This is a genomic window from Methylobacterium jeotgali (assembly GCF_022179345.1).
In the GTDB taxonomy this organism is placed as follows: Bacteria; Pseudomonadota; Alphaproteobacteria; order Rhizobiales; family Beijerinckiaceae; genus Methylobacterium; species Methylobacterium jeotgali.
The window spans coordinates 1-45535 of the sequence record NZ_BPQR01000037.1 but is presented as its reverse complement, the minus strand read 5'-3'; the positions used below and the strand labels follow the sequence as shown (position 1 = coordinate 45535).

45 protein-coding genes and 2 pseudogenes are annotated in these 45535 nt (G+C 70.4%); 30 read left to right on the top strand and 17 right to left on the bottom strand.

Going from position 1 to position 45535, the window contains the following annotated elements; translation table 11 throughout:
- The 3 genes and pseudogenes from MFF04_RS11260 to MFF04_RS11250 form a co-directional block, all read left to right on the top strand.
- On the top strand, positions 1-1282 hold a 1282-nt coding region (locus tag MFF04_RS11260; RefSeq protein ID WP_238275822.1), incomplete at its 5' end, for an ATP-binding protein.
- Positions 1283-1425: 143 nt separating this feature from the next.
- A pseudogene (locus MFF04_RS11255) lies at positions 1426-4221 on the top strand (hybrid sensor histidine kinase/response regulator).
- 202 nt (positions 4222-4423) lie between these two features.
- Positions 4424-7735 carry an ATP-binding protein gene (locus MFF04_RS11250; RefSeq protein WP_238275821.1) on the top strand — a complete coding sequence of 1104 codons (3312 nt, stop codon included), beginning with the start codon at positions 4424-4426 and terminating at the stop codon, positions 7733-7735.
- Positions 7736-7788: 53 nt separating this feature from the next.
- On the opposite strand, the gene MFF04_RS11245 is transcribed toward MFF04_RS11250, so the two are convergent.
- Entirely contained in the window at positions 7789-11934 is a 4146-nt protein-coding gene (locus MFF04_RS11245; protein ID WP_238231369.1) for a PAS domain S-box protein, read from the bottom strand.
- A 67-nt stretch (positions 11935-12001) separates the two neighbouring features.
- Positions 12002-13105, bottom strand: coding sequence for a YihY/virulence factor BrkB family protein (locus MFF04_RS11240; RefSeq protein WP_373320014.1), 1104 nt, complete (start codon positions 13103-13105; stop codon positions 12002-12004).
- Positions 13106-13668: 563 nt separating this feature from the next.
- On the opposite strand from MFF04_RS11240, the gene MFF04_RS11235 reads away from it, so the two are divergent.
- Complete coding sequence (locus MFF04_RS11235; RefSeq protein ID WP_306308046.1) at positions 13669-15963, top strand: PAS domain-containing protein; 2295 nt, start codon at positions 13669-13671, stop codon at positions 15961-15963.
- Positions 15964-16001: 38 nt separating this feature from the next.
- Here the strand turns inward: MFF04_RS11235 and MFF04_RS11230 are convergent, their stop codons facing one another.
- The 5 genes from MFF04_RS11230 to MFF04_RS11210 form a co-directional block, all read right to left on the bottom strand.
- Positions 16002-17744 carry a methyl-accepting chemotaxis protein gene (locus MFF04_RS11230; RefSeq protein WP_238231366.1) on the bottom strand — a complete coding sequence of 581 codons (1743 nt, stop codon included), beginning with the start codon at positions 17742-17744 and terminating at the stop codon, positions 16002-16004.
- A complete protein-coding gene (locus MFF04_RS11225) occupies positions 17741-18115 on the bottom strand; it encodes a hypothetical protein (protein WP_012452099.1) in 375 nt (124 codons plus the stop codon). Before MFF04_RS11225 ends, MFF04_RS11230 begins: the two co-directional genes overlap by 4 nt.
- Before the next feature lie 73 nt (positions 18116-18188).
- On the bottom strand, positions 18189-20576 hold the full coding sequence (locus tag MFF04_RS11220) for a bifunctional diguanylate cyclase/phosphodiesterase (protein ID WP_238231362.1): 2388 nt from the start codon (positions 20574-20576) through the stop codon (positions 18189-18191).
- 141 nt (positions 20577-20717) lie between these two features.
- On the bottom strand, positions 20718-20909 hold the full coding sequence (locus MFF04_RS11215) for a type 2 periplasmic-binding domain-containing protein (RefSeq protein WP_012452097.1): 192 nt from the start codon (positions 20907-20909) through the stop codon (positions 20718-20720).
- Positions 20910-20921: 12 nt separating this feature from the next.
- On the bottom strand, positions 20922-21434 hold the full coding sequence (locus MFF04_RS11210) for a DUF892 family protein (RefSeq protein WP_012452096.1): 513 nt from the start codon (positions 21432-21434) through the stop codon (positions 20922-20924).
- Positions 21435-21693: 259 nt separating this feature from the next.
- Here MFF04_RS11210 and MFF04_RS11205 point away from each other — a divergent pair, with 259 nt between their 5' ends.
- Positions 21694-22842 (top strand): acyl-CoA dehydrogenase family protein, encoded by a 1149-nt coding sequence (locus tag MFF04_RS11205; RefSeq protein WP_012452095.1) that lies wholly within the window; start codon positions 21694-21696, stop codon positions 22840-22842.
- Positions 22839-23408, top strand: a complete 570-nt coding sequence (locus tag MFF04_RS11200; protein WP_012452094.1) for a cytochrome b — start codon at positions 22839-22841, stop codon at positions 23406-23408. Before MFF04_RS11205 ends, MFF04_RS11200 begins: the two co-directional genes overlap by 4 nt.
- 31 nt (positions 23409-23439) lie before the next feature.
- Here MFF04_RS11200 and MFF04_RS11195 read toward each other — a convergent pair whose 3' ends face one another.
- Positions 23440-23652 (bottom strand): hypervirulence associated TUDOR domain-containing protein, encoded by a 213-nt coding sequence (locus MFF04_RS11195; protein WP_012452093.1) that lies wholly within the window; start codon positions 23650-23652, stop codon positions 23440-23442.
- 216 nt (positions 23653-23868) lie between these two features.
- On the opposite strand from MFF04_RS11195, the gene MFF04_RS11190 reads away from it, so the two are divergent.
- Positions 23869-25389 (top strand): ATPase domain-containing protein, encoded by a 1521-nt coding sequence (locus tag MFF04_RS11190; protein WP_238231360.1) that lies wholly within the window; start codon positions 23869-23871, stop codon positions 25387-25389.
- Positions 25386-27437, top strand: a complete 2052-nt coding sequence (locus MFF04_RS11185) for an ATP-binding protein (RefSeq protein ID WP_238231358.1) — start codon at positions 25386-25388, stop codon at positions 27435-27437. The genes MFF04_RS11190 and MFF04_RS11185 overlap by 4 nt, the downstream gene beginning before the upstream one ends.
- 10 nt (positions 27438-27447) lie before the next feature.
- Here MFF04_RS11185 and MFF04_RS11180 read toward each other — a convergent pair whose 3' ends face one another.
- The 4 genes and pseudogenes from MFF04_RS11180 to MFF04_RS11165 all read right to left on the bottom strand — a co-directional run bounded on the left by MFF04_RS11180 (position 27448) and on the right by MFF04_RS11165 (position 30213).
- Positions 27448-28254: a Crp/Fnr family transcriptional regulator gene (locus MFF04_RS11180; protein WP_012452090.1), complete on the bottom strand. Its 807-nt coding sequence runs from the start codon at positions 28252-28254 to the stop codon at positions 27448-27450.
- A gap of 525 nt (positions 28255-28779) precedes the next feature.
- Positions 28780-29055: pseudogene (locus MFF04_RS11175) on the bottom strand (IS21 family transposase); the annotation flags it as partial.
- A 192-nt stretch (positions 29056-29247) separates the two neighbouring features.
- The gene (locus tag MFF04_RS11170) at positions 29248-29751 is read right to left on the bottom strand and encodes a hypothetical protein (protein ID WP_238231356.1); all 504 of its coding nucleotides are present in this window, start codon (positions 29749-29751) and stop codon (positions 29248-29250) included.
- Between the two features lie 123 nt (positions 29752-29874).
- Positions 29875-30213 (bottom strand): hypothetical protein, encoded by a 339-nt coding sequence (locus MFF04_RS11165; protein WP_238231354.1) that lies wholly within the window; start codon positions 30211-30213, stop codon positions 29875-29877.
- Between the two features lie 44 nt (positions 30214-30257).
- On the opposite strand from MFF04_RS11165, the gene MFF04_RS11160 reads away from it, so the two are divergent.
- From MFF04_RS11160 to MFF04_RS11140, 5 genes are all read left to right on the top strand, one after another.
- Complete coding sequence (locus MFF04_RS11160) at positions 30258-30686, top strand: hypothetical protein (RefSeq protein ID WP_238275820.1); 429 nt, start codon at positions 30258-30260, stop codon at positions 30684-30686.
- Positions 30687-31009: 323 nt separating this feature from the next.
- Positions 31010-31348: a type II toxin-antitoxin system RelE/ParE family toxin gene (locus MFF04_RS11155; RefSeq protein WP_238275819.1), complete on the top strand. Its 339-nt coding sequence runs from the start codon at positions 31010-31012 to the stop codon at positions 31346-31348.
- A 17-nt stretch (positions 31349-31365) separates the two neighbouring features.
- Positions 31366-32460, top strand: a complete 1095-nt coding sequence (locus MFF04_RS11150; RefSeq protein WP_353744510.1) for a HigA family addiction module antitoxin — start codon at positions 31366-31368, stop codon at positions 32458-32460.
- 107 nt (positions 32461-32567) lie between these two features.
- Positions 32568-32759: a hypothetical protein gene (locus tag MFF04_RS11145; protein ID WP_204278573.1), complete on the top strand. Its 192-nt coding sequence runs from the start codon at positions 32568-32570 to the stop codon at positions 32757-32759.
- A gap of 288 nt (positions 32760-33047) precedes the next feature.
- Entirely contained in the window at positions 33048-33329 is a 282-nt protein-coding gene (locus MFF04_RS11140; protein ID WP_238231346.1) for a hypothetical protein, read from the top strand.
- A 161-nt stretch (positions 33330-33490) separates the two neighbouring features.
- Here the strand turns inward: MFF04_RS11140 and MFF04_RS11135 are convergent, their stop codons facing one another.
- On the bottom strand, positions 33491-34054 hold the full coding sequence (locus tag MFF04_RS11135) for a hypothetical protein (RefSeq protein WP_238231344.1): 564 nt from the start codon (positions 34052-34054) through the stop codon (positions 33491-33493).
- Positions 34055-34125: 71 nt separating this feature from the next.
- Positions 34126-34542, bottom strand: coding sequence for a hypothetical protein (locus MFF04_RS11130; RefSeq protein ID WP_238231343.1), 417 nt, complete (start codon positions 34540-34542; stop codon positions 34126-34128).
- Positions 34543-34829: 287 nt separating this feature from the next.
- On the opposite strand from MFF04_RS11130, the gene MFF04_RS11125 reads away from it, so the two are divergent.
- From MFF04_RS11125 to MFF04_RS11055, 15 genes are all read left to right on the top strand, one after another.
- The gene (locus tag MFF04_RS11125) at positions 34830-35036 is read left to right on the top strand and encodes a helix-turn-helix domain-containing protein (RefSeq protein WP_238231340.1); all 207 of its coding nucleotides are present in this window, start codon (positions 34830-34832) and stop codon (positions 35034-35036) included.
- Complete coding sequence (locus tag MFF04_RS11120) at positions 35029-35214, top strand: hypothetical protein (RefSeq protein WP_238231339.1); 186 nt, start codon at positions 35029-35031, stop codon at positions 35212-35214. The genes MFF04_RS11125 and MFF04_RS11120 overlap by 8 nt, the downstream gene beginning before the upstream one ends.
- Complete coding sequence (locus MFF04_RS11115) at positions 35207-35644, top strand: hypothetical protein (protein ID WP_238231337.1); 438 nt, start codon at positions 35207-35209, stop codon at positions 35642-35644. The genes MFF04_RS11120 and MFF04_RS11115 overlap by 8 nt, the downstream gene beginning before the upstream one ends.
- Complete coding sequence (locus MFF04_RS11110) at positions 35641-35964, top strand: hypothetical protein (RefSeq protein ID WP_238231335.1); 324 nt, start codon at positions 35641-35643, stop codon at positions 35962-35964. Before MFF04_RS11115 ends, MFF04_RS11110 begins: the two co-directional genes overlap by 4 nt.
- Positions 35961-36302, top strand: coding sequence for a hypothetical protein (locus tag MFF04_RS11105; RefSeq protein WP_238231333.1), 342 nt, complete (start codon positions 35961-35963; stop codon positions 36300-36302). Before MFF04_RS11110 ends, MFF04_RS11105 begins: the two co-directional genes overlap by 4 nt.
- Before the next feature lie 40 nt (positions 36303-36342).
- On the top strand, positions 36343-37089 hold the full coding sequence (locus MFF04_RS11100; RefSeq protein WP_238231331.1) for a hypothetical protein: 747 nt from the start codon (positions 36343-36345) through the stop codon (positions 37087-37089).
- A 103-nt stretch (positions 37090-37192) separates the two neighbouring features.
- Entirely contained in the window at positions 37193-37969 is a 777-nt protein-coding gene (locus tag MFF04_RS11095; RefSeq protein WP_238231329.1) for a hypothetical protein, read from the top strand.
- A gap of 82 nt (positions 37970-38051) precedes the next feature.
- The gene (locus MFF04_RS11090; protein WP_238231327.1) at positions 38052-38873 is read left to right on the top strand and encodes a hypothetical protein; all 822 of its coding nucleotides are present in this window, start codon (positions 38052-38054) and stop codon (positions 38871-38873) included.
- A complete protein-coding gene (locus MFF04_RS11085; RefSeq protein ID WP_238231325.1) occupies positions 38873-39124 on the top strand; it encodes a hypothetical protein in 252 nt (83 codons plus the stop codon). Before MFF04_RS11090 ends, MFF04_RS11085 begins: the two co-directional genes overlap by 1 nt.
- Complete coding sequence (locus tag MFF04_RS11080) at positions 39117-39404, top strand: ribosomal protein L7/L12 (RefSeq protein WP_238231323.1); 288 nt, start codon at positions 39117-39119, stop codon at positions 39402-39404. The genes MFF04_RS11085 and MFF04_RS11080 overlap by 8 nt, the downstream gene beginning before the upstream one ends.
- Positions 39405-39585: 181 nt before the next feature.
- Positions 39586-39999, top strand: coding sequence for a hypothetical protein (locus tag MFF04_RS11075; protein ID WP_238231321.1), 414 nt, complete (start codon positions 39586-39588; stop codon positions 39997-39999).
- Positions 40000-40121: 122 nt separating this feature from the next.
- Positions 40122-40454 (top strand): hypothetical protein, encoded by a 333-nt coding sequence (locus MFF04_RS11070; protein WP_238231319.1) that lies wholly within the window; start codon positions 40122-40124, stop codon positions 40452-40454.
- Between the two features lie 311 nt (positions 40455-40765).
- Positions 40766-41020, top strand: coding sequence for a hypothetical protein (locus MFF04_RS11065; protein WP_238275816.1), 255 nt, complete (start codon positions 40766-40768; stop codon positions 41018-41020).
- 12 nt (positions 41021-41032) lie between these two features.
- Positions 41033-41332 carry a hypothetical protein gene (locus MFF04_RS11060; RefSeq protein WP_238275814.1) on the top strand — a complete coding sequence of 100 codons (300 nt, stop codon included), beginning with the start codon at positions 41033-41035 and terminating at the stop codon, positions 41330-41332.
- Positions 41332-41655 (top strand): hypothetical protein, encoded by a 324-nt coding sequence (locus MFF04_RS11055; protein ID WP_238231314.1) that lies wholly within the window; start codon positions 41332-41334, stop codon positions 41653-41655. The genes MFF04_RS11060 and MFF04_RS11055 overlap by 1 nt, the downstream gene beginning before the upstream one ends.
- A gap of 47 nt (positions 41656-41702) precedes the next feature.
- On the opposite strand, the gene MFF04_RS11050 is transcribed toward MFF04_RS11055, so the two are convergent.
- Complete coding sequence (locus MFF04_RS11050) at positions 41703-42293, bottom strand: metallophosphoesterase family protein (RefSeq protein ID WP_238275812.1); 591 nt, start codon at positions 42291-42293, stop codon at positions 41703-41705.
- A gap of 239 nt (positions 42294-42532) precedes the next feature.
- On the bottom strand, positions 42533-42814 hold the full coding sequence (locus MFF04_RS11045) for a hypothetical protein (protein WP_238275810.1): 282 nt from the start codon (positions 42812-42814) through the stop codon (positions 42533-42535).
- Positions 42815-42879: 65 nt separating this feature from the next.
- On the opposite strand from MFF04_RS11045, the gene MFF04_RS11040 reads away from it, so the two are divergent.
- Entirely contained in the window at positions 42880-43080 is a 201-nt protein-coding gene (locus MFF04_RS11040; RefSeq protein WP_238231309.1) for a hypothetical protein, read from the top strand.
- Here MFF04_RS11040 and MFF04_RS11035 read toward each other — a convergent pair.
- Positions 43077-44690, bottom strand: coding sequence for an integrase arm-type DNA-binding domain-containing protein (locus MFF04_RS11035; RefSeq protein ID WP_238231307.1), 1614 nt, complete (start codon positions 44688-44690; stop codon positions 43077-43079). The two genes, MFF04_RS11040 and MFF04_RS11035, sit on opposite strands and share 4 nt — an antisense overlap.
- Before the next feature lie 398 nt (positions 44691-45088).
- On the opposite strand from MFF04_RS11035, the gene MFF04_RS11030 reads away from it, so the two are divergent.
- Positions 45089-45502, top strand: a complete 414-nt coding sequence (locus MFF04_RS11030) for a TIGR02300 family protein (protein WP_238275807.1) — start codon at positions 45089-45091, stop codon at positions 45500-45502.
- Positions 45503-45535: the final 33 nt, after the last annotated feature.

Here is a 45535-nt window from a genome sequence, read left to right as displayed (position 1 = left end):
CGAGAACCGCTACCGGCACGAGGACGGGACGCCGCGCTGGATCTCGTGGCACACCGCCACCGAGGGCGACATCGTCTACGCCTACGGACGCGCTGTCACCGCCGAGAAGGAGCGCGCGGTCGCCCTGCACGAGGCGGAGGAGGCGCTGCGCCAGTCGCAGAAGCTGGAGGCCATCGGGCAATTGACCGGTGGCGTGGCGCACGACTTCAACAACCTGCTGACCATCATCCGCTCGTCGGTCGACTTCCTGCGCCGGCCCGACTTGGCCGAGGCCCGCAAGGCCCGCTACCTCGACGCGGTCTCGGACACCGTCGACCGGGCCGCCAAGCTGACCGGGCAGCTGCTCTCCTTCGCGCGACGGCAGGCGTTGAAGGCGGAGGCGTTCGACCTCGTTGCCGTTCTGCGCGGCGTGGCCGAGATGCTCGACACGGTCACGGGCGCGCGCATCCGGGTCGTCACCGAATTGCCGGATGCGCCCTGCTTCGTGCGCGCCGACCGCAGCCAGTTCGAGACCGCGCTGGTGAACATGTCCGTCAACGCCCGCGACGCGATGGACGGAGAGGGCACTTTGACGCTGCGCCTGGCCTGCGGGGTCGGCAAGCCCGCCATCCGCGGACATGCCCCAGCGCCCGAGCCCTTCGCCGCCGTGTCCATGACGGACACCGGCTCCGGCATCCCGGCCGACGTGGTCGGGCGCATCTTCGAGCCGTTCTTCACCACGAAGGAGGTCGGCAAGGGGACCGGGTTGGGCTTGAGCCAGGTGTTCGGCTTCGCCAAGCAGTCCGGCGGTGACGTCGACGTCGCGAGCGCACCCGGACGCGGCTCGACCTTTACCCTGTACCTGCCGCAGGTCGACGCCGCCCGGGGCGAGGAGCTGCGGACCGTGGAGCCCGACGCCGCGGACGGCGGCACGGGCCAGCGCGTGCTTGTCGTCGAGGACAACGTGGAGGTGGGGCGTTTCGCAACCCAGATCCTGGAGGACCTCGGCTACGAGACGACCTGGGCGGCGAACGCCGGAGAGGCCCTGGCGCATCTCGGCCCGGACGGCGCGGGGTTCGACGCGGTGTTCTCGGACGTGGTGATGCCGGGCATGAACGGGGTTGAGCTTGCGCGCGAGATCCGGCGCCGCTTCCCGAGCCTTCCGGTGGTCCTGGCGTCCGGCTACAGCCACGTGCTGGCGCAGGAGGGCGGCCACGGCTTCGAGCTCCTGCACAAGCCCTACTCGGCCAGGCAGCTCTCGCACATCCTGCAGCGCGTGACCGGGGGGCGCGGCGGCCCGTGACGGCAGGACCCGAGCTCAACGACCCTGCCACACGGAGCGCCGCAAACTCGCCACCACCACGTATCATGGCCCCCACCGAATCCTTGGCCGGGGGGAAGACAACCCTGCCCGCCGCTTTCCCGATCCAGGCCCCACCGCAGAGCATGTCCGAGACCTCCCCATCCACGACCGCCGCCTTTCTGTCGGGAGGCGGGCAGATGGGGGAGCGCATGCGGGCCAACGACTGGTCGTCCTCGCCGCTCGGTTGGCCGGAAACCTGGCCGCAGGCGCTGCGCTCGGTCGCGAGCCTGATGCTCGGCTCCAGGTTCCCGATGTTCGCCGCCTGGGGGCCGGACCTCGCCTTCGTCTACAACGACGCCTACGCGGAGATCCTGGGCGACAAGCACCCGGCTGCCCTCGGTCGCCGCTTCCGCGAGATCTGGCCCGAGATCTGGGAGGCCATCACGCCCTTCGTCGACAGCGCGATGGCCGGCGAGGCGACCTGGGCCGAGAACCTGCCGTTCACGATGAACCGCCACGGCTACGACGAGCAGACCACCTTCACCTTCTCCTATTCGCCGATCCGGAACGAGGACGGCACGGTGGGCGGCATGTTCTGCTCCTGCACCGAGACCACAGCCAGGGTCAGGGCCGAGGAGGCCCTGCGCGCCAGCGAGGCACGGGCCTCGGGCTTGCTGGAGGGCATGGGCGAGGGCTTCATGCTCCTCGACCAAGACTTCCGCATCCTCCAGATGAACGCCGAGGGCCTCCGGCTGGAGGAGAGGCCGCCGGATCAGGTCGTCGGCCGCTCGCACTGGGAGGTCTACCCGGGCTCCGAGGCCATGCCCATCGGGCAGATGTACCTGCGCGTGATGCGGGAGCGCGTCTCACGGACGCTGGAGCACCGCTATGTCTGGCCGGATGGGCACGCCGTCTGGCTGGAGGTGCGCGCCTACCCGCACCCGGAGGGGCTAGCGCTGTTCTACCGCGACGTGACCGAGCGCCGGGAGCGCGAGGACGCGCTGCGCGAGGCCGAGGCGCGGTTCCAGACCATCGCCAACTCCATCGACCAGATGGTTTGGTCGACGAGGGCGGACGGCTACCACGACTACTACAACCAGCGTTGGTACGACTTCACCGGCGTGCCGGCTGGCACCACGGACGGCGCGGCGTGGGAGGGCATCGTCCATCCCGACGACCGGGAACGGACCTGGGAGGTGTGGAGCGCGTCCCTCGCGAGCGGCGAGCCCTACCGGATCGAGTACCGCCTACGCCACCATACCGGGCAGCATCGATGGACGCTCGGCCGCGCCCTGCCGATGCGCGACGCCACAGGGCAGGTCACCCGCTGGTTCGGGACCTGCACCGACATCCAGGACATCGTCGAGGCGCGGGACGTGCTCGCACGCTCGCGTGAGGAGCTCGAAGGCCTCGTCACCGAGCGCACCGCCGACCGCGACCGCATGTGGCGGCTCTCCACCGACATCATGCTCGTCGCGCGCTACGACGCCACCATCGAGGCGGTGAATCCGGCCTGGACGACGCTGCTCGGCTGGGACGAGCGCGACCTCGTCGGCGGCGCGTTCATGGATCTCGTTCACCCGGACGACGTCGCGCCCACGCTAGCCGAGGTCGGCGAGTTGTCCGAGGGCCGGACCACCCTGCGCTTCGAGAACCGCTACCGGCACAAGGACGGCAGCTACCGCTGGCTCTCGTGGACAGCCGTACCAGCCGAGGACCGCATCCACGCGGTCGGGCGGGACGTCACGGCCGAGAAGGAGGCGGCGCAGGCGCTCGCCGAGACCGAGGAGGCGCTGCGGCAATCGCAGAAGATGGAGGCGGTGGGCCAGCTCACCGGCGGCATCGCCCACGACTTCAACAACCTGCTCACCGGCATATCCGGCAGCCTGGAACTGCTGCAGACGCGCATGAGCCAGGGCCGCCTGACCGAGATCGACCGGTACATGACGGCCGCGCAAGGGGCGGCCAAGCGGGCCGCCGCGCTGACGCATCGCCTGCTCGCCTTCTCGCGGCGGCAGACCCTCGAACCGAGACCGACCGACGTGAATGGCCTCATCCATGGCATGGAGGAACTCATCCGCCGGACCGTGGGCCCGGCCGTCCACATCGAGGTGGTCGGCGCAGGCGGCCTCTGGCCGGCGCTGGTGGACCCGGGCCAGCTTGAGAACGCGCTGCTGAACCTGTGCATCAACGCCCGCGATGCCATGCCCGAGGGCGGACGCATCACGGTCGAGACTGCAAACCGGTGGCTCGACCACCATGCCGCCCGCGAACGCGACCTGCCACCGTGACAATACCTATCGCTCTGCGTCACCGACACCGGCACGGGGATGAGCGCGGATGTGGTCGCCAAGGCGTTCGACCCGTTCTTCACCACCAAGCCCATCGGCCAGGGTACCGGACTTGGTCTCAGCATGATCTACGGCTTCGCCAAGCAGTCCGGCGGGCAGGTGCGCATCTACTCGGAAATCGGGCAGGGCACGACCGTGTGCCTGTACCTGCCGCGCCACCACGGCGACGTCTCCGCCGCCGGGGACCTTCCGGACCTCGCCGACGCGCCCAGGGCCGAGCCAGGGGAGACGGTGCTCGTCGTCGACGACGAGCCGTCCGTGCGCATGCTGGTGGCCGAGGTGCTGGAGGACCTGGGCTACGCGGCCATCGAGGCGGCGGGCGGCCCGTCCGGCTTGCGGGTGCTGCAGTCGGACGCGCGCGTCGACCTGCTGATCACCGACGTGGGCCTGCCCGGCGGCATGAACGGTCGGCAGGTGGCGGACGCGGCCCGGGTGACACGGCCCGGCCTGAAGGTGCTCTTCATCACCGGCTACGCCGAGAACGCGGCGGTGGGTAACGGCTACTTGGAGCCCGGCATGCAGGTGCTCACGAAGCCGTTCGTGATGGAGGCCTTGGCGTCGCGTATCCGGGACATGATCGAGGCGTGACCCATATCTGTCGGCTGCGACGAGGTTTGAGGGAGCGGGGACGCGTGGCGGCCATGGCCGAGGCATGGAGGGATAGGTGCGACGCGGAGAAGGGTAGCGGACAATGACCCTTGCTGAAGCCGCGGCCACGCTGTTCCGGGGTACTGGGGAGGTCCGGGCGCTCGCGCGCGGCCTCGACTGGTCGGCGACGCCTCTTGGTCCCGTGGCCGCCTGGCCGCAGAGCCTGCGCTCGACCGTTCGCACGCTCCTGTCCTCGCAGTACCCGATGATCCTGACGTGGGGCCCCGAGTTCACCCAGGTCTACAACGACGCCTACGCCAAGCTCATCGGCGCCGGGCACCCCAACGCGCTCGGCGGCGACATCCGTGTCACGCTGGCGGCGTCCTGGGACACGCTTGGCCCGATGATCGCCCGCGTGATGCAGACCGGCGAGGCCAACTGGACGGCGGCCCTGCCGCTCTTGATGGAGCGGGCCGGCTACCGGGAGGAAGCCTACTTCAGCGTCTCTCATGCGCCGGCCGAGGACGACGACGGCCGCATCGTCGGCATGCTGGCGGTGTGCAGCGAGGTCACCGCCCAGGTCGTGGGCGAGCGTCGGCTCGGCCTGCTGCGCGACCTGGCGGCCAACGCGGGCGAGACCCGTAACGTCGACGCGACCTGCGCGGACGTAGCCCGCGCGCTGTCCGGCGAGAGGCTCGACGTGCCCTTCGCGCTCGTCTTCCTGCGCGAGCCCGACGGCAGCCTGCGTCAGGGCGCGGCTGTCGGAATCGATGCCGCCCATCCCCTGGCCTCGGCGGAGGCAGGGGCGACCTGGCCCTTTGAGCGGGCGCTCGCGGGCGAGACCGTAGGGGTGGGCGGCCTCGGCACGACCCTCGGCATGGCGGGAGGGTTGTGGGGCGACCCCGTGGAGGACGCGCTGGTCGTGCCGCTCGCGGGCGAGGCCGGCTCGGAGCCGCTGGGCGTGCTGATCCTCGGCGTGAGCCCGAGCCGCGCGCTCGACGAAGGCTACAGGGGCTTCCTCGATCTCGTGGCGGGGCAGGTCTCGACGGCGCTCCGCAATGCGCGCGCCTACGAGGAGGAGCGGCGACGCGCCGAGGCCCTGGCCGAACTTGACCGCGCCAAGACGCGGTTCTTCTCCAACGTCAGCCACGAGTTCCGCACCCCGTTGACCTTGATGCTCGGCCCCCTTGAGGAGGCCTTGCGGGACCCCGGCATCGCGCCCGGGAGCCGCAAGGAGCTTGAGGTGGCCCACCGGAACGCCCTCCGGCTACTCAGGCTCGTCAACACCTTGCTCGACTTCTCGCGCGTCGAGGCCGGACGCGTCGAGGCGACCTTCGCGCCGGCCGACCTCGCGGCCCTGACGGCGGACTTGGCGAGCACCTTCCGCTCGGCGGTCGAACGGGGCGGCCTTGCCCTACGCGTCGACTGCCTTCCGCTTCCAGAGACCGTCTTCGTCGACCGGGACATGTGGGAGAAGGTCGTCCTCAACCTGTTGTCCAACGCCTTCAAATTCACCTTCCACGGCAGCATCGACGTCCGGCTCGGGCCGGGTCCGGCAGACGTATGCCTGACGGTGGCCGACACCGGTGTCGGAATTCCCGCCGAGGCGTTGCCGCACGTCTTTGACCGCTTCCACCGCATCGAGGGCACCCGCAGCCGCTCGCACAAGGGCTCGGGGATCGGCCTCGCGCTCGTGCGCGACCTCGTCTCCCTCCACGGCGGGGACGTCGAGGTTCGCAGCACGCTTGGTCAGGGCACGACCTTCACGGTGACCCTTCCCTTCGGGCGCTCCCACCTGCCCGCTGACAGGGTCGTCGAGGCAGGGGCGGCACCCGACGAAGGCCAGGCCCGCGGTTACGTCGAGGAAGCCTTGCGATGGCTGCCCCAAGTGCCGTCCAACGTCGTATCCCTTCGGGGCTCGCTCGAAGAGGCACCCTCCGGGGATGGTCGGCCCCGCATCGTCCTGGCCGATGACAACGCCGACATGCGTGCCTACGCCGAGCGCCTGCTCGGGCGGGACCACCAAGTGGTCGCGGTCGGTGACGGCGCCGCCGCCCTGGAAGCGTTGCGCAAGGCGCCGGCGGACCTGCTGCTCACCGATGTGATGATGCCGGTGCTCGACGGCATCGCGCTGACCCGGGCAGTCCGGGCCGATCCCGCCCTACGCACGGTGCCGGTGATCATGCTCTCCGCCCGCGCGGGCGCCGAGGCCGGCGTCGAGGGATTGGAGGCCGGCGCGGACGACTACCTCGTGAAGCCGTTCTCGGCGCGGGAGCTCCAGGCGCGCGTCCGGGCCAACCTGGAGCTGTCGCGCCTCCGTGCCGAGGCACAGGAACAGGCTGTGCAAACGCGCAAGATGGACGCCATCGAGCAACTGACGGGAGGCGTCGCGCACGACTTCAACAACCTGCTCGCCGCGGTGATGGGCTCCTTGGAGCTTGCCGAGCGCAAGGTCACGGACGAGCGCGCGTTGCGTCTCCTGCACAATGCCATGCAGGCCGCGCAGCGCGGTGCCAGGCTCACTGAGCAACTGCTCGCCTTCTCTCTCAAGCAGCGCCTGGAAGCACACCCCGTCGACCTCAACGGCGTGCTCTCCGCCATGGCCGAGCAGCTACACCGGACCTTAGGCGGCGGCACCGCCGTCGTGACGCGCCTGGCCGCGGACCTGTGGCCCGCGGTGGCCGACCCGCACCGGATCGAACTGGCTGTCCTCAACCTCGTGACGAACGCGCGCGACGCCCTGCAGGGTGCCGGGGAGATACGGATCGAGACCGAGAATCTGCCCGCCGGCGCGCCACGACCCGGGACCGTGCCGGCGGGGGATCTCGTAGTGCTCACGGTCGCCGATACGGGCGATGGCATGTCGCCGGATGTCCTCGCCCGCGCGTTCGAACCCTTCTTCACGACCAAGCCCCAGGGCAAGGGTACGGGTCTTGGGCTTGCGCAGGTCTACGGCACGGCGCGTCAGCTCGGCGGCGCCATTACGTTGCGCAGCCGACATGGTGAGGGCACCACGGCATCGATCTATCTCCTCCGGGGCGAGGTTGTCGCCGGCGCGGACGCCGACCGGACGCAAGGCCGTGGAGTTGCGACGGACGCGACGCGCATCCTCGTCGTCGATGACGATCCCCAGGTTCGTGCCGTCGCCGTCACCTTGCTGGAGGAACTCGGCTACGGGGTCGTCGAGGCAAGCGGCGGCGCGGAGGCCCTGCGGCTGCTGCACGGGGGAAACCGCATCGACCTGCTGCTGACCGACTACGCCATGCCCGGGATGACGGGAACCGAGCTTGCTGGGCGGGCGCTGGCGCTCGACCCCGCGCCTGGCGTGCTCATGATGACGGGCTACGCTGATGCGGCAGCGCTACCCTCGGAGGGCGTACCCGTGCTGCGCAAGCCCTTCGCGCTCGACGAACTCCGGGCAGCGGTCGAACGCCTTCTGTCCAAGCGGCCGGGCCGCGTTCTGCCTTTCCGCAGGGTGGCGGAGGCGGAGGACGGGGGCGGGCAGCTCGCCTGAACCGCCAGGCTTTGGTCAGACCGACCACACCGACCTCAACGCCATGGTCGATGTCACGGGTTGGAGATCAGGTCCTTGATGCGGCTGGCTAACGCCTCCATCACGAAGGGCTTGGTCAGCACTGCCATGCCGGGCTCCAGGTGGCCGTTGCCGACCGCAGCGTTCTCCGCGTAGCCGGTGATGAATAGCACCTTCAGATTCGGCCTGCTCACCCGCGCGGCGTCGGCCATCTGGCGGCCGTTCATGCCGCCGGGCAGCCCGACGTCGGTGACCAGCAGGTCGATGCGCACGTCCGACTGAAGCACCTTCAGGCCGGCGACAGCATCCGACGCCTCAATGGCGGTGTAGCCGAGGTCCTCCAGGACCTCGGTGACAAGCATGCGGATGCTCGGCTCGTCGTCGACGATGAGGACCGTCTCTCCCTGCTCGGCCCGGGGCGCGGTCGAGAGGTCGGGCATGCCGTCATCGCCCTCCGCCTCTCCGTAGTGCCGCGGCAGGTAGATGCACATCGTCGTGCCTTGGCCCACCTCCGAGTAGATGCGCACCTGCCCGCCCGACTGCCGGGCGAAGCCGTAGATCATGGAGAGGCCGAGCCCCGTGCCCTGACCCGTCGGCTTCGTCGTGAAGAAGGGGTCGAAGGCGCGGGCGATGACGTCGGGCGTCATGCCGGTGCCGGTGTCTGTGACGCAGAGCGACAGGTACTGCCCCGGCGGTAGTTCACGCTCCCTCGCCGTTCGGTCATCGAGCCACTTGTTGGCCGTCTCTATGGTGATCCGACCGCCTTCAGGCATCGCATCGCGGGCATTGATGCAGAGGTTGAGCAGCGCGTTCTCAAGTTGGGGCGGATCGACCAGCGCCGGCCAGAGCCCGGCCGCCCCGACCACCTCGATGTGGACCGCCGGGCCCACGGTCCGCCGGATCAGGTCCTCCATGCCGTGCACGAGGGCGTTCACGTCGGTGGGCTTGGGGTCGAGCGTCTGCCGGCGCGAGAAAGCGAGCAGGCGGTGGGTCAGGGCCGCCGCCCGCTTCGAGGCGCCCTGCGCGGCGTTGATGTAGCGGTCGAGGTCGGTCAGCCGGCCCTGGCTCATCCGGGTCTGCAGGAGTTCGAGCGAGCCCGAAATGCCGGTAAGTAGGTTGTTGAAGTCGTGGGCGAGGCCACCGGTGAGCTGCCCAACGGCCTCCATCTTCTGAGCTTGGCGCAGCGCCTCCTCGGTCAGGGCGAGCGCCGCGGCCGCTTCCCTCTCGGCCTGCACGTCGCGTCCGACCGCGTGGATGAAGCTCTCGTCCGGCACGGCGGTCCAGGACAGCCATCGGTAGCTGCCGTCCTTGTGGCGGTAGCGGTTCTCGAAGCGGGGGATGACCGAACCGTCCGAGAGGTCGCCGGCCGCCGCCGCTGTGGAGGCTGCGTCGTCCGGGTGGACAAGGTCCATGAAGGAGCGCCCGACCAAGTCGGCCTCGCTCCAGCCGAATAGCGTGGTCCAGGCCGGGTTCACCGCCACGATGGTCGCGTCGAAGCGTGCCACCAGCATGACGTCGGTTGAGAGCCGCCACATCCGGTCGCGGTCGCGGGTGCGCTCCTCGACCTGCTGCTCCAGGTTCTCGTTGAGGCGCTCCAACTGGGCTGCGGCCTGCTTGCGGTCCTCTATGTCGGTGTTCGTGCCGATCCAGCGGACGACCGCGCCGTTGGGACCGTGGATCGGCTCGGCCCGGACGAGGAACCAGCGGAAGGCCCCGTCCGCGCGCCGAATGCGGAACTCGGTCTCGTAATGCGTCCCGTCGGCCAGCGCGGCCCCCCAGGCGCGTCCCGCCGCCCCAACATCGTCCGGATGCACGATGGACGCCCAGGCCGTTCCGTCGAGTTCGCCCGCCGAGGTGCCGGCGTAGGCATGCACCTGCTCGTTGAACCAGTAGAGGGCGCCGTTCGCGTCCGCCGCCCAGACGTGGTTCGGCATGGCCTGGGCGAAGACCCGGAACTGCTCCTCGCTCTCGCGCCGGCTCGCCTCGGCGCGGAAGCGCTCGATGGCGGCCCGGGTACGCTCGGCGATGTCGCGGATGAAGGCGAGCTTGTCGGTGCGCCAGTCGCGCACCTGCCGGTCGTGCAAGAAGAACAGAGCCACGATCCGGCCCTGCTCCAACACCGGCACGTTGATCAAGGCGCGTACGCCGATGGCCAGGAGCGGGCCCGGGTTGCGCGCGGTCCGCGGGTCGGTCGTCACGTCGTGGATGACGACCTCGCGCCCTTGCGCCAGGCCCGCGCGGACCTCGCCGAACTCGTCGAAGCGGTGGCGGCCGGCGACGCTGGCCACCCCCGGCGCCGTCCAATCCCGCTCGATCTCGACATGCTCCATCGCCTCGTCGACGGTGCCGTACCCGGCCCGATCCAGGCCAAGCGTGCGAGCCATGATCTCAGCCCCGACCGCCGCCATCTCGGCGGTGTCGCGGCACGCCTGCAGCCTGTCGCCGAACGTGATCAGGGCATCCCGGAAGGATTCCTGCCTGCGGCGCTCCGTGAGGTCGCGGGTGACGGTGCCGTAGCCTGTGACGGAACCGTGCGCGTCGCGGACCGGGAAGATGGCGTAGTGAACCGGTACTGCGGCGCCGGTTGAGAAGTTGCGGAAGGCGAGGTCGCCCTCCCAGAAGCCGCTCTCGCGAACGGCCGGAAGGACCTTCCCCAGCACCGTCGGACGGTCCGCCGGCTCGAAATAGTCCATCAGGTTGTAACGGCGAGCTTCCTCCAGGCTCGCGAGCCCGACCAACTTGCGACCGCCCTCGTTGACGAACTCGGCGTTGCCTTCGAGGTCGGCGACCCCGATAAAGTCGCTCGACTGCTCGACGAGGGCCGCCAAGCGGCGCGCGGTCGCCTCTGCGGCACGTGCATCGGTGATGTCGCGAACCGTTCCGACGAAGCGGTCGGGCCGTCCGTCACGGAAGACCGTGTTACCGCGTGCCGCCAACAGGCGCTCCACGCCGTCGCGCCTGCCGATCACGCGGTATTCCAGCTCGAAGCCCTCGCGTGCGCCGATGGCCGCCTGGACGGCGCGGTCGGCCCGCTCCCGGTCGTCCGGGTGAACGCCCGGCAGGAAGGTGCCCTCGTAGGAGACCGGGTCGTCGGCCGACAGCCCGAACAGGGCGCGGGTACGCGCGTCCCAGGTGAGCGCGCCGGTGACGAGGTCGTAGTCGTAGATGCCGGTGCCGGCCCCCTCCAGGGCCAGCCTGAGCCGGTCCTCGGCCTCGCGTAGGTCGGCCTGGGCCGCCTGGCGCTCGGCGATGTCGGTCACCATGACGAAGATGCCGTCGACGACACCGCCCTCCGTCCGACGCGGGATGTAGCGGATCTCCGACTGGCGGGTCACGCCGCCACGGTACGGCATCAGCGCGTCGAAGGTGATATCCTCGCCGGCGAGCGCCCGTGCCATGAAGGGCAACCTGGCCTGGTAGACCTCCTCGCCGACGACCTCGCGCACCGGCCGGTTCAGGATTTCGCTCGCCGGACGGTCGAACCAGGCCTCGTAGTGCTTGTTCGCGAAGCGGTAGACGTGGTCGTGGTCGATGAAGCTGATGAGGACCGGCAGCGCGTCGGTGACGACCTGCAACTCGTCGCGGACGCGGCGGGTCTCACCCTCGCTCGCCGTGGCCGTCGTGCGGTCGCGCAGGATCTTGAGGAAGCCCAGGTCGGCGCCCTCGGGCGAGCGAAGGGGCATCATCTCCCCGCTGGCCCAGAAGCGTGTGCCGTCCTTGCGCAGGTGCCAGCGCTCGTCGGCTGCCCGCCCGGTCTCGGCAGTCTGGCGCACCTCCTCCGCGGGACGCCCGGCCGCGCGGTCCTCGGGCGTGAAGAAGGTCTCCGCCGAATGCCCGACCATCTCCTCGGCCGACCAGCCCAGGATGCGCTCCGCGCCCGGGTTCCAGGCAGTGACGCGTCCCTCGTGGTCGGTGGTGACGATGGCGAAGTCGACGGCGCTCTCAAAGATCGCCTGGTAGGACACCGGCTGCGATGGCGACGAGCGGTCTTGCGGGCACTCGCCCTCCGTGCCGCTCACCACGCCGCCCAGCCGTCGCGGTTCGACATCGGAGACACTCGCATACGGGAGGTTCGGGAGGCGGCCAATTGGATCATGGGCATTGGTCGATGGGGATGCTTCGGCGCGGGGGATGGGCGAATCGGGGCTCACAGGCGGACACGCGCGAGCATAGGTGCCCATGCCCGCTGAGGCAGGCCAGGCGTAGGCCGAGGCATGTGGCTACGCAATCGCCCGCGCGTGCCACCCGTCAGGCCGACGCCGCCACCGTATCCGCCATGCGCGCCTGGCGTGCGCCAAGCGGCTTGCCGTCCCCGACCGTCGTGTCGCGCGCGGTCTGGTGCTCCATCTCCGCGTTGAGCTCGGCCCCAAGCAGAACGACCGTCGTAGATATCCAGATCCAGGTCATGAAGCCGATGGCGGCCCCCAGGGAGCCGTAGGTCTCGTTGTAGCTGCCGAAGTTGGCCACGTACCAGGAGAACAGTCCCGACGCGACGAGCCACAGGGTGCCGGCCACCGCGCTGCCCCAGGTCACCCAGCGCCATTTCGGCTTCCGGCGGCTCGGACCGTACCGGTACAGCACCGCCAGGGTGCCGATGACAAGGGCGAGCAGGGCGGGGAAGCGCAGCAGGGCGATGTACCAGGCCTTCTGGTCCAGCCCGAGCACCTGGAGCGCGGCCGGCACCACCACGATGCCGGTCAGCGCCAGCACGACGAACAGCAGCGCGCCGGCCGTGAACGCGAGCGACTGCAGGTTCAGCATGAGGAACGAGCGCTTCTCCTCCTCCTCGTAGGCGATATTGAGCGCGTCGAAGATCGCCTTCATCCCCCCGTTGGCGCTCCAAAGCGAGAGCAGGATGCTGACGAGGGCGGTGAGCCCGAGCGCCGCGTCGCCTTTGTCGACCAGACGCTTCACCTGCCCGCCGACGATGTCGATGGCGCCGTCCGGCAGGATGCCGCGCAACTCATTCAGATGGGTGCTGATCGTACTCGGGTCCGCGACCGCGCCGTAGATGGAGACGAGCGCCGCGACGGCCGGGAACAGCGCCAGGATGGCGTAGAAGGTCACGCCGGCCGCGACCAGGAGTATGCGGTCGTTGCCGAACTCCTGGTAGAGGCGGAGCGCGATGTCCTTCCACCCCTTGGCCGGGATTTCGGAGGGTGTGTCCGCCTGCCGCCCGCGCCCCGGTTCGGCCTCCGCAACGCGCTCGGCCGCGGCGCCCTCGTGCGAGACGGGCCCGTCCTCGGTCCCGAGCTTTTGGCCGCTATCCTGAGTGCCTGTCGCAAGCGTCAGCGGTTCCGCCCGCCGCCTCGGCAGCGCCACCAAGCCGACAAGGGCAACGCCCAGGAACATGGTCCAGAGGATCGAGGAGGACTGCTCGGTCCGGGCGGAAGGAAGCGGAGGGGGAGTTTGTTCCGACATGGCTCACCGTGGCGCAGGGCTCACGGCCGGCCCTGAGGCATCGTCACAACGGCAACGGACACGCTTTGGTGCCCTGGAGGACGCCGCGTTTCGAGAGCCAAGGCGATGCAGCCTTGCGAGGGAGCGGTCGTTTGCCTGCGTCCGCACTATCTAGCGGGGCGGACCGAACAAGCGTGGCAGGCCAGGACGCCAGCCGGCGCCCGACCGAGAGGTAATGCCACCACGATGCCACGCTGGCTTCCCCGTTGCGCGATGCCCTCGGCCGCCCTGGTCCGTCCCAGTACCACGAGCGCCTCTCCGTCGCGTTGCGGAGGCGCCGGGATGCGGGGCCGTGCGCGGCATGGCTGACGCCTTCTCGTTCCTGCCCACCGGTGGACTGACCGACGCCGAGATCCGCTCCCGCGATTGGTCCGAAACCTCGCTCGGCCCGCCGGAGGGCTGGCCCCCAGCACTCCGCAATACGGTCTCGCTGATGCTGTCCCTCCCCCACGGCGATGTTCCTCGCCTGGGGGCCGGACCTGCTCTGCTTCTACAACGACGCCTACCGGCCGATCCTCGGCTACCGGCTGGACACGGCGCTGGGGTGCCCCTTCCGCGAGGTCTGGGCCAGCATTTGGGACGAGATCGGGCCGCTGGTCGACGCCACCCTGGCGGGCGAGAGCCAGATCCTGACCGACGTCATGCTCGACCTCTCGCGCCAGGGCGAGCCCGAGCGGAGCTGGTGGTCCTTCACATACTCGCCCGTCCTCGACGAGTCCGGAGCCGTCAACGGCCTGTTCTGCGTCACCGCCGAGACCACGAACCGGGTGCTGGGCGAGGCGCGCTTACGCGAGAGCGAGGACCATTATCGGCATACGGTCGAGCTCAACCCGCAGGTACCCTGGACCTGCGACCCGGACGGCAACATCACCTCATACTCGAATCGCTGGCTCGAACTGACGGGCCAAGCCGCGGGTGAGCCGGACGGCTCCGGCTGGGCGAGATCACTCCACCCCGACGACGTGCCGTGGACCATGACGGCCTTCTCGGCGGCTCTGACATCCGGCGAACCGGTGGACATCGACTATCGCATCCGCGTGGCGACTACAGGCGAGTACCGCTGGATGCGGGCCCAGGCCCGGCCGCGCCGGAACGAGGGCGGCGGCATCGTCCGCTGGTACGGCGTCGTCGAGGACATCCACGACCGCAAGCTCGCCGAGGAGCGCTTGCGCGAGATGAACGAGACGCTGGAGCAGCGCGTCGTCGAGGCGCTCGCCCAGCGCAAGCTCTGGGCCGACGTGTTCGAGACGACCGACGCCTTGGTGAACGCCCTCGACATGGATTTCCGGGTGCTGGCCATCAACGGCGCCTGCGCGGACGAGTTCGAGGCGATCTACGGGGTCCGGCCGCGGGCGGGCGACAACCTGATTGATCTGCTTGCGCACAAGCCCGAGCATCAGGCCGCGTCCCGCGAGGTATGGGCACGCGCGCTGTCGGGGGAGGAGTTCACGCTCGCCGGCGAGTTCGGCGACCCGGCCCGGAGGCGGCGCTGCTACGAGCTGAGGTTCACCACGCTGCGGGACGGCGCTGGCATGAGGGTCGGTGCCTTCCAATACGGCACCGACGCCACCGAGCGGCTGCGCGGCCAGGAGCAGCTCGCCCGTGCCGAGGAGGCGCTGCGCCACGCGCAGAAGATGAAGGCCGTCGGGCAGTTGACCGGAGGCGTCGCGCACGACTTCAACAACCTGCTCACCATCATCCGCTCGTCGGTCGAGTTCCTGCGCCGTCCGAACCTCGCCGAGGAGCGCCGAACCCGCTACCTAGAGGCGGTGGCGGACACGGTCGACCGCGCCGCCAAGCTGACGAGCCAGCGACTGTCCTTCGCACGGCGGCAGGCGCTGAAACCCGAGGTGTTCGACCTGCGGGAGCGCGTGCGGGGCATCTCGGAGATGCTGAACTCCGTTACCGGCGCGCGCATCCGCATCGTGACCGAGGTGACGGAAGGGCCATGCCACGTGCGGGCTGACACGAGCCAGTTCGAGACGGCGCTGGTGAATCTCGCAGTGAACGCCCGGGACACCATGGACGGTGAGGGCACGCTGACGCTCCGGCTCACCTGTGGCGAGGCGTTGCCCTCGATCCGTGGGCACGCCGGCGCACCTGGGCCCTTCGCGGTGGTGTCGGTCTCGGACGAGGGTGTCGGCATCGTGCCAGAGCTCCTGGCGCGCATCTTCGAGCCGTTCTTCACGACCAAGGAGGTCGGCAAGGGCACGGGGCTCGGCCTGAGCCAGGTCATCGGCTTCGCCAAGCAGTCGGGCGGCGACGTGGACGTGGCGAGCGAGGTGGGGCGCGGCGCGACGTTCTCGCTGTACCTGCCTCATGTCGACCCGCCGCAGGAAGGATCTGAGGCCGGCGAGGAGGAAGCCGACGAGCAGGAGGTGGGGCGGCCTCTGTGCGTGCTGGTCGTGGAGGACAACCTCGACGTCGGGCGCTTCTGCACGCAGCTCCTGGAGGATCTCGACCACGCCACGGTCTGGGCGCACAACGCGGAGGCCGCGCTCGCGGAGATGGAGCGTGTGCCGTTCCGCTTCGACGCGGTGTTCTCGGACGTGGTGATGCCCGGCATCGGCGGCGTCGAACTCGCTCGCCGGCTCCGGAAGGACCACCCGAGGCTGCCGGTCGTCCTGACGACCGGCTATAGCGACGTGCTGGCCCGCGACGACGCCCATGGGTTCGAACTCGTGCGCAAGCCCTACTCGGCCGAACAGGTCGCGCGGGCGCTGCAGCGGGTCACCGGCCGACGGTCCTGACGGGTCCGCCGAGCTCGCCGAGGGACGCGCGCCTCGGCTCAGGCCGCCAAGCCGGTTGCCCCGCCGAGGGCCGGGTGGCGGAGGCCGACGCGCACGTCGAGGCCCGCCGCCCCTCCTTCGCCCCAGGCAATTGTCGCCGGCATGCGGGCCCCGCCGGCGGTCTCGAACTCGACCTTGTCGCCGGGCGCGAGGAGCGGGCCGCCGGCGATGCGGGCGCCGTGGGAGGACACCTCGACGAGGCGCACCGGGTGCCGTCGGCCGCCCACGTGCAGGAAGCCCGCCTCGTCGACCGCGACGCGCACGTTGCCGCGGCGCTCCTCCAGGTCCGTCGTGACCCGTTGTACGAACAGGCCCACGGACGCCGCGAGGTCCGCCGCGACCACCTTGAGGGATTCGGACGCGGACAGGGCGCCGTCGGCATGGCGCCGCGTCTCCTGTGTGGCCCGCGAGACCGACACCGCGCCGGCGTGCGCCTCCGAACTGCCTTCGGCGACCTGCGCCACCGTGCGGGAAATCTCCTGCGTGGCCGCCCGCTGCTGGTCCACCGACACGGCGATGGACGTCGTCAGCGCGTTCACCTCCTGGGTGGCGGAGGCCATCGCGTGGACGGAGCCGACGGTCCGCCGCGTCGAGGCCTGGATGGCCTCGACCTGGGACACGATCTCGTCGGCCGCCCTCATGGTCTGGCCCGACAGCGCCTTCACCTCCGAGGCGACCACCGCGAAGCCGCGGCCGGCGGCGCCGGCGCGCGCAGCCTCGATGGTGGCGTTGAGCGCCAGGAGGTTGGTCTGGTCGGCCACCGACTTGATCAGGCCCATGACGGTGCCGATGCGGTCGGCCACGACCGCGAGCTGCTCGACCTCGTCGTTCGTAGTCCGCGCGATCTCGGTCATGTGCGCGATGAACTCGCGCGCCCGCTCGGTCTGGCCGGCGATGTCCGAGATGGAGGCGCTGAGTTCCTCGGCGCCCGCGGACACGGAGAGCACGTTCTGAGCCGTCGCCGACGCCGTGGCCTCCGACGCGGCGGCCTGACGGCTGGACCGCTCGGCGACGCCGCTGAGGGCGAGCGCGGTCTCGCGCATGCCGCCGGTCTCGCGCTCGACCTTATGCTCGATCTCGACCAGGGCGTCGCGGAACTCGGCGACGACCTCGCCGAGCCGGCGCTGGCGGTGGGCCTCCAGGTTACGGTCCTGGCCGGCCGCCGCCTCGGCGCGGCGCTGCGCCAGCACGCTGTCGGCGGCCTGCCGGGTGGCCGCCTCCGCGGAGGCCAGCGCCTTGGCGAGCTGGCGGGCAGCCAGCACCAGGGCGGCGGCCTCGGTGACGAGGACGACGGCATGCAGCACGACACGCAGGTACTCGGCCCCGTTCGGGAATACGGCGGCCGGGTAGAGCACGTTCAGCGCGAGGTGGTGGACGGCGACGACGCCGGCCGCCACGAGGATGGAGGACCAGCAGCACCAGCCCGCCGCAACCGCGAGGGCGGCGAAGAAGACCATATGCACGTCGATCTGGAGGTGCGTGCCCGAGGAGGCTAGGACCAGCAGGCCGACCAGCATCATCAGGGAAGCCGAGGAGAGGTGGCGCGTGATGGCCGTCGCCCCGTGCTGGCGGGCGGCGGCGAGGGCCGCGCCGGGTAGGAGGACCGCGAGGACCGTCACGGGCACGGGCATGACGTCCCGCCACCAGGCGAGCGTCGTGACGATGGCGGCGAGGACGCCGAGAGCGCCCAGCATGACCGGCAGGAAGGCGAGGCGGAGGCGGTCGAGGCTGCTTTCGGTCATGGCGTGGACGGTCCGGTGAGGTTGGCGGAGGGCCGGTAGCCCGGAAGGCAGGTGCCCAGGGGCCCGGCGGCGAGGACGAGGAGGGCACCGGCCCGGCGCAGGTGTGCGGCGACGTCGCGCCCGGGGGCGTAGAGCACCGCGACGTGCCCGCCGGCGGAGAGCCACAGGATGGGTGCGCCCGAGGCTGTGACGGCCTTAGGGACCGGTGCGTCCGGGAAGAGGGTGATGACGGCCACGGGCTCGCCGGGGCGTGGCGCGAGCGTGAGGGCGACCGGGGCGAGGCCGCAGCCGACGATCAGGGCGCAGGTCACGGCGGCGGCCCGGAGCGACGAGAGGGCCGGTGATGGAGTAACTGCCGTTCGCCCCCTCATCCTCCGCCTCCATCCCTGCCGATCCGACATCCGTTCACGGGCGAGGTTGACGCTTGCCCCTTCCCCGACTGTCTCAGGCGCGTTTGCGGTCATCGGAGGTGACGGGAATCGTGCCATGCGTATGCCTGGCGAACTGCGCGATGGGTGACGGGCGGCCCATCAGGTAGCCCTGCGCGGCGTGGCACTGCTCGGCGGCGAGGAAGCCGAGCTCGGCCTCCGTCTCGACGCCCTCGGCCAGGACCGGCAGCCCGAGGCCGCGGCCGAGGCCCAGGACCGAGCGCACGATGGCCGCCGTCTGCTCGTTGCTGTCGACGGAGCGCACGAACGAGCCGTCGACCTTGATCTTGTCGAACGGGAACGAGCGCAGGTTCGACAGGGACGAGTAGCCGGTGCCGAAGTCGTCCATGGCGACGCGCAGGCCGAGCGATTTCAACTGCCGGAGGGTCAGGAGCGCCCGGTTCGGGTCGCTGATCAGCGCCGTCTCGGTGACCTCGACCTCAAGCCGGTGCGGGGCCAGCCCGGTCCTGAGCAGCACCTCGTGCACGAGGCCGACGAAGTGGGGGCTGTGGATCTGCACCGCCGAGACGTTGACCGCGATGGACAGGGGCTGCGTCCAGCTCGCGGCCTCCCGGCAGGCCTCGCGCAGCACCCACTCGCCGATCTGCAGGATGGCGTCGCTCTCCTCGGCGATGGGGATGAACAGGGCGGGCGAGACGTAGCCCCGCTCCGGGTGCTTCCAGCGCAGCAGCGCCTCGAAGCCGATGACGGCGCCCGTGCCGACGTCGGTCTGGGGCTGGTAGACGAGGTGCATCTCGCCGCGGGCCACGGCATGGCGCAGGTCGTGCTCCAGCAGTCGGCGCTCGCGCACCTCAACGCCCATCTTCGCCTCGAAGAAGCGGTAGGTGCCGCGCTCTTCCGACTTGGCGCGGTAGAGGGCGGTGTCGGCGTAGCTGAGGAGGGCGGCCCGCTCCTGCGCGTCGTCCGGGTACAGGGCGATGCCGATGCTGGTGGCGACCTGCGGGCCGTTGCCCCCCGCCTTCCCTGCGCGCAGCGCCTCCAAGATGCGCTCGGCGAGGCGGCCGGCCTCGGAGGGCCCGTCGCAGGGCGCCAGCACCGCGAACTCGTCGCCGCCCAGGCGGGCCACCATCTGCGCGTCGTCGAGTTCGGCCGAGACGATGCGGGCGACGCTCTCCAGCATGGCGTCGCCGGCGGCGTGGCCGAACAGGTCGTTGACCTCCTTGAAACGGTCGAGGTCGAGGCACAGCACCGCGAGCTTGCGCCCGCCCGCGTCGGCGGCGCGCATCTCCTGGTCGAGGCGCTTGCCGAAGCTCGCGCGGTTGGCCAGTCCCGTGAGGGCATCATGGTGGGCGAGGAACTGGATCTGGCTCTCTGCCTGGCGCCGGGCGCGGAGGTCGCGCACGGCCACCGCGTAGTGCGGACGGCCGGCGTGCTCCACCGGCTGCATGATGACCTCGACCGGCACGAGCGTGCCGTCGGCCTGGCGGAGCTCGGCCTCGACCGGGCGGTCGGGCTGGCCGGCCAGGGCGAGCCGGGCCGCGTCGCCCGGCAGGTACGCCGACAGGGCCGTCCCCACGAGCGCGCCCTGCGGCAGGCCGACGAGCTTGGCGAAGCTCCGGTTGGCGCTCACCACGGTGTCGCCGGTGCAGACGACGAGCCCCTCGACGGCGGCGTTGGCGAGGCTGTGCAGGCGCTCCGCCTCCAGCTTGGCGTGACGACGGTCACGCACGTCGAGGGCGTGCGCGGCGCCGGCCAGCAGCAGGATGGCGAAGCTCGCGAGCGCCACGGCCACCGCAAGCCAAGCATTCGGGACGGCGGATGCCGACACCGCGAGCGTCGGGTCGGGCGTGACGGTGACGGCGCCCATCGCAGTGAAGTGGTGGCTGCAGATGGCCAGCAGCAGCAGGAGGGCGGCGGGCAACTGGCGGGCGAGCCCGCGGGCGCCGACCTGGGCCGCGAGCGCCGCGCCGCCGAGGATGCCTCCCAGGGCGAGCGAGACGCCGACCGTGGTCGGGTCCCACGCCTTCTGGCCGGCGACATCGTAGGCGGCCATTCCGGTGTAGTGCATCGCCGCGATGCCGAGGCCGAGGACCGCGCCGCCGGCCCAGGCCGCGGCGCGCCCGCCGACGAGGACGGCGAGCGAGAGGCCGGAGCCGGCGAGCGCGACGGCGATGACCAGCGAGAAGCCGGTGAGAACGACATCGTAGCCGCTCGGCACGCCGGGCGCGAAGGCGAGCATGGCGATAAAGTGGGTCGCCCAGATGCCCGAGCCGCCCGCCGCCGCCGCGACGGCGAGCCAGCCGCCTTGCGCCCAGCCCTCCGCCCTGCGGGCGTGGCTGACGATGCAGACCGTGGTGAGCGCGGCGAGCGCGCAGGTGGCGGCCGCGAGGGCGACGAGGCGGAGGTCGTGGGATTGGACCAGACAACCGACGACGGTGAGCATGGGACGGCCCCGGGTAGGTTCGAATCCCCACCTTGGGCGAAGGCCGTTGAGACCGATTTAATGGAGCGCGACGGACGCGCGAATCCACAGGCGAAACGCTGGTGAGCAGATGCGGCGTGCCGCCGCGGGGCTCGCCCGCGCTCAGGCCCCGGCGACCGCCCCGAACGCAGCGAGCGCCTCCTGCCCGGCCGCTCCGGCGTCCTCCGCCGTAGCGAAGGGTTCGGGCGAGACGCAGATGGACACGCCATCCGCGTCGGTCAGGTGCCAGCGGAAGCGCTCGTGGCTGTCCCCGCACGCCTCTACGGTGACGGCGACCGGCATGGGGTCGTCCATGGCGCCCGCCCCTCAGCTATCCGCCTTCGCACCGCTGAGCGTCAGGTCGAGGTAGGTCTTGGTGACCGGCTCGATCAACCCTGAGATCTCCTCGGCGGCCTTCGTCTCCTCGTCGACTGCCGCGCGGAAGCCAGCGACCTTGTCGGACTCGCCCGCTCGTTCCGCGATGACAGCGAGCGAGCGGTAGGCGGCGACCTGGTCGTACTGGTAGGCGTAGCCCGCGTAGAGGTTCTTCAGGGTCTCGTCCTGCGCCACGGCGTGCACGGCCGCGCCGATGGTGCCGGCGACGCTGGTCGCGGTCTCCTTCAGGGTCGAGGCGCTCTCCCCGACGGCCTCCAGCGCCTGGTCGAGGCGGGCGATCTGCCCCTTCGTGGTCTCGACGTGACGACGCAGGACCGCGGCGTAGTCCGGGTAGCGCTCAAGGCCTGAGAGTTGGCGCTCCATCTGCTCCAGGCCCTGCCGCTCCAGGGCGCGCGTGTTGCGCAGCGCGCCCGCGTAGATCGTGCCGATGTCCGTGCTGGCCATGCCTTCGTGGCTCCTCGTCGGTGTGGGTTCGCCGGCCAACGTGGGCAGGATGGCGCCGTTCCTGGGCACCCCTGCGGCGGAAGCGCCGCGCCAAGCCTGTTCCTCAGGCAGACTGTTTGACACGGGCCCAGCCACCCCGATGCACGAGCTTTCGGTCCGACGACCATATGTCGCCCTACGGCCGAGGTGTGCCTCATGTCAGGATCGACGCACCCGGACGGGCTTAGCTCCGCCGTAACTTCAGGGGGAGCAAACTAACATGGACCAGGTAACCCCGCTGGCCCTTGCCTACGATGCGGTCGCGGCCGCCCGGCAGGTGGCGGCGACGGCGGCCATGCGGGCCGCCGACCAGGACCGCGACCAGGGCTTCCCGGCCGAGGACGTCGCCGACCTCGCCCGCCTGGGGCTGCTCGCGGCGCCGGTCCCGTCCATGGCTGGGGGCGCCGGCCTGGGTGAGGAGCCGGGCGCCCGCAGGCTTGCCGCGGTGCTGCGGCTGGTGGGCTACGGCAGCCTGGCGCTCGGGCGCCTCTACGAGGGGCACGTCAACGCGCTGCAACTCGTCGCCCTCTACGGCGGGCCCGAGCAGCGGGAACGGCTGTTCGCCGACGCCCGCGACGGCCACCTGTTCGGCGTCTGGAACACCGAGCCTCCCGAAGGCGGCCTTACCCTGGAGGACGGCGCCGGCGGCCTACGGCTGGCCGGCGTGAAGACCTTCGCCTCGGGCGCGGGCTACGTCACCCGTGCCTTGGTGACGAGCCGGGGCCCGGGTGGGAGCGGGACCCTGATGCTGGTCGTGCCGCTGAAGACTGGGACCAGGGCCGACCTGTCGGCGTGGCGGTCCCACGGCATGCGCGCGTCGGCCACCGGCACCCTCGACTTCGCCGGCATCGCGGTGGCGGCGGAGGACATCCTGGGCGGCCCGGACGACTACTTCCGCCAGCCGGATTTCTCGGGAGGCGCGTGGCGCTTCGCGGCGGTCCAGCTCGGCGGCATCGAGGCCGTGTTCGACGTTTGGCGGGGGCATCTCGCGGCGACCGGCCGCGGCGGCGACCCGCACCAGCTCGCCCGCCTCGGCGAGGGTGCCATCGCGGTTGAGGGAGCCCGGCTCTGGGTGGAACGCGCCGCTCAGGCGGTCTCCGATCCCGCCCTGCCGCCTGAGCGCGTCGTCGCCCTCGTCAACCTGGCGCGGCTCGCCGTGGAGCGGGCCGGGCTCGACGTGCTGCAGCTGGCCCAGCGCTCGGTCGGCCTACAGGGATTCCTACGGCCCCACGCTCTGGAGCGGCTGTCGCGCGACCTCGCCACCTACCTGCGCCAGCCCGGACCGGACCGGGCCCTCACCGCGGCCGCCGAGGAGATCCTTCGCGCCGGCGGCAGGGCTGGGGACCTGTGGGACGGGGCGGCGGCATGAGCATGCCCGGTGGCGGCGACGCGGTCCCCGCCGGGGACGGGTGGTTCGACACGCCGCGGCGCTACGGCCGCGTCAGCCGCGGCTTCCACTGGCTGATGGCGGCGCTCTTCGCCTGGCAGTTCGCCGGCGCCCTGCTCTACGTCGCTACCGGCGACAACGCGGTGACGCGTTTGGTCGGCGGCAGCCACTTCACCCTGGGCTTCACCCTGTTCGCGCTCGTGCTGCTGCGCGGGGCCTGGGGACTGGCGAACCTAACCCGGCGCCCGCCGCATCCGGGGCGCCTGGGCCGTGCCGCCGTGGCCGGCCACCTTCTCATCTACGCGCTGATGGTCATCGTGCCGGGCATCGCGCTGCTGCGGCAGTACGGGTCGGGCAAGCCGTTCACGCCCTACGGCATCCTGTTGATGCCCGGACGCGACGACAAGGTCGCCTGGATGGTCGCTCCAGGCGACCTGCTCCATCACTGGCTGGCCTTCACGCTCCTAGCGGTGCTGGTCGGCCACGTCGCCATGGCCTTCCTGCATCGCAGGTTCAATGGTGAGGACGCGCTCTCCAGGATGACGTGAGGCCGTCGCGCCCAGGCGGTGCGGACGCGCGTCACGCCTTCTTGAGTTCGTCGGCCTTGTGCACGGCCTCCTTGCCGGACTTAGCACTTTTCACGCGGTACTGGGGCTCGGCCTTGGACGCCTTGGCGGTGTGGCCCTTCACCTTGGTCGTGCCGGTCTCCTTCTTGACGACCGTGCCCTGGGTCGTACCGCCGGCGCTGTCCCACTTCACTTTGTCGCCTGCCTTGAGGCTCTTGCCTGTCATCGCGCGTCTCCCTGGTTCAGGAGGCAATGCCGCCGAGGACCCCTCGTTCCGTCTGAAGGTCGACTCCGCGGGAGCCGCGTAACGGGGGACGCCACCCGTGACGCGTTACGCTTCCCGGGATCCCCACCATGCGGCGGCGCGGGCGCTGACAAGGGCTTGGCCGACCGCTACCGTACCGGCCGGGCTGCCCCCCCGCCGCAGAGACCGACCGAGCCGATGACCGACGCGACGCCCAGCACGCCCCCCGCGGAGGGGGCGAGGATCTCGACCGGGGTGCCCGGCCTGGACGACGTGCTCTGCGGGGGCCTGACGCCAAGCCGGCTCTACCTGCTGGAGGGCACGCCTGGGACCGGCAAGACGACGCTGGCGCTGCAGTACCTGCGGGAGGGCATGGCCCGCGGCGAGCGCGCCCTTTACGTCACCCTGTCCGAGACCACGGAGGAGCTTCGCGCCGCCGCGGCGACCCACGGCTGGGCCCTCGACGGCATCAACGTCCACGAACTCGTCGACGAGGACGGCCTGGACCCGGACGGCGAGCAGTCGATCCTGCACCCGTCCGAGATCGAGCTCGGCGAGACGGTGCGCGAGGTCATCGCCCGGGTCGACAAGACCAAACCCGACCGGGTGGTGTTCGACAGCCTGTCCGAGCTGCGGCTTCTGGCACAGAACCCCCTGCGCTACCGGCGCCAGATCCTGGCCCTCAAGCGCTTCTTCGCCAAGCGCGCCTGCACGGTGCTGATGCTGGACGACAAGACCTCGGAGACCGGCGACGTCCAGCTCCACAGCATCGCCCACGGGGTGGTGTCGCTGGACCAGATGCCGCGCGAGTACGGCTCCGAACGCCGCCGCCTGCGCATCGTGAAGATGCGCGGCATCAAGTTCCGCGGCGGCTACCACGACTTGGTGCTGGAGACCGGCGGCATCCAGGTATTCCCGCGCCTGGTGGCGGCCGAGCACCACGCCGACTTCGACCCGGCGGGCAAGTCCACCGGATCGGCCGAGCTCGACCTGCTGCTCGGCGGCGGCCTCGTGCCCGGGACCAACACCCTGCTGCTCGGGCCCTCGGGCGTCGGCAAGACAACCACCGCGGTCCGCTTCATGGTGGCGGCGCTGGAGCGCGGCGAGAGCGCGACCTACTACCTGTTCGACGAGGGGCTGGCGACGCTGATGGCCCGCTGCGCCACGCTGGGCATGGACCTGCGGCCGCACGTCGAGGCCGGCCGGCTGACCATCACGCAGATCGACCCGGCCGAGGTCTCGCCGGGCGAGTTCGCGACGATGGCCAGGCATGCGGTCGAGGAGCGCGGGTCGGCCTTCGTGGTCATCGACAGCTTGAACGCCTACCTGCACGCGATGCCGGGCGAGGAGTACCTCATCCTGCAGATGCACGAACTCCTGAGCTACCTGAACCAGCAGGGTGTCACCACGCTGCTGGTGCTCGGCCAGCACGGGGTCATTGGCGAGGTCCGCACGGACGTCGACCTGAGCTACCTGAGCGACTGCATCCTGCTGTTCCGCTTCTTCGAGGCCAAGGGTCAGATCCGCACGGCGCTCTCGGTGGTGAAAAGCCGGGTCAACGCGCACGAGCGCACCATCCGCGAGTTGCGCTTCTCCGGGGGCGGCATGCAGGTCGGCAAGGCGCTCTCCGACTTCGAAGGCGTGCTCACCGGCCTGCCGGCCTACCGGGGCGAGGTCGCGATGCTGACGGGCCAGGCGGTTCCGGGCGACGAGGCGTGAGCGTTTCCATCGCGGACGAGGAGCGCGTCCTCATCCTCGCGCCGCGCGGACGCGACGCTGCCGTCACGGGGCAGGTGCTCGCCCAGGCGGGCACGGGGACCGAGCCGTGCCCGGACATGGCGGCGTTGCTGGACGGGTTGGCTGCCGGCGCCGGCGCGGCGCTCGTCACCGAGGAGGCGCTGGACGGCGACCTGGATGCCCTGTTCGCTTGGCTGGACGCTCAGCCGGCGTGGTCGGACTTCCCCTTCATCGTGCTGGCGACGCGCCAGGCCGGGCGCCGCCCGGAGCGCGCCGCGCGCCTGCTCGCACGGCTCGGCAACGTCGTCCTGCTGGAGCGCCCGGTGAACGCCGAGACGCTGGCGAGCGCCGCGGCCTCGGCCCTGCGGGCGCGCCGCCGCCAGTACCAGGCCCGCGAGTACCTCCTGGAACGCGAGCGCGCCCAGGAGCAGCTCCGACGCTCCAACGAGGACCTGGAGCGGCGCGTGGCCGAGCGGACGCGCGAGGTCGAGGCCGCTCACGAGACCCTGGCCTTCGCGCTCGACGCCGCCGGCATGGCCTCGTGGGACCTCGACTACGTCACCGGAGTTTCGCGTCGCTCGCCGCGCTACGACGCCGTCTTCGGCTACGCGGGTGAAGGGCCCGCCTGGGACCGGCAGGTCCTCCTCGACCACATCGTCGAGGAGGACCGCGGCATCGCCGAGCGCGCTTTCGCGGCGACCTTGGAGACCAACGCGCTCGACCTCGAATGCCGCGTCCGGCGCGTCGACGGGGCCATCCGGTGGATCGCCCTGCAGGGCCGGATCAAGCGCGACGCCTCCGGCGCGCCCTTGCGCATCGCCGGCATCCTGATGGATCGGAGCGACCAGCGGCTCACCGAGGAGGCGCTGCGCCAGGCCCAGAAGATGGAGGCCATCGGTCAGTTGACCGGCGGCGTGGCGCACGACTTCAACAACCTGCTCACCGTCATCGTCGGCGGCCTCGACATGATGCTGCGCCGGCCCGAGCAGGTCGACCGCGTCAAGCGCCTGGCCGAGGCGGCCATGGGGGCGGCCCGTCGCGGCGAGCAGCTGACCCAGCAGCTCCTGGCCTTCTCGCGCCGGCAGATGCTGCGGCCCCAGACCCTCAACCCGAACCGGCTGCTGCTCGACTTCAAGCCGCTGGCCGAGCGCGCGGCGGGCGGGGCCGTCGAGCTCGCCTTCGACCTCGACCCGGCCCTCGATCCGATCCGCATCGACCCGGCGCAGTTCGAGGCGGCGGTGCTGAACCTGATCGTGAACGCGCGCGACGCGATGGAGGGGCGGGACGGGCACGCCCGCATCGCAATGACGAGCCGCAACGCCCGCCTCGACACGGCGGCCGTCGCCGACAGGGGCGTGCCGCCCGGGCCCTACATCGTGGTCTCGGTGACCGACACCGGGAGCGGCATCCCGCCCGACAAGCTCCAGCGCGTGTTCGAGCCGTTCTTCACCACCAAGGAAGTGGGCAAGGGCACCGGGCTCGGATTGAGCCAGGTCTACGGCTTCACGCGCAGCGCCGGAGGGTTCGCTCACATCGATTCCGTGGTCGGTGCAGGCACGACGGTGAGCCTGTACTTCCCGCGCTCGGCCGACCCTGCGGGCGAGGAGGTCGGCACGGGCCCGGCCGCGGCCATCCCGTTGCGCCGCGCCGGCGAGGGCGAGACGGTGCTGCTGGTCGAGGACGACGAGCAGGTGCTCGCCATGGCGACCGAGAGCCTGGAGGAACTGCGCTACCGGGTCGTCGTCGCCCGCAACGCCGCCGAGGCGCTGGGGCACCTCACGGGTGTGAAGCGTATCGACATCCTGTTCTCGGACGTGGTGATGCCCGGCGGCATGAACGGGTCGCAGCTCGCGGTCGAGGCGCAGCGGCTCCGGCCCGGCGTCAAGGTGCTGCTCACCTCGGGCTACGTGGCCAACCTCGACGAGGGGCAGGTCATCGGGCGCGGCGAGCTCCCGGTGCTCAACAAGCCCTACCGCCGCGACGAGCTCGCTCGCTCGCTGCGGCTGGTGCTCGGGGGTGGGGAGCGCTGACGCCGGACGGCTAGGCCCTTGCCTCGGGCGGGACTGCATCCCGGAGGGCGGCGGCGTCCGGGAGGGCAGTTCCGCGCAGCCCGGGGTCCGGTCGGGGGTCGGGCGTAGCGCGGTGCAGGTATCCCGAGTCGAAATCAGCCGCCGCCTCCAGGGCTGCCAAGTCCGGGATGACGACGCGGCGGCCCCGGATCTCGATCAGCCCCCGTTTCCGCAGCGACTGCAGGGACCGGTTGACGTGGACGGACGTCATCCCGGTCGCGTCGGCGAGGTCGACCTGCGTGAGTAGGAGGTCGTACCCCACGTCGGAGGCCAGCCCCACGGACCGGAGCCGCACCAGCATCTCGCACAGGATGTGGGCGAGGCGCCGCTCGCAGGAGCGCCGGCCGACGTTCACGAGCCACTGCCGCGCCGTCGCGGCCTCGACCAGGGCAGCGAGGCGCATGGCCCGGGCGATGCCGGGATGGCCGTCGAGCAGGTCCCCCACCGTCCGGGTCGGGATGTGCGCCACGCAACAGGGGGACAGCGTGCCGATGGCGTGGTCCATCGCGTTGAGCAAGGAGACGTCTAAGTCGCACAAGTCGCCAGGGATGAGGAAGGCGAGCACCTGCCGGGTTCCGTCCGGCAGGATCTTGTAGCGGCAAGCCATGCCTTCGAGGACGAGGAACACGCCCCGCGGCGTGTCACCCTCGCGGATCAAGTCCGTCCTGGCGGGGACCGCGACGGGGTGGGCGGCGACCTGCGCCAAGTGGCGTCGGTCCTCGTCCGATAACGGCGACAGGGCGGCGAGCTTCCTCAGCAGCGGATTGTGGTCTGGCATCGATTCGGCGCCCCGTGGGGCTTGTGCCCCACGAGTGAACTAGAGCGGACGAAGGCCTTCGGCACCAGCACATACGTCTCGCGGCGCTCCGGCGGCGCCTCGCACCAGATGTAGGTGGTCAATACACCTGGGCCGTCAGGTTCCTACGCACGTGGAACCAAGGAAACGAGGCCGTTCAGGGCATGCGACCCGCTCAGATCGACTGCCTATCACTAGCCGTGAGTTGCGCGAGTCCCGATGGCGCCAAGCCTTTATCCCACGGCGGACGCGGCTCTCGTCGCAGGCTCGGAGACGTTCGTCAATTTGCCCCAACCTGCTGATGTCATGGCCGCCGCAGACAGGTCCGCTTCTTCGTAACGAGCGGACATCTGGGTCGGCACAATTGAAAGCCTGCTATGGGTCAGGAGTTAGCATGTCGGCTGTTCGGTCGTGCACGACGGGCAGGCCCCTGCTCTTATGGGCCTGTAGGTCGGCAGGCGGACGATGAGGGAGACGTCGCGATGGCTTAATACAGTGGCGGCTCTAGCCGAGTCCGCGCAGCACCTCGTAGATCCGGATCGGCGTTAGTTGCTCGCGGGCTGACCTGCCGGCGTTGGTGGTCAACATCCGATCGAGAACGTCGCGCCACGGCCCGAGCTTGGGCAGAGGCTGCACCTCACGCTCGTAGGCGAAGGCGGTGGCCCCCGACCGAATGACCTTCCGGACCGTGTTGCGCGAGACGTGCAGATCGCGGACGATGTCCTTGATCGAGCGACCGCGGGTGAAGAACTCGCGCCGGATGCGCGCAATCGTGCCGGACACCTCTCAAAGCTGCGACGTGGGCGTGGACCGATGTGGCTACCGGCCGGCCTCGCTGGAGGAGATCCGCGAGAGGATGGCGGCGACACCCGCCGTGCCGGAGGAGATCCGGCTCGGGCGCGCGATGGAGGCTGGAGGGGAGGAATAGCGGGGCCTTGTGCCCCTGGAGCGTCCAGTATTTGGGCGCTTCATCGGTTACAGCAGATTGATGTTGTGCATCTTCCTGATGCGGTGCGCTGCAAGGATCAACTTACGCACCGCACGCCATTCGTCTGAGAAAATGTCGCCGAGGATCTGCGTCGGGTCGTCATACCAGTCCCGCTTGCTAGGCGGGATCGCGCGGAGTTCGAGATACCGCTTCGCGATTCCGTTGAACGCCTGGCGCGCGTCCGCTTCGTCGAAGTGCGCCCCGCGCTCATACAGCATGATGGCGAACGGAAGGTCGCGTTCGAATGCTTCCTGCATGGCCGGCCCACCGGCGACGAGGTCACCCAGCCAGTCGTACAGGCACTCTGTCGCGACCGGGCTGAGGCTGTCGTAGACGCCCTCGTCAAAGTAGAGCGCGCGACAGCACTTGCCGCACAACGACGGTCCTGCCCAACCGCACCCGTCTTCGTCGTCGGCCTCCTCGCATGTGATGCCACAGACGACGCACATGTCGTCTTCTTCGCGGCGGTACTCGGGGTCCGTATGCCTCATGGGCTCTCTCCATGCGTGGCCGGGGTGGCCACGCATGCGAAGAAAGGCCAGAGGCTTTCGCCCGTCGAGTTGATTCAGTCGTCAACCTTAATGCGGTTGACGCACCTATCTCATCCTTCTGTGTTAGACCACGCATACTTGGTGGCGCAATAGGGTGTGCTGTTTTACGGTTAACGAGACCCAACTCGCCAGGGCGATGTGCTCGTCGTACTCGGCCAGGAACTCGGTACTACCGCCGTCCCCGGCGACTACGTGGAGATAGGCCGAGAGCAGCGAATGCCGTGTTTCGTTCTCACGGCCCATTAGGTGCTCGCGCAGGACCAGGTGCCGCTGACCGGCCGGTATGGTCCGGCGGGTCCAGTGGTCGGCCTGCGGCGTCGAGGCCCGCGCAACGCGGCGCGAGATCTCGTGCTCCATCGCCTCGTCGAAGGGCTCCATCTGCAGCACGACTTTGTCGGACATCGCGGCGGCGCGGATCTCCAGGAAGCCGGACCCAATTCGGTGTCGTGGATGAGGTACGCCTGCGTGCCGGCAACCATGCGCACCTGCCGGTGCGTCCGGAAGCATCGCACCTCGACGGCATCGAGGTGACCGACGTCGTCGGCAAGCCGCGCGGCGGCCTCCTCGCGTGGGATCGGGACGCGGGGTTGCGTGAATGCGCCTCGCTCGTAGCCGAGCGCCACCGCGATCCGCTCAAGGCTCTCGTTACCGACGGGCTCCGCCCTCTCGACCCGCTCGACGATGGACAGCGAGACGCTGGCGAAGTCGGCCAGCGTTTCCTTCTTCCATTGCCGCAGCCCGCGAACGGTCCGCGTCATCATCGCCACCAGTTCGATGGGCGGCACCACGGGTACCCCCTGCGGCGGAGGTTCCATTGCCGCCAAGCGCTCGATCAACTGCTTCGGCCTCATGACGACCTCCTTTCGACACCGTGACGATGCCTCGGGCGATCCGCGCAAAGGAGGCCGGAAAAACCTTCAGATGCGGCGACACGCCGGTCGTCCCCCACCCCTTGCCTCGGAATACGTCCGATGCAGGCGCGGCAAGGGACCCCCTCGTCCTCGTGCCGGCAAACTCAGGGGGCCGATACGACATCGTGACCTCTCGCCTCCGTCCCGCCTCAAGCCGGAGCGGGTTCGAACACGGCTGTTCATCGGTAGCGGGTACGGAACGGAGGCGATGGCGCCGGCGTTGCGACCATGTTACCCATTGGGTAATGACTCGGAGAACATTACCTTGCAGGTAACGGTTTCGGCCTATGGATCTCACAGTCAGGGGTAAGCGGCTGTGCAAGCAGCTTACCGACCCGAAGGAGATGGCCAAGGCCTTCGGCGACCGCGCGCGGCACATCCGGCTTCGGCTGGGTGTGCTGAGGCAAGCGAAAAGCCTGTCGGACGTCCCGACCGGCTCGCCGGACTACCGGCATATGCTGACGAATGACCGGAAGGGCCAGTTCTCCGTCACCATCAAGGACAACTGGCGCATCGTCTTCGTGCCCGACCACGACCCGGTCCCGTCTCTCCCGGACGGCGGCGTCGACGTCGCGAGCGTCACGGCGGTCGAGATCGTCGAGGTCGTGGACTACCACGGGAAGTGAGCGTTGGAGGCGTGGACATGACGAGGAAGGAAGCCTTCGTCCCGCAATGGGCGACGCACCCCGGCGAACACCTTGCGGAGTACATCGATGGGCGCGGCTGGTCGCAGGCCGAGTTCGCGCGCCTGGCCGGCCTGACGCCGAAGCTCGTCAGCACGATCATCAACGGCACGAACCCGGTCACGCCGGAGACGGCTCTTCGGCTTGAGCACGTCCTCGGGTTAAAGGCCTATATCTGGACGGGGCTGCAGGCCGAGTGGGACCTGTTCCAGGCCCGGGAGCGGGAGCGGGAGAGCGCCGAGCGGCAGGCCGATTGGCTGAAGCAGTTCCCGGTGAAGGAGCTCAAGGCATGCGGCCGGCTGCCCGACACGCGCGACATCGGCAGCCTGTTCGGCGAGATGCTGACGATGCTCGGCATCGGCACCGCGCAGGCCTACGACGCCAGGATCGGGTCGCTGGCGGTGCATCATCGCCGGGCGCGTTCCGCGACGGCTTCCCCGCACCACATGTACTGCTGGCTGATGCTCGGGGAGGAGCAGGCCCGGAAGCGCGAGCTTCCGGCTTACGACGGCGAACGGTTCCTTCGGAGTTGCGCCGAGATCAGGTCGCTGACGGTGCATGGTCCGGACGTCTTTGAGCCGCGCATGCTGGAGCTTTGCCATTCGGCAGGCGTCGCCCTGGTCTTCCAGAAGCCCTTGAGCAAGACCTGCGTCTTCGGCTCGGCGCGGTGGATGAACGACGAGCGGCCGCTGATCCAAATGTCGCTGCGCATGAAGAGCAACGACCATTTCTGGTGGACCTTCTTCCACGAGGCAGCGCACATCGTCCTGCATCGCGGGAAGAATTTCGTCGACGACCAGAACGGCGAGGGCGACGGGGTGGAGGCCGAGGCCGATGCCTGGGCCGAGGAGGTGCTGGTTGGTCGGGAGCGGATCGAGTCCTTCGCCACGACAAGCCCCTCCACCAGGCAGGAGGTCACCGCCTTCGCCGAGGAGGTCGGCTTGCACCCGGGCATCGTGGTCGGCATGCTGCAGCATCGCCACGCCGTACCCTTCAATCAACTCAACGACTTGAAGGCGCGCTTCGCGTGGGTGGACGAGGTTGCGCCGGCCTGACTGACGCGACCCGGCGACGACGCCGAGGCTTAAGATCGTCGATGGTGCGGGTCCGTGGAGTGCACGTAACCGGCGAGGTGCAGCGCTGAGCTACGGCGTCGGGAAGGATGCTGACTCTGGCCCTGAACGGGCCGACCACCGAGACCGATACCTTCGCGGTCAGCAAGACCGTGGCGATCTCCACGACTACCGGCGGCAACCCGGTCCTCGTGAACCTCGGCGACATCCTCACCCTGACGGCCCCGGCGACGCAGGACGCCGCCCTAGCGGACCTGGTGGGCTACATCGCCCTGCAGTGAGGGCGGCCGCCGCCGGGTTTTCGAAAAATTCCGGCGGCATTGTTGTTCTGATAATCCGTTACTTAGTGCTGATGTGGCGTTACCGGGTGGTCAGGTAACGGGGCCCTACACAGGGCATACGAACGCTACTCCCGGGATGTGCTGTCGCCGGAAGAATTCGTACGCGTCCGGGGCTGACGCCATCCACAGGGGCCAGGGACTTCAGTAACCACGACCGGCGAAGGGGTCTGGACATCGATTCGGGGATCCCGATCTCCTGGGCGCACACCACCTGAGGAGGCCGCCCCGATGTCGTATCACAGCAACGCCGATACCGTCGTCCGGTCTTTCGAGGCCCCCCTGCAGGGCCTGGCCATGGGGCTGGCCTTGGGAGCCGCTCGTCGCGCCGGTGAGCGCCGGGAAGCCGCCGCCATCCGCCAGGCGACCGCGGCGATGGCGTACCGCCGCGTGATGGCCGAGCACCGCGCCGAGCAGGAGGCCAAGGCCATCGTCGACGCCCGCGCCGCCCGGTTCGCCCGGCAGCGGCAGCAGGCCTTCATCGAGGCTCGCCGGGCCGCCCTCGCAGGCTGATGCCGTCACATGCCGTGATGTGCGAAAAAGTGTGCAAAGGTGCGCGGCGCGCACGAGTCAACCCCCTACAAGCAAGAAAGACGACAACAATCGTCGTTTTGGACAAGAAAAAACCCGCCCCGGGGTGACCGAGGCGGGTTTCGTCGTTCGGGTGGGGGCGATCAGGCCGGGAAGGCGGGCGGCCCTTCGTCGAGGATGTCGTCGAAGATCGCCCTGATCAATGCGCCCTTCTCCATCTCGGCCCTGGCCGCCTGGGCGGCGGCAGCGGCCCTCTGGCCCTCCAGGGCGGCGAACTCAGACGGAGACAGGGGCTTGGGCAGGCCCTGCAGGACGCGCTCGCCGAGGAGATGCTCGCCGATGTAGCGGGGGCCGTTCATCAGCAGCTTGTTGCGATCCTGCGGCGACAGGCCGTCGAGATAGGCGGCGGCGGCCCGGTCGAGGATGCCCGGCGGGATCTCGCTGTCGACGCTGGGGTAGAGATGCTCCGCCGCGGCCAGCCCCCACTGCTCCGAGACCGACAGCGCGTCGAACGTCGGCGGCGCCGCCGGGGTGGGCTCGGCGGCCTCCGCCTCGAACGCGGCCTCGGCCTCGGCAATGGGGTCGTGCGGCGCGAGGACCGCGCGGACGGTGCGCCAGACGAGGCGGCCGCCCTCGATGACCGGCACCAGCGTGATGCGCCCCATGGCGGCGAGCATCCTGCCGAGCGCTGCGAGAAACCCCTTCATCGTCCCCTCCGTGTTGACCTCCCGATAGTGCCGCGCGGGCATGCATACGACACGCCCGCGCCCTCGGTACGTCACGCGATCCCGAGCGCCATGGCCTCGGCGTACGTAACGGCGCGGGCCCATACGTATGAGGGCCCGGCTCGGGTCACGAGGGCGACGTACGCCTGCCCGTGCCAGTCGTAGACCACGTCGGCCTCGTAGCCGTGCCCGGCGGTCATGTGGTGCCGCGTCGGCGTTGCCTTCAGACCGCTCGCCCGCACGCGCCGATGCCATGCGCGCCGATTCGCGCCGGCCGGGTCGATCCGGTCCCCCGCCTCAATGAACGAGACCTCGGTCACGCCGTCGTCCCGGCCGACATAGGCGCGGTGCGGGACCCGCCCGGACCCGGGAGCGACGACGACCACAGCCCCGGGCGCCACCGCGTAGTGGGCGCGGGGATAGGCGTCGACGTACCGGCCCCGCCGGACCCGCTCCTCGGTCCGATCCACAGGACAAATCCGCGCACCCAGGGCGAGGCAATCCTCGCTGAGTGTGGCCTCGTACGCCCGCTCCCAGGCCGGCAGGACAAGGATTGCGTCGCCAGTCCTTGAAGGATCGGGCGTTCCGTCCTTCGATCGCCACCAAGCATTCATCGTGTAATCCTTCGAAAGTCGAAGCTTTCACCTCGTGGCCCAGATTGCACCCAAAAGTCGCTACTGGGTGCAATCTAGGCCAGCCCTTGTAAGCGCGTTCGACGCATACTACGCTTCTACGCGTCAATAGCCAGGAGTGAGTCGTGACGGTCGAGGAAGTGCGGGAGCGCCTGAGGGCGCGCATAGATAAAGCGGGGGGCCACACCGCCTTCGCGCGCGAGAACAGAGTGTCGCCTGTCTACGTCCACGACGCCCTGGCGGGCCGTCGCGCCCCGGGCCCGGCGATCCTGCGGGCCCTGGGTCTGACGAAGACGACGTCGGTTGAGTACCGGGAGGCGGCCAATGGCTAAGCCGTCCCGCCCGGCCGCGTCCTACCGCGCCGCCCGCAAGGCCGCCGCTCGGGCCCTCGCCAAGATCAACAAGGTCTCCGGCGCCCCGTCGCGCCAGGTCGCTCGCGACGTCGAGCGATTCGAGGCGATGCGCCGTGTCTCCGTCGCCACCGCCCGCGGGGAGGCGTCCCATGGCTGACAAGTGGACGCACGACCTCAAGGCGCTCGACGCGATCCAGACGCGCAAGCGCCTCGCCGACCTGATTTTCGAGTGCCACTACGTCGCGGCCGGCTTGGAGATCCCGCAGGGCGAGGGCCTGCGGGACCACGTGACAATCACGAAGCTCAAGCTGGAGCGGGTGGCGAAGGAGGAGATCACGCGCCTCAGCGGCATGTTGGCCGAGTACCGCTCCGGTCCCCCGGTCGCGGAGCCGCCCAAGGCCGCCGATCCCGCCCCGGCGCCGAAGGTCGTCCCGCCCTACGACGCCTACGCCGCCGCCCGTGCCCGTGCCGAGGCCAAGGCCGCCGCGGAGGCAGAACCGACAACCGCCCGGGCGGTGCCGCCCCGGCCGCAGATGCCGGTGCGCGGGATGCGGCTCCCGCCCCGTACGCCCGGGAGGCCAGCGTGACGCTCACCGAACGGCAGGCCCGCGCCCGTCTCGCCAGGGCCGTCGAGGCTGCTGGCTCCCAGATCGCCGTCGCCCGCCATCTCCCCCTGACGGACCGGGCGGCTCAGACCGCCGTCAGCCGGGCCCTTCACGGCACCCGGGCGATCCACCCCGCGGTGTTGGCCTACCTCGGCCTGCGCCGCGACCCCCGCACGCTCGTCATCCATGACGACGCCGCCCCGCCCGCCACCTTCAAGTTCCTCGCCGTCCAGGCCTCCGGCGAGGCCGGCGTGGCCGCGGCGGTCGCCCTCGTTGCCGCCACCCTCGGGAGAGACGCATGACTGTCATCACGACCGTAGCCGACCTGCTCGCCCGCCTCGCCGCGGCCCGTGTGGCAGGGGACGGGGATCTCGCCCGCAGCCTCATCGACCTCGGCGCCCTTTGGGCGATGGAGGCCGACCTCGACATCGAGTTCGCGCACGACGGCATCTACTGGGACGCCCCCGACGAGCGCGAGGTCGCAGAGGCCGACGCGCTCGCGGCGAAGGGGAAGGCCGACCTCGCGGCGCTTCTCACCGACCCAGGCATCGACGCCGAGTTCCGCGCCGAGCTCCAGGGCCAGCACTACCAGGCCCTGCGCGCCGAGCGCCGTCGCCAGCCCTCGCTCGCCGACGACTGATCCACCCCTTCCCGCAACCCCGGTTTCATAGGAGCGCCCGATGCGGCGCCAGACCAGCACCACCCCCTACGTCCCCCATCGCTACATCGACGAGCTCCCCGACACGGCGTTCGCCAACTTCGGCGTCTGGCGCGACCGGCTCGAACGCGGAGACCGCGAGCCGCACGCCCTCGCCATCGAAGCCGGCGCCAACGTGTTCGTGCCCCACCCCGACACGGGCGCCAGCCTGCCCGAGATCCTGGCGCCGTCCGACCTGTTCGAGACGCTCGCCGCCGGCATCGAGAAGCTCGACTTCTATTCCCGCCGGGAGGCCATCGTCGCGATCTTCGGCTCCCTCGCGGAGCGTGACGTCGGCGACATCATCCGCGAGTGCGTCGAGGAGCCGGACATGCCCGAGCTCTTCCGCGACCTCCAGGGCCGCATCATCGACCGCATCGAGAGCGGGCACTGGAACGACGCCGACCTCGGTTGGATCAAGCTCCGCGCCGCCGAGCAGGTCACCGACGACGACTTCCTTCACATGTTGCCGTTCGACGGCGGCAAGGAAGGCGACGTGCGCGAGCTCGCCCGCAAGGTCGTCCGTGGCCGCAAGGACCACGTCTGCCACGGGACCGGCCTCGTCATCCCGGCCGGCGAGCCGCACCTGCTCCTGCGCGAGCTGATCGACGGCGAGTTTTACGCGACCCGCCATGGCCGCGTCTCCGCGTGGTTCGAGGTCTACGCCGAGGCCCCCGAGCTCGCCGAGATGCTGAAGCGCGACGAGCGCCCCCTCGCCGCCGCGGCTTGAGGGCCTCCGTCGACGCGCCAGGCGACGGTGGCGCACCCGCGAGCTTCCCGGCCCGCCCCGCCAAAGGGGGCAATCCCGCCACCCATCCAGACAGGTCACAGCCATGCTGAGCAGCCTTCTCTCGTCCCTCGGTTCCTCCCTCCCTCCGGCCCTCATGGAGGCGCGTGCCGCCGACAAGCCGGAGCCGATCAAGCTCGACGCCGACGGCATCCTCGCACGCTTCGCCAAGGCGGCGGAGGAGTACGGCTACTGCCCCTTCGCAGTCGGCGACATCGTCGTGCAGCGGCCCGACGCGCCCTTGAAGGGGCCCGGCGAGCCTTGCGTGGTCCTTGAGGTTCTCTACGAGCCGATCCGCATCCAGACGGCGACCAACCCCGAAGATGCCGGGTCAAGCGCTTTCGGCCGCGTCCTCGACATCCGTTACGGCGTCCACCGCAACGGCGTTCTGCAGGCGTGCATGGGGGAGAGCTTCAACTTCGAGGCTTGGACGCCCGAGCACGAGACGGCTTGGCGGGAGAAGCTGGCCAAGGAAGCGGCCAAGCCCGAGCCGGCGAAGGCGCTCACCCTGCAGGAAATGGTGGCGGAGCTCCGGGACCGGCACGCCGGCCGGGAACGCAAGCCCGAGTGGAAGAAGGGCGAGCTCGTCGAGATCCTGAGCGTCGGCGACAGCCAGCACCCGCCCATGGAGGCTGAGGGGGTCAAGATCGGCCTGGTGCAGGAGATCGACCCGTCCGACGGGACGACCAAGCTCCTCTACCACTCCGGCGAGACCGGGAAGATCGGCGGCGGCTGGTTCCGCAACGACAACCTGCGCCGGTACGGGCCGCGCCCGGCTGACGAGATCGCACTGCTCGGCCCTGTCGTGGAGCCGACCGCCTGAGGCATCGCTCTCCGTCGCGCGCCAGGCGGCAGTGGCGCACCACCGATTCCTCCCCCCCACCCCGGTTTCTCAGGAGCGCTTCGTGAAGCGCCAGACCAACGAGTTCAAGACCGAGTTCACCGTCGACGGCGCGGAGACGGTAGCCGTAGCCGCCATTCATCTCAGCATGCGCGGAGTGGATCTCGACCATCCCGCTTCGGCTGACGTGTTAGCCCACGACGTCATGCAGGCCCTCGACGCGGCCGGGTTCTCCGTCGTGCGGAAGCCGCAGCCCGGCTCGACCACGGCGGATCGCGTGGAGTTCGCCCGCCGAACCGGTTGCTGGGACGGCGTCAGTCACCGGGACTACCTCGATTGGGTGCAGTCGCTGGTATTGTCCGCGTCGGGGTCGGGCTTCATGCCTGGGGCGTTGGAGCCCGGGCGGTCTGTGGACGTCCCGCGCGGCAAGGGGATCACGACCGTCGAGGCGCCGGTGGTCACCAGGGACCTCGTCCTGTTCAACTGCGAGGACTACGAGGGCAACTCCGCCGCCGCCGAGGCCCTCGGTCTCGACAGCTACCCGCTCGAAGATGCGGTCACGCTGGGCTGGCTGGTCGACGAGCACGCGGCCTTCAAGCAGACCATCGAGACGCTCTTCTGGGACCTGACGAACGGGTGCGTGTCGAAGCCGAGCACGAGCCTAGACGTAGTCCACGAGCTCGCAGGTAAGGCGTTCATCGTGAACCTGCTGGAGGAGCACCCCGAGCTCGCCGAGGACCCGCTGTTCCGCCCCGCGATGGAGCAGCACCTCGACGTCCGCGAGATATCCGCCGCCGTCGAGATTGCCCAGCTTCGCCGCGACGGGAACCGGGTTGTGCGGGTCGGCACGCTGGGGACCTTCAACCTTGGGAAGGCGACCGCCTGATGCGCCCCTTCCTCGCCCTCATCGCCGGAGGCCCCGGGCGGGTCTCCATCAGCGCGGCCGCCATCGTGGCCATCGTCTTCGTCCTGGCCGGCGCCGGCTGGGACCTCGCCCGCGCGGCGTGGCACGCCAGCCTGTTCGCCTCCGGCTTCGTCTTCGTCTGGGCCGTCCTCGCCATCGTCGGGAACGCCGCCGGCGTCGCCGACGACACCACCCCTTCCGCAACCGCCGCCAAGGAGGCGTCCCGTGATTGACCTGCAGTCCATCGTCCGCCTCGCCATCCGCTCGTCCGAGCAGACCGCCCACCCGAAGATCGAGGCCATCAAGTGGCTCCGGCGCGCCCTCGGCGTCGGGCTGAAGGAGGCCAAGGACATGGTTGAGGACGCCTACATGTGCGGCCCCGTCCGGTTCGCCGAGAAGCACGCCCGCATTGTCGGGGTGCAGGACACCTGCCCGAACCGCCCGCTTGAAGATCTGGAGCGGGACGCTCTGACGGAGTTGAAGCGAGACATGAGCTTGGCGGTGTGGCCTTGACCCGCCGCGGCGAGGCCGCCTGAAACCCCAACGGACCTCTGACAATCCGTTACACTGTATTGATCGCGCGTTACACTCGATGAATGCGCGATTTCTTCTTGATAATGCTTGTGCTGCGCCATGACCGATGGCATATTCCGGTCATGGGCAGGTACAGCCTCCCATCAGAAGGGGCATCCTAATGAGCGCTTACACCGACATCAGCCCCGCCGCCGTCCTCGCCGCCTACGGGTGCGCCCGCGGCTCCTACCAGCGCGCCGTTCTCAACGGCTCCGAGGCCTGGTCCGGCTCGACGCTGACCGGCCGCGCCGCCCGCTACGGCAGCAAGTACCGGACCTCGCGCGAGGAACTCCTCGCCCGCCTCGAAGCCCATCCCGACCTCGCCGTCGAGGAGCGTCTCGCCCGCCGCCGGACCGTTGCCATCGTCACCCGCGAAGAGGCTGCGGCCGCCGGCGGCGCCTACGCCCACATCGAGGCCGAGGCGGAGCGCCAGCGCATCGAGCAGGAGCGCGCCGATGACGAGGCCCAGCGGCTCGCCTTCCTCCAACGCGTCGAGGAGTACCGCGTCGACATGGCGGCCCTCGCCGAGATCTGACGCCGCCGCCGGGGCACCAGCCCCGGCCTCTCGCGGGTCGCCTCACGGGGCGCCCCGCCGGGGGCCGGACAGTCCTTCCCCCAGGGCCGGCAGAGCCGCCCGCCACCACAGGAGCATCCTCGATGAACGCCCTCGTCACCGTCGCCGCCGCCATTCCGGTCGTCACCTGCCAGGCCCTGACCCGGGCCTACGACGCCCGCGACGCCGCCATCGTCCGTGCGCAGAACCTCGCCGCCGCCGTCAAGGCGCGCCGCGCGGAACTCGACGCCCTGGTGGCCGAGGCGCACGCCGCCGTCGTCGCCGTCCACGTCACGACCGGCGTTTGGGCCGAGGCGATGCGCGATCACGCGGCCGCTGTCGACGGCGCCGCCACGGACATGTGGCGGATGCTCGACGCAGGGCTGGGCGACATGTCCTGCGACGCGATCCTCGCCTTCGACCCGAACGCCGTCTGAACCAGCCAACCGCCGGGGCACCCGCCCCGGCCTCTCGCCGGCCGCCTCAGGGGGCGGCCAGCCGGGGGCCGGATTCCTTCCCCCCTCGGGCCGGCATGAGCCGCCCGCCACCGACAGGAGCATCCTCAATGCGCCCATTCCTCCGTCCCGCGCCTCCGCGGCGCCCCCTCCGCGAGGACGAAGCGGGTCCCGCCCGGACCCGGTCCGAGAACGTCGCCCAGATCCTCGCCCTGGTGCTTGGCGAGCCGGAGGCGCACATCTGTCGCCCCGTCGACCCTCGGACGCAGGAGCCGGTCCACGAAAGCCTGGCCATGGAGGTCTGGGCCCGGTCGCACGACGAGGCCCGCATCGTCTGGCAGCAGGCCTGCCTGGACGACCATTTCGACGCCATCCCCGACGGCGATGTCTACCTCACTGTCGAAACCGCCCCGATGACGACCGCCTCGGCCGGCCGGCGCAAACCGGAGCCGCCGCGCCGGTCCGGCTACTACGTCAACCTGCTCGGCCTCGCGTTCCTCGCCGAGCTTGAGCCCGAGGTCGTCCGCGCCCGCAGCCTGGGCATTTAAGGAGCCGCCCCCATGATCGTCTCCGCCATCCCCGCCCGCTACCGCAACTCGGTCTCCGAGACCGTCCTCAACGCCCTCTCCGACGTCATCGACGTCCAGGAGGCCCGCCGCCGCGTCGCCCACGTCCACGCCTCGACCGGCAAGCGCCGCCCGGCGTGGTACCGCGAGGACCGCCCCAGCGACGAGTTCGCGGCCACTCTCGTCAGCGGCGCCGTCCTGGCATGGGGCCAGGTTTTCGAGGGCGAGCCTTGGGAGCTGTTCTTCTGGCTCGACGCCGACCGCGGCACCGTGATCTGGAGGGAGAAGCTCTGATGACCCCGCGCGAGATGTTGGCCCGTGCCGGCGAGGCCCTGACGGGCGACGACAACTGGGCGAAGGCTGTCGCCCGGGCCCTGGGGGCCTATCACCCGGACGGGCCTCGCGAGACCATCGACCCGAGGTCGGTGTCACGGTGGAGGACCGGCGCGATGGAGATCCTGCCCTGGGCCATCGCGGCGCTGCCGCTGATCCTGCGGGATCACGCGGACGCCCTTGAGACCGAGGCCGGCCGCCTGCATGACGCCGCCGACGACGCGATGGTGGCGGCGTACGAGATCGAGCAGGAACTCAGGGGACCGCCGGGCCCGCGCCGATAGCCACAACGAGAAGGGCCCCCGGTTCGCCGCCGGGGGCCCTTCTCGTTTCAGGCCTCGTCGGCCTCGCGGGCGGCATCCTGGGCCTGCCCGAGGGCGACCTCCTCGGGCAGCGCCTCGGTCGCCTCCAGCCGCGCCAGGATCTCGGGGAACGACGCCGGCCGGTACTGCCATCGGTCCACGCCGACGTCGCAGGACTGCCGGGTGTCCGGCAAGAGGCCGTGCGTGTGGCCGTAGAAGTGGAGCGTGCCGCGGAAGGCCCCTGGCCAGGCCCGGAAGGCGTAATGGCAGAGGAACGCGCGGCGCCCCTCAATGACGGTGTCGACGAAGCCCTCGTGCTGCGACGCCCAGGGCAGCGTCTTGCCGCGCTTTTCGTGATTGCCGTGCACCAACCGCTTGACCCCGTTGAGGCGGGAAAACACGCGCGCGGCGTGCTCCTGGGTGCACTTGTAGGCGAAGTCGCCGAGGTGCCAGACCTCGTCCTTCGGGCCGACGGAGGCGTTCCAGGCCTCGACGAGGTACTCGTCGTGCTCGCCGATGGAGGCGAACGGGCGGCCGCTCATCCTGAGCACGGCCTCGTGGCCGAAATGGTGGTCCGCGGTCAGGAGCACGCGGGCGGTCGAAGTCGTGGTCTTGGTCATGAAGGCAGCCTCCTCGAAGGGGGGCTGCGCGCGCGGCGTCACGCCCCCGGGATGGTCGGTCTCGTCGGTTTGGGGGCTATTCGGCGTTTCACGGTCGCCTCTCGGTCGCGGTGTGGGACCAGGGATCGCAGCTCCAGATTCGACCCGTCAAGCGGGGTCGTGCGGCAGGGTTAACGGAAAGCCTGGGCGGAGGCGGCGTCCGTAAAAATGTCATCCAGCGCCGGGGATGGATGACATTGTTACGGAGCGGGCACGTCGCGGTCCGGAGGGCGCCGGCTCCCGAGGTCGGCGAACCTCGCCCGGCACCAGGGGACGTACTGCGACGGCCCGCGGACGTGCCACGCCTTCGGCCACCGGCATCCGACGACGAGGGCGGCCAGGACATCCTCCAGCGACGCCCGGGGACCGAGGCGCGCGATCAGCCTGTCGGTGTCGTAGGAGCCATGGCGCCGAGGGCACCAGGGGCAGACGATGACGACCCGCCGGTTGGGGAACGCCCCCAGCGTCCGCGGCACCTCCATCCCGTCCCCCCCTCCGTTGACCCGATCCGTCCGTTCCCTATCTGTTCTCAAGGCGGAGAGGGTCAATGCCAAGCTGGGACGACATCGCGGGCGCGGCCGCCGGGGACGAGCGGGACGCGTTGCGGAGGGCGATGGCGGAGGACCTGGAGACGGCGGCCGCACGCCGGGGCGGGCCGGGATTCGTGCGGGCCGAGCGCCCGGCCGACCTGGCGAGGGCGCTCGGCCGGGACCGGCGCGGACGCCGGCTGCGGCGGCTGGCCGGTTAGGCCGCGATCTTCCTGGGACGGCCCGGGTTGCGCTTGGCAGGCTTACGCTTCGGGCGCGGCCGCGGCGCCGGCAACGGCTGCAGGGCCAGCAGCGCCCGCTCCCGCTCGACCTCGGCCAGCAGGGCGTCGCACCAGAGCGCCATGCCCTCGGCCTTGAGCGCGATCCGCTGCGCGGTGTCGTAGTGCAGCCGCGTCACCGTGGCCGTCTGCTCCCGCAGGTCCTTCGCCCCCGCGATCTCGTGGTCGAGGATGGCCGAGGCGGCGCCGCCCAGCCTCCGGTCCACGAGGAACTCGGTGATCGACCGCCGCACGTCATGCAACGTCCATTTGCGGATGCCGTGCTCGGTCAGCAGGTCCGGGAGGGGCACCTCCGGGGAGACGCGCTGGGGATCGGCCTTCTTGTGGCGCTTGCCGGCGAGGCGGAACAGGACCTGGTTCATAGACCCGGCGCTCGCGTGCCCCGCCCCCCGCTTCGGCGGGAACAGCCAACGGTTCGACTTGGCGCGGGCGGGCGCGAGCAGGCCTTCGAGCTCCCGCCAGGCGGCAGGGGGCAGCGGCAGGACGTGCTGACGCCTCGACTTCATCTGCGGCCCCTGCCACGTCACCGCGACCCAATCGGCGCCCGGGACGCCGGCGTCCTGCGAGATGTGGCCGACCTGATCGAGTTCCGTCTTGGCGACCTGGCCCGTCCGCTGGCCCGTCAGCACCGTGAACCAAAGCAGGCCCAGCGTGCCGGCCGACGTCCCGTGCTCCGTCTGCCCGAGGGAGCGGTGGCGCTCGGCCAGGGCGAGCGTGCGGGCGAGCTCGGTGAGCGTCGGCGTGTGCTTGCGCTTCCCGGACTTGTACTCGACGTGCCATTGCTCGCGCCACATCGGCCACTTCTCATCGGCCCTGGCCAGGCCGCTCCGGCCGCTGTGCGTCCGCCAGGCCCAATCGAAGGCGTCCTTGGCCTGGTTCACGCACCGAGCGGCGGTCGAAAGGGAATAGTTGGCGATGATCTCGTCCCTGATCTCCTGCAACCTCTCGACGGTGATGGTACAGACCAGCATTCCCTCCAAGCATGCGTAGCCGGGGTGCCGCAGGTACTTGGCGTACTTGGGAAGATAGCTCGCCTCGACCTTGGTCGCCTTGTAGTCGAGGAACTCCTCGATCATGTCCTCCCAGAACCACGGCCCGTTCCGGCGCCGGATCATGCTCGGCACCGGCGGCGGCTCCGAGCGGTCCGGGAAGGCGACGTCCCCGACGACTTCGAGGTCGCCGCCGGTCCGCGCCATGATGTTATGGAAGACCGACATCTCGAACTTCATGTTGTCGCCCTGCCGCAGGCCGACCTTGGCCTTCTCGGCGGCGAACCGGGCCTGGGTGACGTCGAGAAGGTGGTAGGCGCCCAACTTCACCGTGTCGGTCCGGGTGCGCAGGTACCAGGTCAGGGCCTGGGGCGTGAGGCGCAGCGTCAGCCCGCGCTCCTCCGTGTCGCCCCATTCCATGCCCCGGCCAGGGACCTTGCCGTCGAGCAGCAGCCTCTCGGCCCGGGTCACGTGGGCCTTCGTAAGCTTCACCGTCTCGCGGGTGTAGCCCCGCTTCGCCTTCGTCGTCGCCCCCGCCGCCATTCCCGTCCCCCGCGATACAACACCGATACAACGCGGGTCCCGAGAGACCCCGCAAGCCCGGCGTAGGCCGAAAGGCGGGAAAACCTCAATGGATTCAATGGGTGGTTAACGACCGATGGCCGGCGCCCGGCGGGGGCGTTAGGTGGTCAACAAGCCTTCCAAGCTGAATACCCGGGTTCGATTCCCGGTACCCGCTCCATTCGCTCCGATGCCGTCTCCGACGGGCCGGGGCGTCCGAGGCGGACGGGGCCCAGTTGACGCCGCCCTTCGCCCGGTGGAGTACCGCGCCCGCGAAGGCCGCACGGCGGGGAGGGGCCGCCGTCTCGACGACATGCATTGACAAGGCACGGGCGCTCTCGGCATCCGTGCCGGCAAGACGATCTGCCAGGAGCTGACCAGTGTCCCGTCCCGAACTTGGTGTGAAACGGATCTGCCCGACCACGGGCCGGAAGTTCTACGACCTCAACCGCGATCCGGTCGTCTCGCCCTATTCCGGCGAGGTCGTGCCCACGAACGTGCTCACGCCCTTCTCGAAGGCGTCCGCGCCGATCGTGAGCCGCAGCAGCAGCAACAGCAGCCCGGCCGCCTCGGACGACGACGAGAACGAGAACGAGGGCGCCGAGCTCGTCTCCCTCGACGAGGTCGAGGCCGAGGAGGCCGAGAAGGACACGGACAGCGACAGCGACGGCGACGACGTGGCCGATGTCGGTGACGACGAGGATAGCAGCGACGACGACGACACCCTCGTGGTGGACGACGACGAGGACGACGCCTCCGACCTCATCGACGTCGAGGACGACGACGAGGACTGAAGCCCGGCCCGAGGGGTTCGGACCGGTCCGAAC

Excerpts from the sequence above, each read along its gene's own strand:
- MFF04_RS11095 (WP_238231329.1), top strand. The coding sequence starts at position 37,193 with ATGCTGAGCAGCCTTCTCTCGTCCCTCGGTTCCTCCCTCCCTCCGGCC.
- MFF04_RS11200 (WP_012452094.1), top strand. The coding sequence starts at position 22,839 with ATGAGCATGCCCGGTGGCGGCGACGCGGTCCCCGCCGGGGACGGGTGG.
- MFF04_RS11210 (WP_012452096.1), bottom strand. The coding sequence starts at position 21,434 with ATGGCCAGCACGGACATCGGCACGATCTACGCGGGCGCGCTGCGCAAC.
- MFF04_RS11075 (WP_238231321.1), top strand. The coding sequence starts at position 39,586 with ATGAGCGCTTACACCGACATCAGCCCCGCCGCCGTCCTCGCCGCCTAC.
- MFF04_RS11120 (WP_238231339.1), top strand. The coding sequence starts at position 35,029 with ATGGCTAAGCCGTCCCGCCCGGCCGCGTCCTACCGCGCCGCCCGCAAG.
- MFF04_RS11145 (WP_204278573.1), top strand. The coding sequence starts at position 32,568 with ATGCTGACTCTGGCCCTGAACGGGCCGACCACCGAGACCGATACCTTC.
- MFF04_RS11155 (WP_238275819.1), top strand. The coding sequence starts at position 31,010 with ATGGATCTCACAGTCAGGGGTAAGCGGCTGTGCAAGCAGCTTACCGAC.
- MFF04_RS11205 (WP_012452095.1), top strand. The coding sequence starts at position 21,694 with ATGGACCAGGTAACCCCGCTGGCCCTTGCCTACGATGCGGTCGCGGCC.
- MFF04_RS11065 (WP_238275816.1), top strand. The coding sequence starts at position 40,766 with ATGGAGGTCTGGGCCCGGTCGCACGACGAGGCCCGCATCGTCTGGCAG.
- MFF04_RS11225 (WP_012452099.1), bottom strand. The coding sequence starts at position 18,115 with ATGAGGGGGCGAACGGCAGTTACTCCATCACCGGCCCTCTCGTCGCTC.
- MFF04_RS11215 (WP_012452097.1), bottom strand. The coding sequence starts at position 20,909 with ATGGACGACCCCATGCCGGTCGCCGTCACCGTAGAGGCGTGCGGGGAC.
- MFF04_RS11115 (WP_238231337.1), top strand. The coding sequence starts at position 35,207 with ATGGCTGACAAGTGGACGCACGACCTCAAGGCGCTCGACGCGATCCAG.
- MFF04_RS11235 (WP_306308046.1), top strand. The coding sequence starts at position 13,669 with ATGTTCCTCGCCTGGGGGCCGGACCTGCTCTGCTTCTACAACGACGCC.
- MFF04_RS11070 (WP_238231319.1), top strand. The coding sequence starts at position 40,122 with ATGAACGCCCTCGTCACCGTCGCCGCCGCCATTCCGGTCGTCACCTGC.
- MFF04_RS11035 (WP_238231307.1), bottom strand. The coding sequence starts at position 44,690 with ATGGCGGCGGGGGCGACGACGAAGGCGAAGCGGGGCTACACCCGCGAG.
- MFF04_RS11050 (WP_238275812.1), bottom strand. The coding sequence starts at position 42,293 with ATGACCAAGACCACGACTTCGACCGCCCGCGTGCTCCTGACCGCGGAC.
- MFF04_RS11245 (WP_238231369.1), bottom strand. The coding sequence starts at position 11,934 with ATGGGCACCTATGCTCGCGCGTGTCCGCCTGTGAGCCCCGATTCGCCC.
- MFF04_RS11055 (WP_238231314.1), top strand. The coding sequence starts at position 41,332 with ATGACCCCGCGCGAGATGTTGGCCCGTGCCGGCGAGGCCCTGACGGGC.
- MFF04_RS11195 (WP_012452093.1), bottom strand. The coding sequence starts at position 23,652 with ATGACAGGCAAGAGCCTCAAGGCAGGCGACAAAGTGAAGTGGGACAGC.
- MFF04_RS11105 (WP_238231333.1), top strand. The coding sequence starts at position 35,961 with ATGACTGTCATCACGACCGTAGCCGACCTGCTCGCCCGCCTCGCCGCG.
- MFF04_RS11135 (WP_238231344.1), bottom strand. The coding sequence starts at position 34,054 with ATGAAGGGGTTTCTCGCAGCGCTCGGCAGGATGCTCGCCGCCATGGGG.
- MFF04_RS11140 (WP_238231346.1), top strand. The coding sequence starts at position 33,048 with ATGTCGTATCACAGCAACGCCGATACCGTCGTCCGGTCTTTCGAGGCC.
- MFF04_RS11170 (WP_238231356.1), bottom strand. The coding sequence starts at position 29,751 with ATGAGGCATACGGACCCCGAGTACCGCCGCGAAGAAGACGACATGTGC.
- MFF04_RS11045 (WP_238275810.1), bottom strand. The coding sequence starts at position 42,814 with ATGGAGGTGCCGCGGACGCTGGGGGCGTTCCCCAACCGGCGGGTCGTC.
- MFF04_RS11190 (WP_238231360.1), top strand. The coding sequence starts at position 23,869 with ATGACCGACGCGACGCCCAGCACGCCCCCCGCGGAGGGGGCGAGGATC.
- MFF04_RS11165 (WP_238231354.1), bottom strand. The coding sequence starts at position 30,213 with ATGTCCGACAAAGTCGTGCTGCAGATGGAGCCCTTCGACGAGGCGATG.
- MFF04_RS11240 (WP_373320014.1), bottom strand. The coding sequence starts at position 13,105 with ATGTTCCTGGGCGTTGCCCTTGTCGGCTTGGTGGCGCTGCCGAGGCGG.
- MFF04_RS11100 (WP_238231331.1), top strand. The coding sequence starts at position 36,343 with ATGCGGCGCCAGACCAGCACCACCCCCTACGTCCCCCATCGCTACATC.
- MFF04_RS11040 (WP_238231309.1), top strand. The coding sequence starts at position 42,880 with ATGCCAAGCTGGGACGACATCGCGGGCGCGGCCGCCGGGGACGAGCGG.
- MFF04_RS11060 (WP_238275814.1), top strand. The coding sequence starts at position 41,033 with ATGATCGTCTCCGCCATCCCCGCCCGCTACCGCAACTCGGTCTCCGAG.
- MFF04_RS11180 (WP_012452090.1), bottom strand. The coding sequence starts at position 28,254 with ATGCCAGACCACAATCCGCTGCTGAGGAAGCTCGCCGCCCTGTCGCCG.
- MFF04_RS11085 (WP_238231325.1), top strand. The coding sequence starts at position 38,873 with ATGCGCCCCTTCCTCGCCCTCATCGCCGGAGGCCCCGGGCGGGTCTCC.
- MFF04_RS11220 (WP_238231362.1), bottom strand. The coding sequence starts at position 20,576 with ATGCTCACCGTCGTCGGTTGTCTGGTCCAATCCCACGACCTCCGCCTC.
- MFF04_RS11150 (WP_353744510.1), top strand. The coding sequence starts at position 31,366 with ATGACGAGGAAGGAAGCCTTCGTCCCGCAATGGGCGACGCACCCCGGC.
- MFF04_RS11230 (WP_238231366.1), bottom strand. The coding sequence starts at position 17,744 with ATGACCGAAAGCAGCCTCGACCGCCTCCGCCTCGCCTTCCTGCCGGTC.